Raw genomic sequence first — 57671 nt, 5'->3', positions numbered from 1 at the left:
TATGTCCAGTGACAAATAATGGAATCACTTCTTTTGCCTTAGGCAGACTGTCCGCTCGCCCGTCCAAGACTCCATAAGAATTGTTGTAACGTGGTAACGTATCGTACAGCAATTTTTTAAGTGTCTCGAAATGCTCTCTAAACAATTTCCCCCTTAATTCTGGGTCAACCCCAAAAGCGGGAAACTCAACTGGTCGATCACCTGATGCAACACCCGCTACAATACGACCATTGCTAAGTATATTTAGCGATGCTAATGATTTAGCCAGATGTACGGGGTGTCTTAATGGCAGTATGAGCGAGCCTGTCGCCAGTTTGATTGTTTTAGTATGTGCTGCAATCCACCCCATATACACTAGGGGATCATAAATTTGCCCTACATCGCCGAACATTGGATCTCGCAAAGGAACATCTCTAAACCAAAGTGCAGAAAATCCTGCCTCTTCTGCCAAGCAAGCTAATGATTCCTGATCGGCCATAGTAGGAACATCCCCTTGATATGATTCAAGGGGAAACATAAGGCCTAAACTTAATTTTCCTTCACTAAATAGGCTGTTTTCAGTTGTCGGTTCATTGTTCATGTAACCATGCTCCACTAGATTCTTGTCGAAACAAATGTTCGACCTCGTACTTTTTCATACAAGAGGTCAATTGCTTGCTCTGTGACCTGCATCTAAAGAAATATCCTCAACTGTCACTTCGATTGTTTCAAATTTAAGGTCTTGAGAAAACCTGAGACGAGCCTTTGTCCTCTAGAAGACATTATGCTCTTAATGGCTACTGTTACACTTTTTAATATGAATGGAGCAACACTTGCTGGACCTGCGGTGATACCACATGTGGCAACAACTTCACCTTATTCTGTTGAGACGCAAGTCTTTGCCAATATATCTCTGGGACTTGACGGGTAAATCGTCCGATGCAAATCCAGGTTTAATGTTGTGATAAAACATGATTTAAAACTAGAACCGAATGAAGAACATGAGGACGGCAAATCCAGAAATTTTAAGTAGTTCTATTTTTGCCTTCATGGCAAATCTAGCTTTGATCCTCAAAAATCTAATTTAGCCTGCTAATTAGTATCCAGGAACCCCGGCAGTGATACTGCCGGAGCTTTTTAAAATATTAGAAGTCGAGCTGTGCACCCAGTTTAATAGTGCGTGGTGCACCCTGAGCAATACCTGAACTGCCTGCAGAGGTGAGCCAATAAGCTTTATCTGTCAGGTTTTCAACATTTAACCGCAGAGTCAGCAGCTGTTTGTTGAAATCAATTTCATAGCGTGCCCCCAAATCAAATAATGTTACCGAGTCGACATCCCATTGGTTGATAGTATCCAATGGAACATTGCTGGTGTATTGCGCGCCACCAGTGAAGGTTAACTGGGTATTCGGCACTTGGTATTCACTGTATAAACGAAACTGTTTGTCAGCCACACCTTGTATCGGTTCACCTTCCAGACTTGGATTGGTGGTTTTTTTATTGGTGGCATCCAGCCACATTGCACTGGCCCCGATCAACCATTGCTCATTGATTTTGCCGCGGGTAGAAAGTTCAATGCCTTCGAAATGGGCTTCGCCATCCTGGCTAAATACATTATTGCCATCAGTGAAAGTTAAGCCTCTTTGCAACTGGAATATCGCCATATTGGCTGACCAGTTATCGTAGTCGACTTTAATGCCTGTCTCATATTGTTTGCTGACCAACGGTTCAAATACCTCGCCCGCATTGACTGCGGTATTAGGTGCTGTGGCCCCTTGTTCAAAGGCTTCTACATAACTGGCGTAGATGGAAATCCATTCCAGTGGCCGATAGATGGCCGCAAAGGACGGTGTGATTTCACTCTCTTTGTAGTCGCCATATTTGTCTTCAAGACTGCCGTAGCGTGCACCCAGAATAAAATCCCAGCTGTCGCCTACATTAAGCGTATCGGAGAGAAACGCTTCTTTACGGGTGATTCGGGAATACTCATTAAAGCTGGCATCGCTTTTATCGAGATGGCCGACCGGACGGTCGAATTCAACCGGGGAGGATAAATTACCTGATCCCAACGGGATTGATAATGTGCCGATACCCGAGCTGTTGGATGAAATGGTACGAGTATGTGATAAACCAAATGCCAGGTTATGCGTAACAGGCCCTGTTTCGATAAGGCCACTGAGCACATTCTGGGTTTGATAACTTTTGAACAGGTTATTGTAATTGTAAAGCGTCGCAGAATAATTGCCGTTACCATCGACATATAGAATCGGCATTAATGGATTACGATAGCTGGTGGAATAACGGTATGAGAGTTTGTTGTTCCAGTTATTGTTAATGTTCCAGATTAAATCACTGCCGGTGGTAATGTGCTCTGATTCATAACGGGTCCAGTCAGGAGTAAGTCGTTTATCACCATCAATTGGATTAATAACCTTACCAAATGTGCCGGTAGGATTAATCGAAAGTAACCACCATAGCTTTTACGTTCAGAAATCAGTGCATCAACCTGCCAGGTTAAATCGGGGGTGATTCGCAGATCCAAAGCGACCGAAGCTGATTTACGATAAGCCTCACCGTCATCAACATAGGTGTCTCCAGCCTCGCTGACCACATTAACACGGTAACCCACTATGTCTTGCGGACCGACACGACCACCAACATCACCGTGAGCTAACAACAGGCCACTATCCATGATTTGGGTGGAGACGCTGGCCTTGAATTCGTCCGTCGGGCGTTTGAGCACGTAATTGATGATACCGCCAGGCGCTGCAAAACCGTAAAGGAAACCGCCGGCGCCTTTTAGGATCTCGACCCGTTCAAGATGTTCCAGAGGAAGATCTTTGGCGCGGCTACGAAAATTCATGCCATCGAGTTTCTGCCCGGTGTCAAAGTCAGGACTAATGCCGCGAATCGAAAAAGCATTATTTTCTGTTGTCAGATTATTGCCTGACAGGCTGATAGCGGCATCAAATTTGGTGAGCTCGCCCAGTGAGCGTGCTTGTAAATTGGCAATGTAATTTTCGGAATAGGTTTCAATGGTAAACGGGGTATTCTGCTTTGAGAGATTGCCCAGTGCACCGGCAAATACATCACCGACCCGATAGGCATTGGCGGCAGAACCATTCATCCCGAGACCTTGTACCTTCATTGTTGATAAGGTGACACTCTGATCATCCTCAGACGTTTTATGCAATGAGTAACTATTATCTCCCTGAGCTACTGCGACCAGACCGCTTCCACTGAGAATCCGGTTCAGCGCATCTTCAATTGTATAGTTGCCTTGCAGTCCTTCACTGCTCTTGCCACTGGCTAACTCCGAAGCCCCCACCAGATAGATTCCAGCTTGTGCCGATAGACGAGCCAATACCTGACTTAACGATCCGGCTGGAATAGTAAATTGTTGGGTTGCCTGAGATGCTGCTTGAGTCGTTTCAGCCTGTGCGGCAGGCATCCATGCTAGTGTGCTGATGCTGGAAACCGCAAGGATCTTTATCGAGAGCGCCAGGGGCTTAAAGCGGTTTTTAATGGGTTGCTTGGGACGGTATGGTTTCACCATGGTATTACCTCATCGAGTTTAGTGTTGATACCGATATAAACGGATGAGAGGAAGAAACCCGGAACCATTAATTGAAATAAAAGTTGGCTCGGTAATTTAACTGCTTTGAGGCTCCAGCTTAATCCAACCAGGAAAGATCTGGCGGACTTGAATCGGTAAAACCCGGGTTAACATGCTGAGCGTGCGTTTTGTGTGATTGAGAGGGAAGCTGCCATAGACTTTGAGTTGAGCAATCTCTTCTGTGATATTGATATAGCCATAATGATAGCGATTGAGTTCGGCAATCAGATCTTCAAGCGTCATATCTTCTGCGACCAGAAGTCCTTGTCGCCAGGCTTGTCGTGCGGTGATGACGTGTTGTTTTGCTTGTATCTGATCCGCATTAAACCGGCTACTTTCACCCGCCTGAAGTTCAGCTTGCTGATTATTCAGGGTTTGCACAGCTACTGCGCCCTCATAAACGGCAAGTTCAATATCATGAGAATGATTCATCACATTAAATTGCGTGCCGAGTGCTGTTAATCGGCCATGCGAAGTCTCGACGACAAATGATCGGCCGGGATCTTTTGCTGTTTCAATATAGATTTCGCCATGCAGTAGCTCAATGCGTCTTTGTTTGGCGGTGTAATCGACATTAATAGCGCTTGCTGTATTCAGCCACAGCTGACTTCCATCAGCTAGCGTAATGTGGCGTTGTTGACCGACACCCGTACGATAATCTGCATTAATTGCCATAACACTGTCAGGCAGCCACTTCCTATGCCAACTCAGCTGGCCCACAAAACCGATTACAGTAATACTGAGCAGGCCACTTAAGAGTCGCCGCCGTTGACGTAATCGCTGATTGGCATGATAGAGATTATCGGCTGTGCTTTGAGGATCCGGCGTCTGCTGCAAGGTCTCAAAACTGTGGCTGATATTTTCTACGTAATGCCACGCTTTTTTATGCTCTGGCCTGGCGTCCAGCCAGTTACGCCAGGCTATTTTGTGTTCACGACTGGCCTGGCCATCGCGAAGCAGGGCAAACCATTCGGCAGCTTGTTCCAGGGTTTGATGGGAAGGCTCAGCCATCGTTATGGATCGAACCCGGAGATTAGTTCGCGGCTGGTATGAGAAGCGTGTAGCTTCAGGCAAGCCAGCATGGCCTTGGCGACGTATTTACGTACCATGCGATCCGATACGCCTAATTGAGCGGCTGTTTCAGCATCAGTCATCTGACAAACCACCGCTAATAAAAAGGCTTTGGCGACTTTGTTGGGTAACTCGGTCAACATCAGATTGATTTCTTCCAGGGCTTCCAGCACCGCCGCCTGTCGTTCGGCTGAAGGAGCGGTTTCTTCTGGATAGCTGGAAAGCGTATCGTGCCAGGCTTTTTCAATTTCCTTGCGACGCCAAAGATCAATACAAAGATTTTTAGCCGTAGCACATAAAAAATTGCGGGCATGTTCGCCACTGGAAAAGTGACGTGATGACGGTAAGCCGAGCAGACGAAGAAATGTATCCTGAGTCAAATCGGCGGCCTCTGCGCTATTACCCAGCCTTTGATATAACCAGGATTTCAGCCAGTTGTGATGTTCGCTATACAGCACCTGCACATTAAAATGACTGACAGATTGGGCACTGCTCACAAAAAGCTCCTGAATGTTATTTGGTAATGAGAATCAATATCATTCTATTGCTTAAACACAAACCTCGCAAGTGAGCTGTTGAACGGGAAAACTAATTAAACGTTTTGCTATTGTCTTTGATGAGAAGTTTATTGATGAAGTTGAAACAGGGAACAGAAGAAATGTCTACATCGGTTTATTTATGGTGATCATCTTTAGTGACTAAAAACTCCAGGCTAGCACCGATATCTTCTTCACCGCAGGCAGCGATATTGTCTGGACCGCCGGCCTGGGCTTCTTTATGTGTCAGTATCAAATCGCGTCGATCTTTTTCCTCTGCAGCTTTCTCAACGTTCTTATGATCATAGCTGGCTTTGTCACGTTCAACGGTGCCACACTCTGTCTCATTTGTCTGCGTATTATGCTCGTCCATTTTTGAGGCAGGGTCAAAATCAGCAGGGATTTTTCTCTGAGAAACGTCATTTTCATTACTCATTTGTATTTCCTTTAGTAATATTTTGTAAGACTGTGGAGAGAACAGAGGAGTTCGACAGGCGCATTTACTTTACGGAGAACATCGATTACAGAAGAATCTAAGCTGTAACAGATACCCATTACCTTCTATGAGTCTTAACTATGAGGCCATTGTCCTGCCAAATCAACGCCTGACTTTCTGTAACCATTTATCTAACTGATTACCAAACGCTTGTCGATCACGTTGGTTAAAGGCCGCAGGGCCGCCCATATGTTCACCACTGCTACGCATGGTTTCCATAAAATTACGCATAGTAAGGCGGGCGCTGATTGTGTCAGTGGTATAGAGTTCGCCTCGGGGATTAAGTGCGAGCGCACCTTTTTCAATGGCTTCGGCCGCCAGGGGTATATCCGCAGTGATAACCAAATCACCTTTTTGCAGGCGTTCGACAATCTCATTGTCCGCAACATCAAAACCAGAATGCACTTGCTGAAATTTGAGAAAAGGTGAGGGTGGTAATCGTAAACTGTGGTTGGCAATAAAGGTCGTATGAGTCTCGGTACGGGTAGCCGCTCGATATAGAATTTCTTTAATCACTACCGGGCAGGCGTCGGCATCAACCCATATCTGAGGACTTCGAGACTCTGCCATGTTATTTTTCTTCAAGCTGACGGGTACGTTCAACCTGTTTGACTTTGATATGGATGGCCGCTTTTGCCATCAGATGTGCACTGACCGGAGCGGTGATAAATAAAAACAGAGTGACCAGAATCTCATGCAAACTCACGCCATCGGTTTTAAAGCTGAAGTGAATGGCAGAAGCAATCAGAATTGCTCCCACACCTAAGGTACTGGCCTTGGTGGGGCCGTGTAAACGCATATAAAAATCGGAAAGTTTGTATAAACCAATGGATCCCACCAGCGTGAAAAACGCGCCGATTAAAATCAAAATAGCTAAAATCCACTCAAGCATAACTGCCTCTATTCCATGATATCGCCGCGCAGCAGATATTTGCTAAGCGCAAGCGTACCCATAAAACCCATAACGGCGATTAACAATGCCGCTTCGAAATACAAAGCACTTTGCAGGTTAATCCCCAACAGAATCAGCAGTGCAATGGTGTTGATATACAGCGTATCCAAAGCCAGAATTCGATCGGGTGTATTCGGACCGATAATCAGCCGGATAAAGCTCAGTAAGATGGCGATTCCGACCATGACAAATGCGATTGATAAGGCCAGATTCAGCATGTGATAAATATCTCCAGCAGTGGCTTCTCAAATTTTCTGTGAATTTCAGCTCTAATCGCTTCCACATCATCTATATGCAAAGCATGGATCAATAAATAGCGACGGTCTTTTGTTAGATCACAACTGACCGTACCCGGTGTTAAGGAAATCGTATTGGCTAGCAGACCAATGCCGACAGGGCTGGTTAATTGCAGTTCATAATGCAAAAAGCCGGGTTTTAGTTTCTTTTGCGGGCCCAGAATAAGTTTGGCAACTACAGCATTTGCGACCAGTATTTCAAATAACACTCTGAAGATGTAAAGCACTAACATCCAGGGACGACGAATCAGGATTTTTTCTGGCCAGTAACTGGATGTCAGCCAGGGAATAAAAATCGCCAGGACGGCACCAAGTACGATATGACCTGCACTTAGCGTGTTATTGAGTAATAACCAGATGCCCCATAAAATCAGGCTGAGTAATGGATGGGGAAATAGCCGCTGAATCATTTGCTGTTATCTCCATGAGCAACCGTACTTAACACAGCATCAATATAAACCTGTTCGTTATATAACTGTCCAGCAATTTGACTGGTGAGTTCGGTTAACGGTTTAGCAAAGGCCACCATCAAAGGACTGACCAGCATCAGCATGATCACCGCAACAAAAGCGGATTTATTTAACGGAGCCGGAGTTTGATCTTCTTCTTTTTGCACACTGTAAAACAGAAGTGAACCCGAGCGGGCGACAGAAATAATCATCACCAGACCAGCAATTAACACAACAGCTAAAATGGCCGCAAACCATGGGTGATTCAGGGCCGCATCCAAAATCATTACCTTACCGAAAAAGCCCGACAAGGGTGGCATCCCGGTTAATGCAATTCCTAACACCATAAACACTGAACCCACAATGATGGGGCGATCAATCGGAATGGCTTTGGTAAACGAATCGGCATAAATGCCACGGCCTTTCATGATCACATCAGCAATTAAGAACATCGCTGCACCCAGCATAGTGGAATGAATCAAATAATAGAGCGTTGCTGAAAGCGCCGCTTCGTTATTGATACCGATGGCAATCATTAAGGTCGCGACCGACGCTAAAATCAAATAGGCTACCTGACGACGTAATGCTCTTGCGGCCAGCACGCCGAAAGCTGCTAATGCCAAGGTGACTAAGCCCAGCAATAAAACCCATTCAACATGCACAAATGCCAAATCACCGGCTTCTTCACTGAAGATGGTGCCATGCACCCGAATGATGGCGTAGAGACCGACCTTGGTCATAATGGCAAATAATGCCGCGACAGGCGCTGAAGTGTAGGCATAAGCACCCGGCAGCCACAGATAAAGCGGGAACATTGCGGCTTTAATACCAAAGACAACCAGTAATAATACGGCGGCAGTGGCGACGATACCCTGATCGGCGGCGGACACATTGCGCACGGCCATCGCCATATCAGCAATATTCAGGGTACCCAGAATGCCGTAAAGTGTGCCAACAGCAAACAGGAATAAGGTTGAGCCAATCAGGTTGATAACAACATAATGCAACCCGGCACGCGTTCTTAAACGTCCGCCGCCGTGGAGGAGTAAGCCGTACGATGCAAGCAGCAATACCTCAAAGAAGACAAACAGGTTAAACACATCGCCGGTCATAAAGGCACCGTTCAAACCGAACAGTTGTAACTGGAACAAGACATGAAAATGTTGTCCCTGCTTATCCGTATCTGTGCGAATGGCATACCACAACGCACCCAGTGCCAGCAAAGCGGTCAGCACTAACATCAAGGCTGATAAACGATCCAGCACCATGACAATTCCAAAAGGTGCTTGCCAGTTTCCCAGTAAAACCACTTGATAAATATCACTATTAGCCAGTTGTAAACTGACCAGCCCCACGCCTGTCAACAAGGCCGTTAAAATCAGATTTAAAATACGCTGTGTTTGAATGCCTGCCGGCCGTGCCATCAGCATCAAAATGCCGCCAATTAATGGCAGTAATACCGGCAAAATAGTAAACGGACTCATGATGGACTCCGTTCAGTTTCTGTTTTTGTAGCGTGTTTGGTCGCTTTAAGTTCATCTTCAGAACGATGCAGACCATCCACATGATCGTTGCCGAGTTCACTGCGTGCTTTTAAGGCTAAAACGATCAGAAAAGCTGTCATGCCAAACGCAATCACAATCGCGGTTAAAACCAAAGCTTGAGGGAGCGGATCGGTGTAGTCGGCCGCTGCCGGATCAATGACTGCCGGTATACCGATTTGCAAACGGCCCATGCTAAACAGAAAGACATTGACCGCATAGGCCAGCAGGGTCAGGCCCAATACGACTGGGAAAGTTCTCGCTCTTAAGGTGAGATACACTCCGCATCCTGTCATTACGGAAATGACGCTGGCAATTAGCCACTCCATTACTTGTTATCCTCAACATTGGTGAAATGTGCAGCATGACTCAGTTTGCCAAGCTCAACGAGAATCATGACGGTGGCACCAACCACTACCAGAAATACCCCTAAATCAAATGCTATCGCACTGGCCACTTCAAACTTGCCCACAACAGGCCATGTCAGATAGGTGAATGCCGAGGTCAGGAAGGGGTAACCCAACAGCATCGACACCACACCGGTACCGGTTGCAATCATCAGACCTATCCACAACAAACGATGCATATCAATTCTCAGACGATCATTAGTCCAGTCGATACCATTTGCCAGATATTGTGAAATCAACGCGACCGAGGCAATTAAACCGGCGATAAAACCTCCGCCCGGCAAGTTGTGGCCGCGCAGGAAGATAAAGGCGGCGACCATCAACATTAATGGGAAAAGCAGACGGGTGAGGGTTTGCATGATCGGTGGATGTGGATCATGGCTCCAGGTCAGGCCATCAATATCTTTGGCTGGGGCTGTGAGTTTCAAGCCTTCCAGCATCGCAAAGACACCTAGACCAGCCAGTGCCAATACGACGATTTCACCCAAGGTATCAAAACCACGGAAGTCGACCAGAATGACATTGACTACATTACTTCCACCACCGCCGGGTTTGGCATTCTCAATAAAGAAGTTGGCAATAGATGAATATTCGCGACTTAACACCGCCATGGTTAACATAAATACTGCCCCAGCAGCAGCGATCGAAATAATCGCATCACGGCTAAAGCGGATATAACTGCGTTCCTGAGGTGTGTGTTGTGGTAAAAAGAACAGGGCCAACAGCAACAGTACAATAGTCACTACCTCAACAGAAAGCTGGGTCAAAGCCAAATCGGGAGCGGAAAACTTTACAAATCCCAGGGCGACCACCAGCCCGACAACGCCAATGGTAATCAGTGAAACCAGACGTTGATGATGTAACGCCGCGGTTAACAGGCTGGCAACGATTAACATTAATGCCATCAGGATGGTAATGACATCAGCCTCCATCAAAGCCCGATCGCCAAGTAAGGGAGAGTTAAACTGAAAGAACGTCGCGGTACTCAGTACCAGCGCACCACCAATGACCCAGGTAACGGCGGGTTGAAGGGTCGTTTGATCAAAATAATTGGTAATCTTTTTGGAAAAACGGATGGTTTTCCACAGCAACCAGTCAAATACAGCCTTACCGTCAATACCGTGCAGACATCTGTCATGCCAGGCAAACAGGCGATGCCGGATGGTATAAACCCCGACCCCTAATACCAGGGCAATAAAGCTCATCATTAAGGGCAGGTTAAAACCATGCCAGATCGCCAGACTGAATTCAGGTGCAGGGGCTTGCAGACTTGAAGCTACCGCCACAGAGAGAATTGGCCCAATCAACAGCATGGGCGCAACCCCGACAATCAGACACAATACCACCAGAATATCGACCGGTATTTTCATAAACCGTGGAGGTTCATGCGGTGTTTTAGGCAGATCAATCGGTTCGCCGTTAAAAAACACATCATGAATAAATCGCAGTGAATAGGCCACGGAGAAGATAGCTGCCAGGGTCACCAATGCCGGAATTGTCCAGGCTGCCAGCGTCGTATCCGATGCGCTGATCGCTTGTTCGAAAAACATTTCTTTACTTAAGAAACCATTCAGCAAGGGGACACCAGCCATTGCCGCAGCAGCGACCATGGCAAGCATCGCGGTATGCGGCATCATCTTGAACAAACCATTTAGTTTGCGCATATCACGGGTGCCGGATTCATGATCGATAATGCCAGCCACCATAAATAATGAGCCTTTGAAGGTGGCGTGGTTGATGATATGGAAGATGGCAGCGACCAGTGCCATTTGACTACCAAAACCGAACAACAGGGTAATCAGTCCCAGATGACTTAATGTGGAGTAGGCTAACAAACCTTTGAGATCATGTTTGAATAAAGCGACATAGGCGCCAATTAATAAGGTCAGCATACCAGCGGTGCCGACCAGCCAGCTCCATTCCGGTGTGCCGGATAACGCCGGGAAAAAGCGCGCCAGTAAAAATATCCCGGCTTTTACCATGGTGGCGGAATGCAGATACGCAGATACCGGGGTCGGGGCCGCCATGGCATGTGGTAGCCAGAAATGAAAAGGAAACTGAGCTGACTTGGTGAAAACACCCAGTAAAATCAGCAACAAGGCCGGCAAATATAAATCATGTTCTCTGATTAAATCGCCTGAAGCCAGCACTTGGGTCAGTTCATAACTGCCAACAATATGTCCCAGTAATAACACACCACCCAACAATGCCAGGCCACCTGCGCCAGTGATGGCTAATGCCATGCGGGCACCTTGACGTGCATCCTGGCGATGTTGCCAGTAGCTGATCAGCAAGAATGAGGTGATTGAGGTGAGTTCCCAGAATACCACCAGTTGTAACAGGTTCTCGGATAAAACAATCCCCAGCATTGACCCCATAAACATCAACATATAGGCGTAAAACCGGCCCATTGAGTCTTTGGTGGATAAATAATAGCGGGCATAGAAAATAATCAGCAGCCCGATCAGCAGGATTAGTAAGGCAAACAACAACGCCAGACCATCAAGTCGAAATGCCAGGTTGAAACCAATATCCGGCAGCCAGGCCCATTGTTGAATCAGCGTTTCACCCGCAAAAACGGCCTGCATGGATGGAAATAGAACGGCCAGGGTCAATAACGTCGTCAGTCCAGCAACCCACGCAGAAGCCAAACGGTTATATCGGGTTACCCATGCAGCAAGTGGTGCGGCTGCAAAAGGAAGTAGTACGGCTAAGGGAAGATTAAAACTGAGTAAGCTCATGGTGGCTGGTGTGATCCCTGTCGATGCTAGACGATAATCGTTACAGCATATTGCTTATGATGATTAAAATTACGCTTTGGTTCTCACACATCAGCAAGAACCAAATACTGGTTCTTGCTGATTGAGGTTTTTAATGGTTATTTAGCAGATGAAACCATGTAGTCAACAGCCGCCTTAACCTCATCGTCGGTCAGTTTTGGATTACCACCACGCGCTGGCATCATGTTGAAACCGTTGATGGCATGGTTATAAAGTGTATCCATACCTTTTTCAATGCGTGGAGCCCAATCATCAGCACTGGCAAGCTTAGGTGAATTCATCATGCCGGTTGAATGACATACGGCACAAACCTGAGTCACTACTTTTTTACCGACACTATCATCGCCGCCTGCATCAGCTTCGGCGCCGTTTTCTTCGGCTGCAGGGGCAGGGGCTTCAGCAATTTGCTCTTCACCAATGTTTTCTTTCGCTACAGGCTTAATTCTTTCTGCAATCGACTCAGCATCCATCGGTTCAGGTTCAACAACATTGTCGGCAATAGCCAGCATATTCGACAAAATCAGATTAGCGATTAAAAACAATACCCCGACAACAATCAAACTGCCGATCAGGTACTTTGGTGTATTAGAAGATTGCATGGTTTACCTCTGACTCCACAATAATGGCATTAATTATACGGGCATATGTTCAGCCGCGCTACGCATCAGAGAGCGGGCCTAGCGTGATTTTCCCGATTGTTTGACTCTTGCTTAATAAATGATGAGCCTGATCAAGCGTTTGTGGCGTTAATTTATCAAAATGTTGTTGTGAAACCGGTTGCAATTGGTTCAAATCAGCCATCTCAGCAATGCGTTGCAGAATGATACCCTGTCGTTCTATATCCTGTGTTTTCATGTGCGGACGGGTGAACATAAACTCCCAGACCAGACCGGCGCTCTTATTTTTCAACAGGTTTAAATCGACGGGTTGCTGAAAGCTGACAACAACACCGATAAGTCCCTGTGGTGCAATCAGTTCGACCATATGTGGATAGTAATAATCGCTGTCATTGAGACATAGAATATAGTCCGGAGCTGGCAAGTTCGCGGCCAGATAATTGTCTTTCAGACTGCCGTGATGACTGAGCACAGTATCAGCGCCCAGCTTTTCACACCATTGCTGTGTTTCCGGACGGGAAGCCGTGGCAACGACATTAAGCTGGGTGAGTTGTTTCGCCAGTTGGATAGCCAACGAGCCAACACCACCAGCCGCGCTGATAATTAATAAGGTTTTATCACGGTCTTTTTCCGCATCAATCTTTAGACGATCAAACAGAGATTCCCATGCTGTCAGCGCAGTCAGTGGTAAGGCAGCAGCCTGATGACTCTGCAGTGATTTGGGAGCCTTGGCAATAATGCGGCAATCGACCAATTGATGGGAGGCGTAACAGCCATCACGACCGATATCTCCAGCATAGAAAACCTTATCTCCTGCTTTAAATTTTTGGCATTGCTCACCCACTTCAACGATAGTGCCTGCAGCATCCCAACCGATGATTTTGCCAGTTGAAGGATCCTGAATGGTTGACTTTACCTTGAGGTCTACCGGATTCACTGCAACCGCTTCTACCTTGACCAACACATCATAACCAGTTGCTTTTGGCATCATGTTTTCAACATATTGAGCCGATTGAGTCGCACTGTGAAACTGTAATGCCTGCATACTATTTCTCCGTTAAACGTTGAAGCGCATTAAGATAAGCGGTTTCAGATGGCGGTTGTTGCTGTTGTTGGGCCAGCCACAACTGCTCTGCCAGACAATCAATCATCAGATGTTGAGCGTCATGCTCATCAGTCGTCTTGGCAATTAATCGTTGATAAGCTGTAAGGATGCCTGCAGGTCGATTGGTGGACAGCTGTTCCAGCACCGCAATATGCAGGCCCATGTGTAGATAGGGATTAGTTTGGCCGTTTTCCACAAAATACTCTTGGCCGGATTGCAACGGAGAGGAGAGTTGCTGATGATATTCCGGGTGCAGGGAAATCACATCGGCAATCATTTGTTCAAGTGCCGTGAGCATTTGTCCGGACTGCATTTTTTGCCAGACATCATGATATTGCTGCCGTAAAGCGTCACGGTCCTGACTGAAAATGGCCATCAGGCCGTGGTCCGTTGTCGATGATTGCGCCGGTATTCATCACACAGATCTGCGACTATACATTGGTCACAATGAGGTTTTCTGGCGGTGCAGACATAACGGCCATGAAGGATCAGCCAGTGATGGGCATCCAGTTTGAATTCATCGGGGATTACTTTCATCAGGCGGTCTTCGACCTCCCGGACATTTTTGCCTTTTGCCAGACCAGTTCGATTCGACAAACGAAAAATATGTGTATCGACTGCCATCACCGGATGTTTGAATACGGTATTGAGAATGACATTAGCGGTTTTACGGCCGACACCGGGCAAGGCTTCCAGTGCTTCACGATCATCGGGGACTTCGCCACCATGTTTATCGATTAACTGCTGGCAGGTTTTGATCACGTTTTCAGCTTTGCTGTTAAACAAGCCGATGGTTTTGATATAGCTTTTCAAACCATCCAGACACAGATCCAGAATGGCCTGGGGAGTGTTAGCCACGGGATACAGTTTATCAGTGGCCTTATTGACGCCTACATCCGTTGCCTGAGCTGACAGGATCACTGCAATGAGTAATTCAAACGGCGTCCTGTAGTTCAGCTCGGTCGTCGGCGATGGGTTTTGATCGCGCAGTCTGCTGAAAAATTGTTGCCGCTGCGTTTGATTCATCGTTAGCCTGTCGTGGTTTGCGGGGTCAGCGCTTCCGCTTTCACTTTTTCAGTGCGATTGGCCACACGGGCATCAATTGCATTTTTTAATGCCACGATAAGTCCCAGTCCAATAAATGCACCAGGTGGCAAAATCGCAATAAGAAAACCACGATAATCTTCAATGACCGTAATGGTTAAACCGCGCGCTGCTTCCCCAAACATTAAATGCGCCTGACTGAATAAGGTGCCTTGCCCGAGCAGTTCGCGCATGCCGCCAAGTAACACCAGCACTGCAGTAAAACCAATACCCATCATCAAACCGTCCAGTAGAGACGGCGTCACTGGATTACGGGCGGCAAAGGCTTCAGCGCGGGCAATAATCGAACAGTTGGTCACAATTAACGGAATGAAAATACCGAGGATCAAATACAGCTCATGGAACCAGGCATTCATAGATAATTCAATCGCTGTCACAATCGAGGCAATGATCAAAACAAACACAGGCAAACGCGCTTCATCCGGAATTTGGTGACGTAATAGCGAAATAATGCCGTTGGAGGCGACCAGCGTCAGAACAGTGGCAAGACCCAATCCCAGACCATTAATCACTGTATTAGTGACCGCCAGTAATGGACACAATCCCAATAATTGTACTAAGGCGGGATTGTTTTTCCACAGACCTTCTTTAATTATTTGCTGATAGATTGTCATGTGTTTTCCTCTGCCGGGACAAATAACTCATCCTGATTGGCCTCAAAAAATTCCAGCGTGCGTTTGATGGCATTGACCACCGCACGGGCTGTGATCGTAGCACCAGTGAATTGATCAAATTCGCCACCATCTTTTTTAACTTTCCAACGTGATTCGTCGGGGGACTCTAGTGATAATCCGGCAAATTGCAGGATCCAATCATCACGTTGCACATCAATCTTATCGCCGAGTCCAGGTGTTTCTTTATGGCTGATAACCCTGACGCCGGCCAGACTGCCATCGGTATAAATGGCAATCAGAATTTTAATACTACCGCTGTAACCATCCGGTGCCACGCTGGTTAAGACCACAGCAACCGGAGTATTGTTTTTACGTGCTCGATAAACAATCGTCTGTTCTTCGGTACCTAATTGTGGCGTTGGGGGTAACAATAGCGTGTCATTGAGAATGTTATTGTCGTAGGCCTGTTTTGGCACCAGTACATTGATAGCCTCCAGTAACGCCTGACGTTCATTTTCTCTAATCTGCTCGCGGGTGCTCTCTTCGGTATAAGCCACTAATGTGGTAGCGACAATAGCAAACACCGCCAACATCAAGCCAACACGAAAAGCTGTTTGATTCCATAATGCTTTCATCGTGTTGCTCCACCACCATATACGCGTGGCTGAGTATAGTAGTCGATCAGGGGCACCAGCATATTCATCAGAATAACAGCAAATGCCACGCCATCAGGATAGCCACCCCAGATACGAATAACGTAGGTCAGAATGCCCACGCCGGCACCAAACACGATTCGTCCTTTGAGTGTGGTCGAACCCGAGACAGGGTCGGTGGCAATAAAAAACGCTCCCAGCATTGTGCCACCACTGACCAAATGAAATAACGGTGAACCGGAAATGGTCGGGTCAATTAATGTTGTCACACTGCTGATAATCAGCAAAGCCAGAATCATGGCAACGGGTACATGCCAGCTGATGACTTTACGATAAATTAACCAGATACCGCCCAAGGCAAACCAGATATTAATCCATTCCCAGCCGAGTCCTCCAGCCATGCCAAACAAGGGTTGGCTACTGATGAACTCAGGATGCCGATCTAATACGATCTGGGTCTTCATTGCATCCAATGGTGTTGCGCCGGAATAGGCATCAATACCCAAACCGTTAAATTGCCCAGTAAATATCAATTGCAGGCTACTCAACCAGCCGATGGGTTGCTCACTCAATGACTGCACAGGCAGCCAGGTGGTCATCTCCAATGGGAAGGAAATCAGTAGCAGAACATAGCCGACCATGGCTGGATTAAACGGGTTATAGCCCAGCCCGCCATACAAATGTTTGACGAAAATAATCGCAAACGTCACACCAATCACCGTCATCCACCAAGGCGAAAGAGGAGGAATGGCTAACGCCAGTAATACCGCAGTTACGGCAGCACTGCCGTCGCTTAAAAAAGGCTTCAATGGACGATCACGCAGTTTAAGCATCACGGTTTCGGCAATCAGTGCCGCAACCACAGCGAGGATGACGTTCACCAGTACCGCAGGACCAAAGTAATAGGTCATGGCAATGACTGCTGGAATCAGGGCAATCAACACCTGCAACATTTGCAGCGTGACCCGGTTAGCACCGGCCAGAAACGGTGGGTTCAGCCGAAAAATGGGCATCAGGCTTTTTCCTCAGTAACCGAATCAGTTGATTCTGATGATGTAGTGGCTTCTTCTTTCGCTTTTGCTGCTTTAGAAGCTGCCAAGGCCGCTTTACGCTGACGTTGGCGTTCTTCTTTTTCCTGCTGTTCACGCTGCAGACGTGCCAATCGGCTTTCATGTCTTTCACGTGCCAAATCCGCTTTTTGGTGTTCCCGCTCCTGATTCATGATTTCGGTTTTGGCAAATCTAAAATAGGAAACCAGGGGAATTTTGCTTGGGCAAACATAATCACAGCAACCGCATTCGATACAATCAAACAAATTGTAATCGCGGGTTTTATCGAAATCCTTGGCACGTGAGTACCAGTAGAGTTGCTGTGGTAACAAACTGGCAGGACACACATCTGCACAATCCCCACAACGGATGCACGGTAACGGTTGAGCAGGGGGGGCAACATCTTCGACCCCAACCAGGATGCAGTTTGCTGTTTTAGTGATAGGCAGATCATCACCGGCCAAACTGTAACCCATCATCGGGCCACCCTGAATGAAGGGTTCATCAGGTTGACGTCGCGTCTCACAAAAAGCCAGTAAGTCTTTGATCGGAGTCCCAAATAAGGTTTCAAAATTTCCGGCATGCGTGACATCGGTTCCGGTCACGGTCACGACTCTGGAAATCAAAGGTTCACCATGCAGAATGGCTCGACCCACGGCATAGGCAGTACCAGGGTTATGACAGACGATGCCAATATCAATCGGTAATTTATTGCTTGGAACCTGTTTGCCAGTGACAACTTGAATTAACTGTTTTTCACCACCAGTCGGATATCGCGTTGGCACAATTACGATTTCAGTTTGTGACAGATGTGGTCTGCCACTCAGAGCATAACGCATGGCAGAAATGGCTTCAGGCTTATTGTCTTCGATAGCCAGAATGCAGCGCGATGCTCGCAGTGCGAATAACATGATTTCGACACCGTCAAGAATACCGTCAGCACGTTCACGCATCAGCATATCGTCACAGCTGATATATGGTTCGCATTCTGCCCCGTTAATTAACAAGGTCTCGACCGTATGATGTACACCCGGATTGAGTTTAATGAAACTGGGGAAACCCGCTCCACCTAAACCGACAATGCCGGCATCGCGAATAATCTGCCGTAATTCATGGGCAGAATGCTGACGAAAATCGGCAATTTGCTGACGCTCTATCCAGCGTTCTTCACCATCTGTTTCGATAGTAATACAAGGCGCTGATAAACCAGAAGGGTGGGGAATAGCATGCTCACCAATAGCACTGACGACACCTGATGTCGGCGCATGCAGACAGACTGAAACATGCCCTTCAGCCCGGGCAATACGTTGGCCTTTGAGTACTTTTTCCCCGACCTCAACGATAGGGACTGCCGCGGCACCAATATGCTGCTGCAGAGGCAGGACCAAATGTTTGCTCAACGGCGTTTTTCGAATGGGCTGTTGAGTTGAACGTTTTTTATGGCCGGGCAGTTTTAACCCACCGGGGAAACGACTTAACGGGGCACTCATGATCCGGTTCTCCGTTGCAAATCAACATGGGAAGGATCTGGCCAGCGCCAGGTGTGCGGATTGGGTTGGGTTTCGACCATATCAATACAATCTACAGGGCAAGGTTCAACACATAACTCACAGCCGGTACATTCATTGGCAATAACGGTATGCATGTGTTTTGCGGCACCCAGAATGGCATCTACCGGACAGGCCTGAATGCATAGGGTGCAACCGATACAGCGGTCTTCATCGATTACCGCCAGCATTTTAGGTTTTTCGACCCCGCATTCTTCGTCCAGCGGCTTAGGCTCAACATCGAGTAAATCGGCCAAGGCCTGAATCGTACTTTCGCCACCTGGCGGGCAACGATTGATATCCACTTCGCCTGCTGCAATTGCTTCTGCATAAGGGCGGCAGCCGGCAAAACTGCATTGTCCGCATTGAGTTTGTGGCAGGATCTTATCGATTTGGTCAACGATCGGATCACCCTCAACCTTGAAACGAATCGAGGCAAATCCGAGCACAAGTCCCAGAATTAACGCGAGCAGCGTAATGGCAATAATGGCTGTTAACATAGCTTAGACCTTTACCAAACCGGCAAAGCCCATAAAGGCCATCGACATCAATCCAGCTGTAATCAATCCTATGGCTGCACCCTGAAAAGGAACCGGCACATCGGCTGCAGCAAGGCGTTCCCGCATCGCAGCAAAAATGATCAAGACCATCGAAAAGCCGACAGCCGCACCAAAGCCGTATAAGGCCGATTCAAGAAAGCCGTGTTTTTCCTGCACATTGAGTAATGCCACGCCCAGTACGGCACAATTGGTCGTGATTAAGGGCAGAAAAATACCTAAAACCTGATACAGCAACGGACTGGTTTTATGTACGACCATTTCAGTGAATTGCACCACCACGGCAATAACGAAGATAAAACTGATGGTACGCAGAAATTCCAAACCGAGCGGAGACAACAGATATTCGTTGATGAGATAACTGCTGATAGAGGATAAGGTCAATACAAATGTGGTTGCCAGCGCCATGCCCATTGCTGTTTCCAGCTTACGCGAAACACCCATGAACGGACACAAGCCGAGGAATTTCACCAGCACAATGTTGTTCACCAGAATGGTGCTTATCAAAATTAGGGCATAGTCAGCCATGTAATAACCTACTGATTTTCTCAGGAATTCAGTTGAATTAACGCTTAATCCTGATTCAAATACAAATTATGAACCGAATATTATAGCTTAATAACGCTTTTTATGTAGCGTTGCGATAGCGGTTAAGGCTTGATGTTGAAGGACTTAGCAACTGTTGGTCTTTATTGCCAACAGTGTGGCAGGTATTTTTTAATCAACTCGACAGAAAGAGTCTTTTGCCGCCATTTAATTAAGTCATTTCATCAAATAAGGGCGAAAAAATGCCCTGCCTATGAGATAGCAATAGGCCCTCGTTTTCTTGCAACTTATGAACGGGCAATCTGACTACGCTTGCGTTCAAAAATTCCCAGGATCAGGCTGCTGCAGAGTGTTTACGGCGTTTTCTAACCGCCGCGGCTAAGTCTCGCAACAGCGGTTCACTGTTTTCCCAAGCCATACATGCATCGGTAATGCTTTGCCCGTATACCAGCTCTTTGCCGGCTTCAACATTCTGTCTGCCACCCACCAGGTTACTTTCCAGCATTAAACCGATAATACGGTTATCGCCATTGGCGATTTGCTCGGCCAGTAAACGACCTACCACTTCCTGCTGCAAGTGATCCTTACCACTGTTGGCATGACTGCAATCGACCATAATACGCACCGATTGACCACTGCGGCCTATGACCTCAGCGGCTTCATCAATACTGGTTTTATCATAGTTAGGTTTTTTACCGCCACGCAAAATCACATGACAATCAGGATTTCCAGTGGTGGAGAAAATCGCGGAGTGTCCATCTTTGGTCAGTGACATGAAATGATGGGGTTTTGAAGCTGACAGACAGGCATCAACGGCAATTTGCAAACTTCCATCAGTGGCATTTTTAAAGCCAACCGGACAGGATAAACCGGAAGCCAGTTCACGATGTGCCTGACTCTCCGTCGTTCGTGCGCCAATTGCGCCCCACGACACCAGATCAGCGATGTATTGCGGACTGATGAGATCCAGGTATTCGGTTGCCGCAGGTACACCCATTTCGGCCAAATCCAGCAAAAGTTTTCTGGCTATGTGCAAACCATCATTAATTTTGAAACTGCCGTCGAGGTAGGGATCGTTAATCAGACCTTTCCAACCAACAACAGAACGCGGTTTTTCAAAGTAAACACGCATGATGATGTGCAAATCATCGGCCAGCTCATGAATCAATGGTTGCAAACGGCTGGCGTAGTCACGTGCAGCATTAGGATCATGAATCGAACAAGGGCCGATGATGACAATCAGGCGATCATCCCGATGATGCAAAATGTCCTGAGACGCTGTGCGTGCGTTAAACACAGTTTCAGATGCCGCATCCGAGATCGGTAATTGTTCATGCAATTGCGCTGGCGGCAGTACTTCCTGAATGCCAACGATGTGTAAGTCATCTGTGTTGTAACGCATTTTAAACCTGATTGGTGATCAAAAAAATAATCGCTAATTGTAATACTTCGGGGCCGTTTTCGCTATTTCAAGCAAGTTACCGAGAAGCTGTTACAAATAAATCCGCGTTCAACCACATATGGACCCAGATGCTGGCGATATAACCCAAAGCAATTGCCCAAATCCATTTTAGATGCGACATAAAGGTATAGATGCCGCGGGCTTGCCCCATAACGGCAACCCCTGCTGCAGAACCAATAGATAACAACGAACCGCCCACACCAGCTGTTAATGTGGCCAATAACCACTGACCATGGCTCATGTCCGGCATCATGGATAACACGGCAAACATCACGGGAATATTATCAATGACTGCGGAAATCAGACCCACCAGAATATTGGCTGTGGTCGCACCAAGCTGACCGTAAAGAAATTCTGAGCCTACGCTCAAGTAGCCAATAGTGCCTAAACCACCGACGCATAAAATAATACCGTAGAAAAACATCAAGGTATCCCACTCGGCCCGTTGCAGCTGTTCAAAAATGTTAAACGGCGCTTTTTGCTGCGTCTCATCCTGAATATTAAATGCAGCTTGTCCATCCAGCTCTTGTTTGTTCAGCAAACGTTTATCCCGAATTTTTATGGTGTAGCCGTGCAGCTTGAGAAAGCCCAGACCAGTCATCATGCCAATGACCGGTGGCAAGTGCAGGAAGTGGTGGCTACTGGCGGCCATTGCAATTGTCAGCGCAAATAATGCAACGACAATTAAGGCACCGGATTTAAGCGGAGCATATTCGTGGACCGCGATGGAAGAGACATTTTTGATCGCTAAAGATAATAAAGCAGCTGGTATTAGCCAGTTGACCAGCGAAGGAACAAACAGCGCAAAAAATTCATTAAAGGCCAAAACACCTTTCTGCCAGACCATCAAAGTCGTGATGTCACCAAACGGGCTGAAAGCGCCTCCAGCATTGGCAGCTACCACAATATTAATACAGGCAATCGCAATGAACTTATGATTGTTAGCGGCGACCGCCATAACCACTGTTGCCATTAACAAGGCAGTAGTTAAGTTATCCGCGACAGGTGAAATGAAGAACGCCATTAAGCCGGTGAGCCAGAAAATGGTTCTCAAGGAAAACCCTTTGTTGACCAACCAGGCACGAATCGCATCAAACACACCACGCTCGCCCATGGTGTTGATATAGGTCATCGCGGCCAGCAGGAATAAAAACAACTCAGCATATTCCAACAGATTATGGCGAATCATAATGCCCGCCGTATCATGAAAAGCGGGGTCTGTCTGTTGTGCGTAAATGATGGCGATGAGGCCCCAAATCAAACCTGCGGCCACAATGACCGGTTTGGATTTGCGCATGTGAATTTGCTCTTCAGCAATAACCAATGCGTAAGCCAGAAAGAATATTGCCAGGGCAGCGAAGCCCACCCAATGTCCGGTTAAATCAAGTAATGCAGCGTTTTCTACAGCCCATGTAGAAGGGGAGAAAAGCATGGCCAATACGAAAAATGACCAACCGGTAAAAGACTTAAAAAGGCCTGATAGAGGCATAATAACTTCCTGTAATGGGGGCTCAAAATCTGCTAGATGATACCCCTCATTACAAGAATGACAACCGTTATTTCAGAACAGTTTTGTAGAACCCCTCAGAGGCATCTGTGACCAGATCAAAAACATGGTTGAAACCATTCTGGCCTCCGTAATAAGGATCGGGTACATCCGTTTCATCACGATCTTCAGCGTAGTCGAGAAATAGTTTTACTTTGTGCTGATATTCAATGGGGCATGCTTGTTGCAAAATATCCAGATTGTCCTGATCCATTGCCAGAATATAATCAAAGTGTTCAAAGTCTTCATGACGAAACTTTCGGGCTCTGATAAAAGATAAATCTATGCCGCGTTGTTTGGCAGTTTGTTGAGCCCGGGCATCGGGTGGTTCGCCCACGTGATACGCGTGGGTGCCAGCAGAGTCGACCAGAAACTTATCACTGGTGCCTTTTTCTTTTAACAAATTTAAAAAGGCGCCTTCAGCAGTGGGGGAACGACAGATATTGCCCATGCAGACAAATAACACTTTAATTTGACTCATTCGTAAACTAGCTCCGTAGTTCGGCCAGTAATTGTGAAATCATGGCATCGGCCTGACCGAGGTAGCCGCCACCAAACAGATTGAGGTGATTGATTATATGATAAAGGTTATAGAGAGTCTTACGAGTACGATAGCCTGCATCAACCGGTCTGATGTGGCGATAGGCTGCATGAAAATCAGCGCCAAAGCCGCCGAATAACTCAGTCATGGCCAAATCGGTCTCGGCGTCTCCGTAATAACACGCCGGATCAAATATTACCGGATTACCTTGCTCATCGGCTGCGGCATTGCCTCCCCATAAGTCGCCATGTAATAAGGATGCCTGCGGTTGGTAATCGGTAAAAAAAGCGGGCAATTCTTCGATTAAGCGTTGCCCATTTTTTTGCAAACTGCCGTTAAAACCGTTACGGGCAGCAAATTCAAGTTGTTTCCCAAGACGTTGCTGCTGCCAGAATTCGATCCAATCATGTGATTGATCATTAATCTGTGGCGTACTGCCAATGGTGTTATCCATATGCCAACCAAAATAAGGCTGCTGATGTTGATGCAACAGTGCCAGATGCTCTCCCAACTTGGCATTGGCGTTTCCTCGCATGCTGCCTAAAGCGATATATTCCAATACCAGATAACTGTGCCCGTCTGCGGTACCGTAACAAACCACCTCTGGAACACGCACGGCATTGAGTTCTGCCATTTCCTGCAAGCCCTGCGCTTCTGCGACGAACATGTCGACCAGATTAGGACGGTTCACCTTGATAAAAAATTCTCTATCTGGCGTTTTCAACTTATAGGCCGTATTGATACAACCGCCACCGATGGAAGAGAGCTGGTTTGGTTGGCAGCTTAGCCCGGTGATGTGTTCAATTTGCTGGATGATTTCAGTGAGTTGAGTCATGTTTTTCTCCAGGAAAGGTGAGCCGTTAATTTAACCATGCTAAGCTGAAACGGTTATTTTGCCAAAACATCCAAGGAGTTTGTCAATGTCCACGCATACCGAGTCATCCCCTCCCAGTCCCAAGCAGCAAGTGGCGATTAAAGCCGCTGAAATTGTCGACAACGGCATGATTGTCGGATTGGGAACCGGCTCTACAGCCAATCTGTTTATTGATGAACTGGCCAGACGACAGCGGGAACACCAGTTAGAGGTTCAGGTAGTCGCCAGTTCGGTGATCAGCCGCGTCAAAGCCCAGCAAGCCGGTTTAAATGTGTTGGCCATCGAACATTTATCACATCTGGATATGTATGTGGATGGGGCAGATGAGGTAACTACCGATATGTTTTTGTTAAAAGGACGCGGACAGGATCTGGTTTGTGAAAAACTTCTGGCAAGTCATGCTTCCGCGTTTTATGTGCTGGTAGATGACAGCAAAATGGTCAATCGAATTGGGGAGAAAAATCCTATACCTATTGAAGTCATGCCCCAAGCTGCGCAACTTGTACTGAATCGTTTGGCGAAATTGCAGGCCAAAGACAGTTTGCGATTAAATGCCTCTGGCGACAATGTGGCCTATAGCGCCGCTGGAAACCTGATTCTGGATATGCAGTTTGAGGGGCTGGAAACGGCTCAGATTAATGCTCTGCTTACAGTTATGCCGGGAGTGGTGGAACACGGCATCTTTGCGGATGTTGTCAAAGCGATTTTTATCGGTTCTGCAGATGGCGTAAAGTTATTGCAGGCTTAAATAAAAAAGGGCAGTCAAAATGACTGCCCTTTATCAGCAAGATTGGCCTGCGAGAGTTATTTTTTTAACTCTTCCAAAATGGTTTCGGCTTTGGATTTACCAAATTCGCCAGAGCCTTCCACACCGATGTATTTTACTTCACAATCGGTAATAATCATTGCCGCACGAAACGAACGAACGCCCATTCCACCACCGGTTAAATCACGGTCCAGACCTAGTGCTTTAGTGTATTCGGCACTGCCATCCGCCATCATACGTACTTTGCCATTGGCTTTTTGTTCTCGCCCCCAGGCTGCCATAACAAATGCGTCGTTAACCGCCACACACCATATCTCATCAGCGCCAGCCGCTTTAATGGCTTCTGCATGTTCGATAAAACCGGGTAAATGTTGTGATGAACATAATGGGGTAAATGCGCCAGGTACGGTAAATAATACAATGGTTTTGCCTTTTGCCATTTCACGTACATCCATCGGCGATGGATTCATCGGGCAGCCATTCTGAGGATCAAATTCCACACATTCGGTAAGTTTGCCATCGGGTATTTGTTGTCCAACTTCGATCGTCATAATCACTCCTTTTGATGAATAAGATTAATGACTAGCATAAGCCATCTGTGTCGAGATAAAAACACTGATGATTAAAGGGACTTTCAAGTTTGGTACTGAACACTTTAATCGTTATGATGAACCATACATTGAGATTTATGGAGTAAAAAATGACCGCAGAAAAATCTATCCTGAACTGGGGCATTCTTGGCGCAGCACGGGTGACGGAAAAATTAATTCCTGCCATTCTTGAAGCAGGCAATGCACGATTGGTTGCTGTCGCCAGCCGTCGTCAAGGCGCTGCAGCGGAAGTGATTGAAAAACTGGCCGCGGGCGCGAGTGATATTGAAGCTATAGATGATCCGGAGGCTTTATTAACGCATCCCGATATTGATGTTATCCATTTGCCCATGGCGAATGAAGAACATGCTGAATGGGCATTAAAAGCGATTGCTCATGGCAAACATTTGTTAATTGAAAAACCAATGGCCCTGACGGTTGAGGATATTGATGCCATTACGCAAGCGGCAAAAGAGAAGGGTGTGAAAGTCATGGAAGGCTTTATGTATCGCTTTCATCCTCAGCATGATGCGGTGCGTGAAATCATTGAGTCCGGTGTCATTGGTGAAGTCAGAACCGTTAGTACCCGTTTTGCGTTTCCCATGAAACCAGCGCGTTTATATCGGGTGAACCGACCGATTGCTCATGGTGGTGGCGCTATGTGGGATATTGGACCTTATGCCGTTCATACTGCCCGCTTATGGTTTGAAGATGAGCCCAAAGCCGTGACGGCGGTGGCCAAATTAAATGAACATGGCGCAGATTTAAGTCTGAGTGGCATTTTTGATTATGGAGATGGTCGGTTTGCCCAGTTCGAGATGAGTTTTGAACATGCACGTCGCAGTATTTATGAAGTGATCGGCACTTTAGGCGGTGTGACTTGCCATACCACCTGGCAACCGGCTGATGAAATCGCCAAAATCTCCTGGTGGACAGAGGCGGGTCAACAGGAAACAGTTGAGGTTCCGGCAGCAGATCAGTTTGTCAACGAAATCGAACATTTTTCAGACTGCGTACTGAATAACACGGATCCTTTATTAAGTCTGGCTGATGCACGGGCCAACTGTCGGGCCATTGTCGGGGCATTACAGTCCGTCAAAGAAGGCAAAACGATTAAACTGGGTTGATAAGGCCGTACTTGAGTGCAGCCTTATAGCTTGTTAAACCTGAAATTTGTCGACCGTCGTTTTGAGGCGTCCTGAGAGCAGGGCGAGCTGCTCTGCGGTGTGAGATATTTGCCCACTGATTTCAGCTCTGTCTTTTGCCATTTGTGAGATTTTGTCAATTTGGCTGTTGATTTCCTTGCTGTCATCGCTGCCCTGTGCAGCCGCAGCAGCGATGTTTTCAATAACATGATTGGTCTGTTGAGCTCCGGCATTAATTTGTAATAAGGATTGGCCGGCCTTTTCGACAAGTTCAACACCTTGTTTGACAAGAACTTCACCATGGTCGGCATGTTTAACAGCCGTTTGCGTTTCCGACTGTACGGCGGCGATAACTTCACCAATTTCTAAAGTGGCCAGCGAAGTACGTTCTGCTAATTTGCGTACTTCGTCTGCCACCACGGCAAATCCACGGCCTTGTTCACCGGCTCGTGCGGCCTCAATCGCAGCATTTAATGCCAGCAAATTGGTTTGAGCAGCAATATCCTGAATTACTTGAATGATGCCGTTGATTTCATCCGAGCGTTCGCCAAGATTGGTGACCGTCGCCGCCATGTGCCGGACCGCTTCAGCAATATGATTAATACTGTCAGCGGCTTGTGCGACAACTTCCCGGCCGTTTTCTGCGGAATACTGGGCTGTTTTGGAAATGTCCTGCGCCTCGGAAGCATTATTTGCCACCGATTGGATAGTCGAGTTGATGTGGGTGATTTTTTGCACAATGTCGTCCACGACCTCGCGTTGCTTCACCGAACCAGTGGCAACACGTTTGGATATATCAGTAAGCTGATTGGCCGACTCAGTGGTTTTTTGCGTATGTTCCAGCAAATCACGAATAATATTCTGTAAATTATTCATGAACTGATTAAAGGCATTTGAAACAACGCCTATTTCATCATCAGCATTGATAATCGGCAATCGTTTGGTTAAGTCTGCATCACCCATAGCCAGATGGCTCATTGATGTTTCCAGTTCATTCAGTGGCAACAGCAGTCGACGGGTCAGTGTTCGAATTGCGAGGGCCGAAATAACGACCAGAATGATGGCAAATACCACACTTTTAGTGACTAATTCGCCGATAATATTGAAAAACCTTGCTTTTTCGACACCGACATACAAAATCCCAATTACCTCGCCCTCACCATTCACAATGGGGTCGTAAGCGGTAAAGTAGCGCACGCCGAGAATGTCTGCTTCTCCATGAAAGGGTTTACCCTGTTTCAATACCGTGTCATACACTTCGCCAGGCGCCAGCGAAGTGCCAATCGCACGCGTTCCATCTTCTTTAATGACATTGGTAGAGATGCGGGTATCAAATTGAAAAATAGTGGCCGTTCCTCCCACTAATTCCTTAATTTTATCAACGACCGCGTAATCCTGATTAAGCGGCTGTCCATCAAGCAGTAATTGGTCATTTTCCAGACTGAATTGCTGACCTTGCTGGTGCAACACAGACCAAGCCACCCGCATATTGCTCTCCTGATTTTCCTGGGCTTGCATATACAGCCCCTGACTCAGAATATAGGTGGTTGCACTGACAATGATGGCGGTCAGCAACAGGCTACTCATGACATTCGACACAATCAGTTTCTGGTATAACTTCATCTTCTCTCTTCCTGAACTTTATTATTTTTGGGCAATTTTTTGCCTCTAATGGTTATCGTCCAGAGTATCTATTTATTGAGAGTCATTTTTTCTTTGCAAAGATCTTGCTGAGGTCGATTAAACAATACGGGTAATGCTGTTTACTTGGCTGAAATAAAAATGCCACTCATAATCAAGTGGCATTTTGACTGGGCAGGAAAGGAGTTTTAATTAGCGGTTTTAAATTTACTGATGGATTGTTGCAGCATTTCTGCCAATTGGTTCAGTTCAGTACTGAGTGATGAAATCGACTGTGATCCGGCTTCTGCTTTGTCAGAAACATCTGTAATCCTGCGAAAATTATTGTTAATTTCTTCAGCAACCGCTGATTGTTGCTCTGCCACACTGGCAATCTGGGCATTCATATCATTGATTGCAGTGACTGAACGACTGATAATGGCTAATGATTCCCCGGCATGCTCTGCTTGCATAACACATTGATGGGCTTTGTTTTTGCCTTCTTCCATAACTTTTACGGCGATTAGAGTTCGGCTTTGGGTTTTTTCAATTAAGTCTTTAATATTTAATGTTGACTCTTTCGTGCGGCTGGCAAGACCACGCACTTCATCGGCAACGACGGCAAAGCCACGTCCATGCTCGCCGGCACGGGCGGCTTCAATCGCTGCATTTAATGCCAATAGATTGGTTTGTTCGGTAATATCAGCAATCACCTGGACAACGGTACCAATTTTTTTGCTGTCCTCAGACAGTTCATCAATAACTCGAGCAGCTTCTTCTACTTTGGTTGCCAGTTCAGCAATGCTGGCAAGTGTTTTAGCGACTTCCTGATTACCGTTAATCGTTTCTTTATCCGCCGTTTGTGCCTGCAACGATGCTTCACTGGTCAGGCTAGCAATTTCTTGCACCGAAGTAGAAATTTCACTAATAGCGTTAGCGCCGTCCAGCGTTTGTTGTTTCTGAGCGATAACTAAACTTTGATTATTAGCTGAGGTTTGATTCATTACCTTAGCCGCATCAGAAACCTGACCAGCAGATGAACTGATTGCCTTCATAATGTTTGACAGTTCACTCGACATAGTACTCAATGCGCCCACCATACTTTTCGGAAATCTGGAATGAGCTTGTTGGGTTAAATCGCCTGAGGCAAACACTCTGATTAATTGGGCCGCTGAGTCTGGTTCACCACCAATTGTTGAATAGAGGCGGCCAATTAATCGGTGACTGACAAATATGGCAATGATGAAAGCAATCAGTGTAACGGTGATCATCAATGCCATAAAACCACCAGTTTGTTGGCGAATATAGTCCACTTGATCACTGATGGTTGCTTCCTGAAAATCGATAAATTTATTCACCGCGCCCAACCATTGGGTGTAAGCGGGCGAAGTATTGAGCATTAGATAATCGCGGGCTTCCGTGCTTCTACCTTGATTAATTAAATTAATAGTTTCAGCTGTATGGGTCAGGGTCTGTTGTTCAATCGTTTTAATATGGTCTAACAGCGTTTGTTCCTGTGCAGTGAATTGCTGTGAGTTATTGGCCATCGCTTCCAGGCTGACAGCAGATTCTGCATAGAATTGTTCCAAGCGTTCGATATCCTGAAGATGCCGCTGGCGTTCAGCGTTGCTATCACTTAACACTACGTCTCGAATTGAAATGGCCCGGTCATGAACACTGCCTCGAAAGTTAATCGCAGCACGTTGTTTTACACTATCAACCTCATTGATTTTACTCATGGTTCGATCAATTTTACTGACTTCATTTATGCCAATAATGGCAATCAACACCATCAAAGCTAATACGATACCGAAGCCGAGCTGAAGCCTGTTTTTGATAGTCACTGACATTTCCTGGTTAATTTAAACAAACGCATCATCGCGCATCACATGTGAGTTTTATGTCAAAGCAATATTATGTATGCCAGTATAAATTTGAGAATCAGGAATTTTCTCTAAATAATGAGAAATGAGTATCAGCTAACATTTAACCAATAGGCTTTGAGCAAATAGCCGCAACAGAGCTAAATTTATTAACCCGAGGATTAAAACAAGCTCATTTGACTGCTGGGCGAGTGAAACAAATCGCATCGTAAGGGTGAAAGTGTGGTTTTGAGGTTTAATTTTTTGCAGATATTACGGAATCGCTGAGCGAGTAAATCAGCAAAAATACCTTCGCCACGTAGGCGATGTCCAAACCGCGGATCGTTATTTTTGCCTCCACGTAAATCATGTATTCGATTCAGAATATGCTGTGCCTGATCAGGTCGATGGGTATGTAACCATGATTCGAATAACGGACTGACTTCCAGTGGCAATCTCAGCAGAATGTAATGCACGTCCAATGCGCCGGCTTCCAGAACGGCTTTGACGATATTTTCCAGCTCTGCGTCAGTTAATACCGGAATAACCGGAGCAATTAAAACCGTCACCTCAATGCCTGCAGCACGCAGAGTTTCGATCGTCTGCAGTCGGCGTTTTGGCGAACTTGCACGAGGCTCGAGAATCCGTGAGAGAGCGGGATCCAGCGTGGTAACAGAAATATGTACCCGAACCAGATTGTGGCTGGCCATCTGTTGCAGAATATCGATATCCCGCTCAATCATCGCTGATTTTGTCACGATATGACATGGATGACGGCTATCATTAAGCACCTGCAGAATTTGCCGGGTAATTTGATAATCGCGTTCAATCGGTTGATAGGGATCAGTGTTCGCGCCCAATGAAATAGGGGAGCACTGGTAATTTTTAGCCGCTAACTCTTGTTTTAATAATTTGGCCGCATTCGGTTTTGCGGTGAGTTTGGTTTCAAAATCGAGACCGGGGGAAAGCCCCAGGTAGGCATGTGAAGGGCGAGCATAACAATAAATACAGCCATGTTCACAACCCCGGTAAGGATTAATCGACTGGCTAAACGGTAAATCCGGAGACTGATTACGGGTAATAATCGTTTTGGGTGTTTCAATTTCGACTGACGTTTTGGGTGGATTCTCCGGTTCCTGAAACCAACCATCTTCCACCAGTTCCCGCTGGTAAGTGTTATAACGTCCATCAATCTTATCAGCTGTTCCACGTCCTTTTATTGAAGCTTTAGTACTCGACATTAATCAGATAAATAATATTCGACAGTCGAAACGACCCGAACTTGTTTGATATGCGGGTTGTTATTGTCACGTGGGGAAATACTGAACTGTCCTTGAGAGGCTTTGCGGATCTTGCCCAGGTTGCTGTCAGAATCCTCCGCAAATTTTTCGGCGACCTCACGGGCATTTTCGGTTGCTTCTTCAATCATTTCCGGTTTGATTTCATTCAATCGGGTAAACAGATATTCGGTTTGAGCCATATAGTTATCACCAGCCAATACCAGGCCTTGTTTGCCTAAATCAGCCAGGGCGGTCATCGCTTGGCGCACAGCATCTATATTCTCAGAATAAACCGTCACAGTCTGAGTAGCGGTATAGCGAAATTCTGCTCTGGGACCGCCACCGTATTGCTGAGCCGATTTATCGGTAATGGCCGGAGCATTGAAGGTGATTTCATCTTCCTTGATGCCGCGCTGTTGCAGAAACGCGCGGACTTTTTGACCATTACTTTCAACGGCTTGATATAACTCGGGCAGATCATTGTTGGCTTCGGTGAATTGTATTGGCCAAATCACAATATCAGCAGGATATTCTCGTTCCGACAAACCTTTTACTGTGACACTTCGCTCAAGTTGCTTGAAGTCAATCAATGCTTTGCCTAGCTGAAAGCCTAACAGGGTTAAGCCCAGAAATAACGCACCTCCCAAAATCAATGCGGTTGATTTAGTTTGATTCGCCATATTCTGAACTCCTGTTAAATCATTGATGATCGGTAAAGTGTTCTCTTGCGTAGGCGACGCGATCGGCGACGCTCATCCTCTTTTTATGACTCAGTTTTTCAATTTGACGCAGTCTTGGCAGCAGGCCTTTGCCGTTCGCAATCTGGATGGTCAATCCCGGTCTGGCATTTAATTCCAATAACATCGGGCCCTTGAATCTATCCAGAACAATATCTGTCCCCAAGTAGCCCAACCCTGACATTTCGTAGCAGGATACGGCCAGCGTCAGGACTTCCTCCCAATGCGGCACATTCAACGTCATCATATTCAATCCGGTGTCCGGATGCAGCAAAATCGGTTTGTCGAATTGAACCGCTCTTAAAGCATGACCATCACCAATATCCAGACCGACACCGACAGCACCTTGATGCAGATTGGCTTTGCCATTGGAGGCTGCGGTTGATAATCGCATCATTGCCATGACCGGAAAACCTCGAAACACAATAACCCGCGTATCCGGCACACCTTCATAACTAAACCCACTAAAACAATCATCAAAATGAATCAAATCTTCGATGATGGCGACATCGGCTCGTCCGCCCAGTGAAAACAAACCCGCCAGAATATTACTGACATGGCGTTCCAAATCACCAATATTGGCAAATTGGCCATTGGACTTACGATAACCTTCTTCACTCTGCCGAGTGATGACCATAATGCCTTTACCACCCGAGCCGTGGGCTGGCTTGATGCAAAAACCACTGCTGCAACGCTGCAATATATAGCTTAAATCTTTAACCGCATGTTGCTCGCTGATCACACCAATTAGATCGGGCACTTTGACACCCGCTTCCAATGCCAGTTCTTTGGTTTGTAACTTGTCATCGACCAATGGAAACAAATGACGCGGATTGTAGCGACTGATATAGGACACGTTACGACGATTCATGCCCAGTACCCCGATTTTGCTCAGAGCACTGGGGTGGGCATAGCGTTCACGCAGGGTTTGAAACCAATTCATTTTGACAGCGGCTTCACTCATGACTTATCCAGCTTGGTCAAAGGCTTAAAGCGTTTTAATTCCAGCAGACGATAGCCTGTATAGCTTCCGGCAACCAGCGTGATTGCCATCAAAATCAGCTGAATACCCATAAAGTTAAAGGTCAGGTGACGTACCCAGTCCAGATTCATGGCCAGATAGGCCAAAATGGCGACCAGCAACGAACCGCCGCCTTGAATCATGACTTCTTTGGCGCCTTCTTCTTCCCACAAGATCGACATACGTTCGATAGTCCAGGCCAGAATGATCATCGGGAAGAAAGTGATCTTCATCCCTTCAGTCAGGCCAAACTTATAGGCCATGATAGAGAAGATGGCAATCATCCCGATAACCATAATGATGACCGCGGATATTCGGGCGACCAGCAGTAAATTGAGATAGGACAAATAGGAGCGAATCATCAGCCCCACGCCGACAATCAATAAAAAGCCAATCAGACCTGTCATCAGGCTGGTTTGTATAAAGGCCATCGCAATCAATACCGGCATAAAGGTACCGGATGTTTTAATCCCGACCAGAATACGCATCAGTACAACGATTAATACGCCGACAGGAATCAATAAAATACCTTTAAAAATGGCCTGTTCTTCGAGCGGCAGGGTATAAAGTGAGAAATTAAGCCACTCGTTATCGGCGAACTTTTGATTCAATGCGATATTGAATGGTTGCTCCTGCGAAATCATTGAGAAGGAAACTTGGGCGTTAGTAGCACCGATAACTTCCAGAACCGGGCCGGAATGATATTGCCACAGCAACAGATTATCGGCCTGACCTTGATCTCCGGTCTCCGGATTAAACACATCAAACTCTTCGCCATCAAAAACCTGAATGTATTCAATCAAGGACTGACGGCGTCGGCCATCTTCCAGCTCCAGCGCATGAATACGTCTGGCTGGCACACCTGCTTCCTGCAATAATTGGGCGATCCACACGGTTTTGGGTTTGACTTGAGCAAGCAGCTCAGCCGTTTGTTCCTGATTATTAAACTCGTGGATCAGTTCTCGTGCCAGAGTGTAATTAGATGAGGACCGTTCTGTTGCCCGCTCCAAGATCATCTTGGCCGCGGTAGCGTAAGGTTCTTTTTCAACATTGGGTTTTACATTTTGAACCATGTTTTGTTCATCGGGGATGGCAAAAGGATCGACCAGCATATCGACTTTGTAATATAACGACTGATTACCATTTGCTTCCCGTTTGGACCACTCTGCATAGGTTCCGGTCTCACGTTCGAGGAATGAAAGACCATAACCCGGGCTGGCAGTTTGTTGATTCAGTTGGGTATAACCCGGCTGTGTACTTGGAATGGCTAAACGAGCCGTCACGGGATCGCCGCTGGCCTCAAAGTCAATTTTCGCTTCAATGGACCACGTTTGACGCTGTTCGCCCGGAAACCAGGGAATATCAAACGCAATATGGCGATGTAATGTTAAGGCGGTACCCGCTAGAAACAGCAGACTTACCAGAATATAAAAGGGCGTACGTGAAGCCATTAGAAATCCTTACTCTTCGTCTGATGCTTTAGGGTTAGCTTGTGCTGCTTTTTTCGGAATGGCCGATGCACGATCTTTCAATAACTCGGGTTTGGGCTGAATATTTTTCTGGGCCACATCAACGACTGCGATATCTTTCAAAAACTCACGTCCCAACAAAATGGGATAGGTCATATGTGAACGATCTGTCAGCGTAAATTCTGCGGTATCCGTCATGTTGCCAATACGAATCGTCAATCTGACTACAGGACGCTTATCAATTTCATTGGTGGATGACTGACGAATATTGGCAATCCGGGCGATAGGGGCTTCAACTTCGTAACTGTTATCACTGCCTTCTTCTGGAACAATGGTAAAACGCGCCCATTTTTGCCCATCACGTTCCAGCGTCACAATATCCTGAGCTGTTAACGACGATGTGGTGGCACCCGTATCGACACGTGCCGGGAAAACCCGGTTAACAGCTTCAATCCATAACCATTCTGTCTGACCCAGTACCAACTTATCGTTCAAGGTCATCGGGGCAGGAGGAGGGCAGCTGTTGGTATCAATAGGCTGAACCGTTTGTGTGGCTTGTGCTACGGCGCGTTGGTCAAGTTTTTCGCTTAGCTCTGCGACTTGATCATTTAATGCGTCGAGTTGTTTACGAGTGACTTGCTGCTCTTTGGAAAAGGATTGCAGACCGGCTTGATGCTTGTTTTGATTATCAATCACTTTCTGGCATTGCTGGCGCAGTTGGGTTTCAATCCTGGATTCACTGTCGCTAAGGGCAGATTTTAACTGTTCATTCGAAACGGTCGGGCGTGTTTGATTTTGAACGCAAGCGGTGGTTAACAGGCTTGATAATAAGATGATGAGTGGTAGTTTATTGTTGAGCATGTTTTTCCTAAAACTTAAAACGGATTATAAAGTCAAAACGCACTTATCAGACAAAATGGATAGAACTGCATATTATGACGTAATCCCTATCCATTCGGAGATTTTTTCTCAGCAAGCAAATGCACGTAACGTCCCATGTCACGATAGGTGGGCTGACGACAATACTGGTGCTCTAACGCAAGTAATTCCTGTTCATTTGTCTGATTTCGGCTCTCGGAGTTCAAATAGTCACTAAACACACGAATTCCACTGTGCTGAATAATTTCAAAATCATTATTTTGTAAAAACTGAATTATTTCATTTGGATATTGTGGAAAAGGCGGACTAAGTTTATTACCGACACCAATATAGCGATCATTGAGAATTGGTTCCAGTCTCCAGCCGCCGCGAATGACATTTTTATAGACCATGGCATTGCGGTTATAAAACATCAGCGATAGATAACCACGTGTTTTAACGCGATCCAATACTTGTTTCAGGGTCTCTAAAGGGGTTGCCAGCCATTCCACTACGGCATGGCAAATCACCAAATCAAACTGGGTTAACTGCGGGGGGAACTGTTGGATGGAAGTGTGATGAAAATCGGCTTGCAGCTTGGCCTCAGCAAAATCCTGTTGTGCCTGGTTCAGCAGTTTTGCAGAGATATCACATAAGGTCATTTGATGACCAAAGCCCGCTAACCACAAACTGATTTGTCCGGCACCGCAACCGGCATCCCAGACCTTCAGAGAATGAGTCCGGGTAAACTGCTCTAGATCCTGTTTGAGAATATCCAGCCGCAATTGACCTTTCAACGTGTCATAAATACGGGCATTAAAACGCTCGGCTAAATCATCAAAATTACGATCCTGTTGCATCAGGCGGCCGGCTTGAGCAGATTATCCAACAATGAATCAATGACCAGAATGCGACTTTCGGCGTCGGGCATATTGTCGGTAAAGCGCAATTTATCCTGACCGTCCAGTTTGAATCGGGATGGTTGCTTTTGAATCAGCTGGATGATGGTCATCGGCTCTACCTGAGGCTCTTTATCAAACAATAAGCGCCCACCTTGATCATAAGCATCAATTTTTCGAATACCGATGGTCTTGGCCTTCAGCCTTAATTCATGCACGGCAAACAACGTCTGCACCGGTTCGGGTAGCAGGCCAAAGCGATCAATCATTTCTACTTGCAGTTCGCGTAAGGCTTCTTTATCTGCCGCGGCAGCAATGCGTTTGTATAACACCAGTCGAGTATGCACATCGGGCAGATAGTCGGATGGAATCAATGCGGGTACATGCAGATCGATTTCTACCGTGTGGCGGGCCATATTATCCAGATCCGGGGTTTTACCGGATTTCAATGCATTGACCGCGCGTTCCAGCAGTTCGTTATATAAGGTAAAGCCAATTTCCTGCATCTGGCCGCTTTGCTCGTCACCCAGTAATTCACCCGCACCCCGAATTTCCATATCGTGGGTCGCAAGGGTAAAGCCTGCCCCCAAATCTTCAATTGATTCAATGGCTTCCAGACGCTTAATGGCATCTGCCGTCATTGCTTGTTGTGGCGGGGTAATAAGATAAGCATAAGCACGGTGATGCGAACGGCCCACACGACCCCGAATTTGATAGAGCTGTGCCAAACCTAACTTATCGGCTCGATCGATAAAGATGGTATTGGCGGACGGCACGTCGATACCGGTTTCAATAATTGTGGTGCAGACCAGTACATTAAAGCGCTGGTGATAAAAATCGAGCATCACCTGTTCCAGCTCACGTTCACGCATTTGCCCATGAGCCACCGCAATGCGTGCTTCCGGCATTAAGGTTTCGAGTTCACGCGCTACCCGATCAATGTCTTCCACTTTGTTATGCAGAAAATAAACCTGCCCGCCACGCTTGATTTCACGCAGCATGCCTTCACGGATCTTGTCAGCGTTCCATTGCAATACGAAGGTTTTAATCGCCAGGCGGCGAGCGGGTGCTGTGGCAATAATCGATAAGTCGCGAATACCGGAAATCGACATGTTCAAAGTACGTGGAATCGGTGTCGCGGTCAGTGTGAGGACATCGATCTGAGCTCGGTATTTTTTCAATTGTTCTTTTTGAGTCACACCGAAACGATGTTCTTCGTCGAGAATGAATAAGCCCAGTCGTTTGGGGTCGATATCCTGCTGTAATAATTTGTGGGTTCCGATAACAATGTCGGCAGTGCCATCGCTGATCGCTGATTTCACATCATCCAGCTGCTTCTTGCTTCGAAAGCGAGACAATACCTCAACCCGGATTGGCCAATCGGCAAAACGATCTTTAAAGTTTTCATAATGCTGTTGAGCAAGCAGTGTCGTTGGCACCAGTACCAACACTTGTTTCCCTGATTGCACAGCCAGGAAGGCGGCGCGCATCGCGACTTCGGTTTTACCAAAGCCGACGTCGCCACACACCAGCCGATCCATAGGCGTTTCAGATTGCATATCCGCAATCACCGCATCAATGGCATCCTGCTGGTCGGGGGTGGTTTCAAACGGGAATGCCGCCGAAAAAGCTTCATATTGTTCATCAGGCGACTGCATCGGCGGTTTTTTATTGGCAGCACGTTTGGCATAAATGTCGAGTAATTCTGCAGCAACATCACGGACTTTCTCGGCCGCACGACGCCGTGCTTTTTCCCATTGTGTGGTGCCCAGTTGATGTAACGGTGCCAGTTCAGGAGCAGATCCCGAGTAGCGACTGATTAAGTCGAGTGAAGCGACAGGCACATACAGCTTGTCGCCTTTGGCATATTCCAGTGTGACGTATTCGGTCGCGACATCGCCGACATCAAGTGTTTGTAATCCCAGATAACGACCGACCCCATGATCCTCGTGGACTACGGCATCGCCAACGGTAAGTTCAGCCAGGTTACGGATGATGGCATCAGAGTCACGCTTTTTACGGCTGCGACGACGACGTTGCATAACCTGCTGACCAAATAGCTGTGTTTCAGCCACCACTGCAATATTTTCAATCTGCAGCAGCAAGCCTTGCTCAAGCGGTGCCACCGTAATACATAACGGGGCGCTATCTTTTATAAATGCATCCCAATTGTCGACGACTTTCGGTTGCAACTGATTTTTACGCAGCAAATCCAACAGGGTTTCACGACGACCTGCGGATTCGGCGGCAATCAGAATTCGGCCAGCAAACTTATCAATAAATTGGTGTAACGCTTCACACGGACGATCCTGCTTGGAGTTTAGCGGTAATGACGGTGGCATCACCGTGGCGTAATTGCTGTTCCCTGCCGAGTCATCCAATTCAAAGTTCTGGCACTGCAGCCTCTGCCATTGTTTAAATTGGCCGAATAATTCGTCTACCGGAACAAATACATTGACCGGTGGTAGTAAGGGTCTTTCCGGATCAACACTATGCTGGCGGTAGCGGATCTGGATTTCCTGCCAGAACTGCTCAGCGGCGTGAACCGTATCATTGAGCTGAACTAACAGTGTGTTGTCCGGCAGGTAATCGGTCAGGCGGGCGGTTTGTTCAAAAAACAACGGCAGGTAAAACTCGATACCACCCGGCATATTCCCGGCACTGACTTCACGATAAATCAGACTGCGCTGCGGATCGCCATCGAAGTATTGTCTGAATTGTTTGCGAAACAGCGCAATACTGTCGTCATTGACCGGAAATTCGCGTGCCGGTAAGAGATGGATCTGATCGATGTTGTCGATGGAGCGCTGCGTTTCCGGATCAAATGTTCGCAACGTGTCAATTTCGTCATCAAATAAATCAATACGATAAGGCTGTCGGCTACCCATCGGGAATAAATCAATGATGGCACCACGAACGGCAAACTCACCATGTTCAATCACTTGAGCCACATTGCGATAACCGGATTTTTCCAGCTTCAGACGCCATTGTTCGATATCAAATTGATCGCCGATTTTCAGCTCAAGATGATTGCCATCCAGAAATGCCCTTGGTGCGATACGCTGCATCAATGTGGCAATAGGAACTAATAAAATGCCACGTTTAAAACCGGGTAGATGATGCAATGTCTGCAAGCGCTCGGAAACAATATCCTGATGCGGGGAAAAACTGTCGTAGGGCAGGGTTTCCCAATCCGGGAAATGTAATATCGGCAGTTCAGCTTGCCCAAGATAAAAGCGGATTTCCAATTCCAGTCGATGCGCACTGGCCACATCGTCGGTGACGACCAGCAGTGGTCCTTCGTGCTGTTGAGCTGCTTTTGCTAACAGCAAACCTTGTGCACTGCCGTATAATTGTCCGGCACGAAGTTGATTTTTAGCTGAAGCAGGTAGGACAGGCTGGAGCAGGTTGGCTGGCAAGAGTGGTACCCTGATATATATTAAGTGAGAAAGCGCATTATTTTCCCACAATTACCCGACCACAGCACCCGGGATTTCGTAATAGGATAATATCCTTACTAATAATAGGTGTTAATGCTATAGTCAAAATTTTGCAACGAAGCGGAGCGAGCTGGCATGAAACGGATTGAAAACGTCGTGTTATTGAAAGTCATTGGTAGTGCTGAACTTATCGCTGCCCTGGTAATGTTTTATCTTTATCACGATGCTGTCCCAGCGGTTATTGGCGGATTAATTTTGTTAGGCTTGTCTGCGAACAGTTTTTATCAGGCGCACAAGTGTTATCAACGTCAATATTCCCCGCGTAAAGATGATAATCCATAAATTACGGTTTTAATGAGTCAAGCTGAAAATCCCCCTATCGAAGCCAAGTTCGACCCGGTTAGTTTTGTTAAATCGCTGACCAGCCGGCCGGGTGTCTATCGCATGATTGATGCGGAAGGCACCGTGATCTATGTCGGTAAGGCCAAAAATCTTAAAAAACGTGTTGGCAGTTATTTCCGCAGTAGTGGACTGACCAATAAAACACAGGTCATGGTCGCCCAGATTGTGGCGATTGAAACTACCGTTACTCATACTGAAAACGAAGCTCTGATTCTGGAAAACAACCTGATCAAAGAGCTGATGCCACGTTACAACGTATTATTACGTGATGATAAAAGTTATCCTTACTTATTGATTTCTGGGGATAAATTTCCGCGATTGAGCGTTCATCGTGGAGCAAAGCGTAAAGTCGGCAAATATTTTGGTCCTTATCCCAGTGCCGGCGCGGTTCGCGAAAGCCTGAATCTTTTGCAGAAACTGTTTCCGGTACGTCAATGTGAAGACAGTTATTATCAAAACCGCAGTCGTCCTTGTTTGCAGTATCAAATCAAACGTTGCACCGCGCCCTGTGTGGGGTTGATTTCTGAAAGTGATTATCAAAAAGATGTGCAGCACACCATCATGTTTCTTGAGGGCAAAAACCAGCAGGTGATGGATGAGCTGAGTAATCAGATGGATGTTGCTTCGCAGAATTTACAGTTCGAGCAGGCTGCATCTATTCGTGACAAGATCATTAGCTTACGCCGGGTACAAGAACGGCAATATGTCAGTTCAATGCAGGGTGACTCAGATGTTCTGGCAGCCATCGTGCGGGATGGTATTGCGGTGGTGGAAGTCAGCTTTGTCCGTGGCGGCCGTAATTTAGGCAGTAAATCCTATTTCCCTAAAGGCTCAGCCGATCTCACTGAATCCGAATTATTAACTGCATTTATTCCACAGTATTATCTGGGTAAAGATGTGCCGGCAGAAATTCTGGTCAGTCACGAAGTGGAAGAAGCCCAACTGCTGCAGGATGTATTGCAAACAGAATCCAAACATAAAGTCAGCCTGCGTAAGCCGCAGCGGGGCCATGCCACTCGTTGGTTACAGATGGCGATGACCAATGCCGAAATCAGTCTCACACAGCGTATTAGCAGTCGTTCCAACTTGTTACAGCGATTTGAAATGTTACAAGAAGCGTTAGAGCTGGACGAGTTGCCAAAACGCATTGAATGCTTTGACATCAGTCATACCCGAGGCGAACGAACCGTTGCTTCATGTGTGGTATTCGGTCTGGAAGGGGCGATTAAAAGTGATTACCGCAAATTCAACATCGAAGGCATCACCGGCGGCGATGATTATGCGGCAATGCGACAAGCCCTGAGCCGCCGTTTTACCCGCTTGAATAATGGCGAAGGCAAACGTCCGGACTTATTATTAATCGATGGGGGTAAGGGCCAAATCAAAGAAGCACAGGAAGTATTAGCCGAATTGAATTTAAGTGATTTACCGATCCTCGGTATCGCAAAAGGTCCCGCACGCAAACCGGGCGAGGAAACATTATTCTTGGTTGGCCGGGCAGGGGAAGTCACCTTATCTGCCGATTCGCCGGCGTTACACCTGTTACAACAAGTTCGTGATGAGGCACATCGCTTTGCCATCACAGGTCATCGTCAACGTCGTGCAAAAGCACGAAAAACCTCATCATTAGAAGATATTGTGGGGCTGGGGCCAAAGCGTCGGCAGAAAATATTGCAGCAATTTGGCGGCCTGCAAGAGGTGAAACGTGCCGGGGTAGAAGATCTCCAGAGAGTGGAAGGTATCAGTGCCGCCCTGGCTCAGAAGATTTATGACTTGTTTCATCCAGACAATTAAACGCTTCATAGTGCTAACATAGACGCAATCTGTAGCTTACAACGACATTATTATGCTGAATTTACCTAATTTACTCAGTTTGCTCAGGGTATTACTGATACCTGTTTTGGTCATACTGTATTTTATGCCAAATCCAAGTGCGACCATCTGGGCTACCGTCATATTTGTGCTGGCAGGCATTACAGATTGGTTGGATGGCTATTTAGCCCGACGGATGAATCTGACCTCACCATTTGGTGCGTTTATTGATCCGGTTGCCGATAAACTGATCGTCGTAGTGGCCTTATTGCTGATTCTCTATAAATCACCGGTGTGGTTTATTCTGATCCCGGTCATTATTATCGTATTTCGTGAAATAACAATTTCCGCATTACGTGAATGGATGGCCGAAATTGGTGCTCGTCATGTCGTCCAGGTTTCGTCCGTTGGCAAGTGGAAAACCACCTTCCAAATGATCGCGATTGGTTGCTTGATATTCTATAAACCGCTGTTTGGATTACCTGTTTTTGAAATTGGTGTGGGCTTGTTATATGTAGCTGCTTTACTGACATTGACCTCAATGATCAGCTACCTGAAAGCAGCCTTGCCAGTGTTGGTAGATAAGGGTTGACATAAAATATTAAGTGCCTATAATGCACGTCTTCCTAAGCGGGAATAGCTCAGTGGTAGAGCACAACCTTGCCAAGGTTGGGGTCGCGAGTTCGAATCTCGTTTCCCGCTCCAAGAATAAAAAAAGCCGCGGTCAGTCCAAGTCACTACTGCGGCTTTTTAGTCTTGGACCTTAAAGAAAAAAAGACATACCCCGGCTGGGTGGCAGAGTGGTTATGCAGCGGACTGCAACTCCGTGAACGCCGGTTCGATTCCGACCCCAGCCTCCATTTTCAGAAAATCATAAAAAAATATCTAAGCGCTTACGGCGCTTTTTTTGTGCCTGCTGTTTTTGAAACATACCCAACTTTTTAATCGCGTGTGTATTTGAAGAATCATCACTTCTTTCCCTGCAATCTGCGTAATAAATTATGCTATAAATCCGTCATCATAAAAGTTGATTGAGGAGTGGTGAAAACATGGACTTTTCACGCGTTAGCTTGCCGGTTAAAAACTTCATCAAAAAGCCTTTAGTCGCTGCTGGAATAGGCTTTATGGTGTCGGTACCAGCTGAAAATGCTTATGAGTCGGGGATGGCGTTGATGTTTCCTGATTTGTTCGATATGAGCGTTCAGGAAGTGATTGATATTCAGCAAACACAGTTTGGGGAGTTGGAAAACTCGATTCAGGAGTTGTCGGCGTTAACTGTGGGCAATGCTGAAGCTCAGAATGTGATTAGCCAGCTTAGTCAAAATCTCAATCAAGCAATGCAAGCCAATCAGACGTTAACCAGTAAACTGGAAACGGTTTCGCATGACCGTGAAGTGCTGAGAAAAGAACTGTTGAGCAAGAAGGGTGGGGATTTAATTCCTACCATTGCATTGCCTGAATTTCAGACAATTTATTACCCAGATCTCGGTGTGTTGGCACTTCGGGACTATCATGCTGGGGGTCGAAGCATTATCTTCACCATTAATGATCAATCAAAACGGTTGAATGTGGGGGAGAGCATTAAGCTTGAGCTGGATAATGAAGTTTGTCGTTTGGTCTATCGTGGTATGCATGATGGGAAACATGGCGTAGAAAAAATCTGTACTAAAACATGATAACTGATCAGGAATATGCTGAGTGTATTCAGGTAAAACGCTGTATGGAGCCTATTTTGTTGGGCGTACTATTTGAATCGTAAGACCTCATTTTAATAGCTCAATAAGGAGTTTGTTATGTGGACTAAACCTGAATATAACGATATGCGTTTTGGCTTTGAAGTCACCATGTATATCTGTAACCGTTAAGATCATGACTGAGCTTAAGGTTGCCAATACAGAAATAATGGGATGGTTGTGGCATCCAATGAAATGCACTTGTCCGATCTGTTGTGCTTAATGTCATTTATTATCTGATTTCACACTTTATCTTACTTACAAAAGGGCCGGTCGATGACCGGCTTTTTTGTGTCTTAGCGTCTGAACATGACATTATTCACGCCTTTTTGAACGCAAAAAAAATCCGATTATTGAGTAAGCCAGTGTGATACAAACTTACTGGTGAGTTGCTGGTCATATAGGCATACTGCAGTTCATATTCTTAATTTATTCTGGTTGGAGACATCTGTGTTCAAAGTTAAAAAAATCATCTATATCCCGTTGGTACTTTTAGCGATTGCCCTGGGCGGAGCACATGCTGTTGCCAATAATCAGGCCAATCAGGTGGCACAGGAATTGGTCGATGATCTGGTCAGCAAAATCAATCAAAATGGTGGACAGGTAGAAGTTGGCGAGGTGGTTGCCAATCCCTACAACAAAAATATTACGGTGAAAGATGTGCTGGTGACCGATGATTCAGGTCGTACACATCAAATTGGTTTATTAACGCTGAGTGATATTGAGCTCAATGAGCAGCAGGATTTCATTTATGCCATGAATGTTTCGACTATCGACGCGTTATTTACAGTGACCGGTGGCGATGGCACGGCTGAACAGGAAAAGTCGCTGGTCGATACCTTGCGTACGCTTGGCATTACAAAAGATAAACTCGGTCATGATCAGCATTTGGCTTATCGTTATAAACCATTAGAGCGTCAGCTAAGTCTGAGCCTGCAGAATCAGTTTTATAACCCTGAATTAGAGAACAAGGATGCTGCTCAGTTATTTTCGATGAACCTGCATACCGACTTTAGTCAGATCCCCGATCTGGAGAGTCAGATGCAACGTTTGAGAAATAATGAAGAGATGTCTGCATTGTCAGCGGAATGGATGCAAACAGGGTTGATTAAGGCGTCCATAGATTTTGCTGATCAAGGCGCTTGGCAACCTTTAATTGAACAAGGCGCTAAGAAAGCCGGCGTTTCAGAAGAAGAATTTAAAGCACAATTCAAACAACAAATTCTGCAGCAACTGTCAGAGGTAAAAGCACTTTCACCTAATCTGCAACAGCAGTTGACCCAAGCAACGACGGATTTTATTGATAGTGATCAACCTCAACTTAATGTAGATGTTGATTCAATAAATCCCCAGGGATCAGGTTTGATGCTGACATTTATGTCGATGCTGATGTCACCACTTGCTCTTGAAAACACCTTTAATATCCAGGTTAAAGCTGAATAGTTTGTAGCAAGGTAAATTAAGACTGAAACGCTTAGTAAACTGTGTATTGTTTCCGACAACACAGCTGCATTTACCTGTATTTCACGCAGTATTACGGGAACATACCCTCAATGAGTTTTGGGCTATTGTCATGCTGTAAACGGCCTTACTATAATTGAGAACGGTTATTATTTGAATGTTAAATAGTACTGAACGTTTTGCGAGTTTGTACCGATTATCGTTGCGAAATTGTATCGGTACATTAAATGGCAATGTTGCCAGTCTTAGGAGAACAACATGAAAATACAAGGGTTACTATTAAGTATTGCAGTATTAGCGATGGTTCCATTCTCAGCATTTGCTGATGAATGTAACTTAGTAATTGAAGGCACCGATCAAATGAGTTTCAGCAAAAAGAAAATGTCTGCCCCTGCCAGCTGTGAAACAGTGAAAGTTACGCTGAAACATACCGGTTCAATGGCCAGAGATGTGATGGGACATAACTGGGTACTGACCAAGACCGATGATATGCAAGCTGTAATTAAAGCGGGTGCGGCGGCTGGTTTGGACAACAATTATTTGCCTGATGGTGATGATCGCATCATCGCCGCTACCAAAGTGGTGGGCGGTGGCGAGACCACCGAGGTGGAGTTTTCTACGGAAGGTCTTGCTGATCAGAAGTTGAGCTTCTTTTGTTCATTCCCCGGCCATAGCGGGATGATGAACGGTCGTTTCAATATTAAATAATGACACATCAATCCTCTCTCCAAATACATCTGGAGAGAGGATTTTTTATTTCTCTCAACTGTAAAGTGCCGGGTCTACAACCGGTAGAGCTTCAAAAGCGGGTTTGGCAAAATAGTAGCCCTGAAATAAGCCGACGCCTTGATCGCGAATAAACTCAAATTCCTCGATGGTTTCCACACCTTCAGCGATTACCCTGATATTTAAATCCTTACAGGTCATGATGATGGACCGGACAATAGCTTGTCTGACCTTGTCGGTATTAATATTTCGAATGAGTGCCATATCCAGTTTAATAATATCGGGCTGCCAGTCGGCAAGTAAATTCAATCCGGCATAGCCAGAGCCGAAATCATCAATTGCAGTGGTGAAGTTATGTCGCTTGTATTCATCAAAAATACTTTTAAGGTGATTATTGTCGCTGACTTTTTCCACCTCGGTGACTTCAAACATTAAATTTTGAGTCGGAAAATCCATCATAGCAGCGGCTTCCAATGTTGCTCGGATGCAGGTCTCAGGACGGTATACTGCGTTGGGGAAGAAGTTGATACTCAGCATGCCTTGCAGATCCAGCTGTTTTGCCATCTGGATTGCTTTGACACGAATAGTCTGGTCAAAAGAATAACGGTTGGTGTCGTTTAATTGATCCAAAATGGTGTAAGCGGGCTCATTATTTATCCCTCTCACCAGGGCTTCATAGCCAAAAATCTGTTTTTGTTCAACATCGACAATCGGCTGGAAAGCCATAGAGAAACCAAAATCCAGTCCACCTCCTTGTAAACATTTATCACAACCTAAAGGTTTGAAATCGGGCATTTCATTTGTCATTTGTTTCTTTTTCTCTTTGCATTGTTTTGTATTTAAGAATTGCACGACTATTAGATAAAAATCGTTTCAGCGGTGTTTTGCTGGGGCGTGGTATTTAAATAATTTCTCAGCTGATAAGCAAATATCTCAGCATTATCATTAGATAATTTCTCGGGTAATTCCTGTCTGAGCAGCTGCATATCGCCATGGCTGATATCAAGATATCCCATAGACCAACTATTGAAAATATAACTTGAGCTGAGTGAAATATTTATCAATTTACAGTCGTAATGCCGGTCATCATTGAGGATTTTATGATAAAGCCTGATGGTAGCTTCTTCTGGTCCTTCAATGACTTGAATGAAATCATGACCTGTATAACAAAGGATGCCTTTGATATTGATGTGGTCGTTGTTATCACGACACTGCTGTAACAATTTACTTAAATCTGCCTTTGATAGCCGGTTATAAGTTTTGCTGGTGTATAGAATTCTCAACAAGCGTTTGTTCAAAAGTCGGCATCCTGATCATGACGGCGAACAGATGTCTGCCAAACACCTGATGCGATTTCACTTTAGTGTATGTCAGGAAGTTTGTAGCGACAACAATAAATACGCTTCCGATACACCGCAATTGCCAACGGCTTAACCTGACTCAATGTTTTATTTCGTTAGCTTGCTATGCTTATTTACTCATTCGGCACAGTGGACAATCGGACAACTGTTCTTGGTAAGTGGCTCCAATCCTAACATTTCCTTGAAGGTAGCCTGGATATTTGCATCATCAGGCGCCAGTCGCGTGGCACATGCTGCTGAGGCTAATGCGGTCTGATGACAGCCCATCGCCTTGAGAGTATAGGCACGATTATTCCTGAGAGAAGCATTTTGTGGAAATTGATCGGATAATTTGCCGTAAACGCTGTCGGCTTCGTCAAACCGCGCTTGTTGATAATAGAGATTGGCGAGGGCCATGCCTGCTTGTTGTTGATCTGGCCACCGTGTCATCGCTGCTTGATAAGCTTTTTCCGCTGTTGCGGGTTTGCCTGTTTTTTCAGCGTCATAGGCGGTTTGTAACCATGTAGCCAACTGTGCTGTTGGAGGGATGTTTTCCGGTTTTACAATAACCAGTGCCCAGCGTTCAGTTCGTGCCCAGGTTCGTTCAAATGTTTTAAGTGTGGTTTGCCAGCGTTTGGTTTCGCCAGACCGAAGAATCAATTGCTGTGAGTCAATATCAAAACCAATAACTACCGCATAATGCCAGAAAGGTTTCCAGTTATAGCCGAGATTTTGCATCACTAATACCGGATTACCTGCGGCGACTTCGGTGAGTAAATCTTCCATTTGCGGGGCTAAAGGATAAGGCATTAAACCCTGTTTACGGGTGGCGGCCACCATTTCTATCTGTAAGCTGCCTTTTTTCTCCGGAATATAAACCTGCTCGGTTAAGGTCTCCGGCAGAATATCAATGCCCCGATATTGCATAACAGTCGCCAATGCCGCTGGACCACATTGATATTGGGTTTGGGGGAAAAAGGGGACTGCTTCAATTTCTGCCTGTCTTGGTTCAAACGCTTGTTGATTGATAAGGTTGGTTTGGGGTGTATGGCTGCAGGCAGTGAGTATGACAGTCAACAGCAACAAAACACCCAGCCGAAGCTGGGTGTGAATTGAACCATGCGTTTTTTGCATCATTAAGACCAAATTATCTCACCGGATTTACAAACGGAAAGATATCGGTTGCACCGATAGCATCAGTAATCACAAATACAACAAAAATCAGCACAATGGCACCTAAGATACCACCGGCAGGCATGTCGTTAATCTGTTCATTTAATTGAGCAATTTCAAAATCGGTCATGCTGTTAATACGTTCTTGCACCAGTTCTGGGGCTACTCCCATGGAAACTAGTTTTTCTTGAACATCGTCACGATCTAACATGGAAGATAACTGCGCACGATCATAGTCAGATTGTTGTGATTGAATGACATCCGGCGTGCTAATCATAGCTGCTTGCACCGGTAAAGTGACACTTCCAAAAAAGCCCAGTAAAGCAATCCAGGCAAAGATTTTTTGTTTCATACATCCCTCCGTTGGTTTATTAGCAGGCCAAAAAGTGACCAAATTCAGCTTACCATGAGATGTGCATCAGCACTATAAAAGCTTTAGCGTTTTTTGCTGACAAATAATCCTGTATTGTGATGAGGTAGCTGAGATTTTGCTATTTATTCGAATATAGTTTTGCTTCGCACTTGCTTAATGGCAGAATTGACCCGTTACACTCTGCAATAGTCTATGCGCATACCCACGATTTATATCTACAGAGTGGGTTAGATATTTAACGGAATTATTATCTTTATAGTGGAGTTGGTTATTCGTACTAATCAGAGCTTATTACTCAAACCGTTTACGCTGGTGACATCATTTTTTGCGTTTATGTTTGGTTTGATCGTGACATTTTTCATTGCCGGGAAAATTGCCGAGATGGAACATGTTCGCCTCGAAGCAGCCTATACATTAGCCTTTAACGAAACGGTTGATGCGGTTATTGGCAAAATCAATGCTTATGAAGAAATGCTACGTGCGACGCAGGGTTTGTTCTATGTGGCGCCCGATCTGTCACGAAATGATTTCGCCAATTTTTATCAAAGTCTGCGGCTTGAAGAAAACTATCCCGGAATTCAGGGGTTAGGCTATGTTGTTGCATTGACTCCAGAACAAAAACAATCACACATAGATGCGGTCAGACAATCCGGATTATTGACCTATGATGTTCACCCCGAAGGTGAACGTAAATATTATTCTTCCAACCTTTATATCGAACCGCTAACCGAGAAAAATATGCGGGCGTTGGGGTTTGATATGTATTCCGATACCAACCGCCGAGAAGCCATGGACCGAGCTGTCAGCTCCGGTCAGGCTACCCTGACTGAAAAGGTTTTATTAAAACAGGACGGTTCAACAGACAGCATCAATGGTATGGTGATGTATTTGCCTGTGTTAATTGATCCCAGCGAAACAGAGCTGGCGATTTCACAACGTAAGATTAATACCGGTTGGGTTTATGCGGTGTTTCGTCTTGATGATGTACTAAAGGATGTTCTAGCGATCCATAAAAATGTGGGATTGCTGGATATCTATGACGATAACGCGGACAAGTCAGAGAGTTTGCTATTCACGCAAACGGGAGAGGCCTCCGATGTCTCTTTCAGTCTACAAAAAAGCTATGAAGTCGGGGGACGAACCTGGTCCTTTGTAGGGCAGCCAGATAAACAGTTTGTTAACAACATGTCACGTAATAACCCTTTATTTACCTGGCTGATCGGAACGGTTATCTCGTTATTATTTGCTTTGGTGATAGCGGCAATCGCAAAAAGTCGGGCCAATGCCATTCGTATTGCTTCTCAAATGACCAAATCATACCGGCAAAATGCCCGGCGATTGGCACTTGCAACAGAAGCGGCTGAAATAGCGATTTGGGAATGGGATATTGAAACCAATATTATTATGCTCGACAGCATGGCCAGTATGGTATTTGGTGTGAAGCCCGGAACTGAGCGACTGGAGTATTCCGAATTTGAAAAGTTAATTCATGAAGCTGACTTGTTAGCCTTTCGAGTTGCTGTTGAACAAGCCATGCAACAACATAAAGCCATTGAAATTCGGTTCAGAATTTATCATGGCTCAGAAATCAAAATGCTACATACCTCGGCTGAACTCTATTTTAATGAGGCGGGTCAGATCCTCTCGTTGGTGGGGGTCAGTTACGACATTACGGAAGACTGGCAGCATCAAAAAACCATTCTGGAAACCGAGCAGCGCTGGAAACATGCTCTTGAAGGCAGTGGTGCCGGCGTCTGGGATTGGGATGTGACGAATAATGTCGTGGTTCTTTCGGATAAACTGCTGTTGATATTGGGGTATTTACCCGGTGAAATTAAAGGCCAGATGGAGAATTGGTTAAAACTGGTGCATCCACAGGATATCGAACGCGTTACCGCAGATATCAATCAGATGTTAAGTGGAGAAAAACCGGAATATCGCAACGAACATCGTATTCTCAGCAAGGATGGCAGCTGGAAATGGATGTTGGGCAGTGCATCGGTAGGTGAGCGTGATGCTCAGAATAACGCGCTACGGGTGATTGGCACCAAGATAGATATTTCATGGCGTAAACAAGCTGAGCTGGCATTACAACAAAGTGAAGAACGCTTCCGCAATGCATTTGATACTGCTGCGATTGGTATGGCCATTGTGGGGTTGGATGGCCGTTGGTTAGAGGTTAATAGCGCGCTTTGTCGCATGTTGGGATACAGCGAGGAAGAGTTGTTAGACAAAACCTTTGTCGATGTAACTCACCCGGATGATCTGGATCTGGATCTGGACTATCTCCGCAAGTTATTGAACGGTGATCTCGAACATTATCAAATGGAAAAACGTTATTTCCATAAAACCGGCGATGTAATATTTGTGTTGCTGAGTGTCTCGGTGGTACGTAATGAGCGAGGCGAAGTGATTCATTTCATTTCACAAATTGAAGATGTCACTGCACGTAAATCTGAATCGGATCGTATTCGCCAAATGGCCTATCACGATACCTTAACCGGCCTACCAAACCGTCGTTTGTTTGATGAACGAATTGGTCATACCCTGGCACATGCCAAGCGAGTAGGCTATCCGATTGCCTTGATGTTTGTGGATGTCGATCATTTCAAACAAATAAATGATACCCATGGACATGATGTTGGGGATGAGATCCTCAAGTCGGTGGCCGACAGAATGGCACAATGTCTTCGTCAAACGGATACCTTAAGCCGTGTGGGGGGCGATGAGTTTGTGATTTTGCTGACGGAAGTCAAAAAGCCCGGTGATGCTAAAGGTGTCGCCGAACATATTTTGGAAACGGTCTCTCAACCCTTACATATTCATACTCATAATTTCCGTATCACCTTGAGCATCGGCGTGGCCATATTCAATGGAGACATCGAAACGGAAACGGTAGCCGAACTGACGAAAAAGGCCGATTTAGCATTATACGAAGTGAAGTCTGCCGGACGTAACGGGGTACACGTGTTTGGATCCAATCATCTGAATGCAGAATCAAACTTCTCATAATGTCGATTTAAACTTACTCATTATCTGTGGTCAGCTTTGTTAAATTACGACGTAACAGGTTGGCAAACATATTCAGTTTAGGTTTTTCATCGCTGTTAAAAGCGACAGGGCGAATTTGCTGCATGGCACTGATGCCGATGCGGGATTGATATAAACCGACACCAAAGCCTTGTGCCACACTGCCTAACACTTTGCCGCCCAGACCAATACCGACCTGCTCTGAAAAGAAGCTGATGCCAGCCTGACTGGCATAACTTCCCAATGCAATTTTGGCCACTCGTAAATTCAGGCGCCATTGTGATAATCGATTTAACCTGACACCGTAAATCATATTGATTTGGTTGATCATCTTTAATGTCTTCCAAACCACCAGCAACGAGTCCACGACGGCCAACTGACTGACGGCTATCATTGCCGCGCTGCTGATGCTGGTGCGTTCAATGACTCTGATGGCTTGTTTGTCGAGTTGCTTGTAAAAATCCTCACTGATCCGGCTGACCACTTCGCCATCATTTAAATAATCGGGCAGTCTCTGAATAACTGGAGTTAACAAATCCGCTTGTGGCTGATCGTGATAAAACGTCTGTAAGGAGTGCAACCATTTTTTGGCATGACCAATATGCTGCTCGTGAACCAAACGAGCAGCTTCTTCACGAATCAAATCAGCTTGTTTCAACAGCTTTTGGTTACGGCGGAATACCCACAACTGCTGCAGGACCAAACCGGCTAAAAATACGGTAAAGGCACTAAAAGCAATACCGAGGGCACGACTTTGTTGCCATAACATTTGTGTGAAATCGGCTATATCCCAGACCAGCATGCTCAGTAATACTACAAACAGGGTGGCGATTAACCACTTTAATCCTCGATTGGGTCGTGGCGGTATGAACAAACCTTCATCAAACTCTTCTGCCAAAGGATCGGTTTCAACGGAATCAGGAAGTTCTGCTTCCCGACTTTCAGCGATGACCTTGAAAAAGGTTTCGGGTGGATGAGTTGATGATTGTGTTTCTTGTTCTGGTTTCGGTTTAAAGAAATCGTCTGTGGAAGCCATTAAAATTTATCTCCAATCAGATCGCGCAACACTTTATCCATACGAATATGTGCCAGACGACCGCCTATTAACAGATCAGGGTTGATGGGCGCCTGCAGTACAGGTGGGTTCCATTGTGATAATTGCTGCCACTGTGTGCTATCCGGCAACTGATCCGGAATAGCCGGATGACGAAGCTCACCGTATTTACCATCTAATAATCGGGCGGTCAGATGATCGCTATGATCATGGGTGCTGCGAACGGCAGCAGCAATTTCGGTTTCTATTTCAATACGGTTTCTGACCGATTGAGGACAAATATGGCTGATGATTTCGTCACATAAACGGCGCAGTGCTTCATGCTGATTCATCAGTATGCGATCAGGCTTGGAAGCCAGAAACAGAATTTTTTCAACTTGTGGACTGAATAACCGGTTTAAAAAAGCATTATTGCCAACGCGGTAGCAATCAATGATGCGGCTGAATGCAATGACCATATCATCAAACTTTTCTTTACCACCGCTGAGTGCTTTTAGAACATCGATTAACACCACCTGTCGGTCAATACCGCGGAAAAAGGTCTTATAAAACGGTTGCACAAACTCTTTAAGATAACTTTTATAACGTTGTTGCATGACCTTGTATAAAGAATCCTCAGCGGCTTTATGTAACTGCTGTTCTGAATAACTGTGCAGGTTGAATAGGGGGATAAACACTGGAAAATCGGTTTTATCCGGTAATAACACACGACCTGGTTGAATATAGGTCAGGCCATCAGTTTTGCAGGTCACCAGAAAGTTGCGATAACGAACAAATACAGCATCGATACGTTGTTCATCAAATTTGGCTAATGGGTCCAGTGAATTGAGTTCTGCCAGAAGATCTTTAGCCAGTTGATGTCGGATACCTTTGGAACATAATGCGGCGGTGTCCATACTCCATTGAGCATAATCCTGCTGCAGCATGGCGATATCCAGCAGCCATTCACCGGGATAATCACGTAGCTCCAATGTGAAGCGTCGTGTTTCGCCAGTAAAGGTTGGCAACATCGTTTTTTTCTTGTATTCGATAATCAGACGGCAACCGCTGATCTGGGTAGTTGAAGCTGGCCAGCGTGGTGGATCGCTTGCCAGAGCCTGAATGCCCTCCTGATAATCAAACAAAGGCAGATCATCCAAAGCCTGTAATTCCACCCCGAGCAAACGTTCATCCCTGGCAGGCAAAAAGCCACCTAAATGTGCATGATTTGAATATTTGAGTTGATGAATCAGACTGGTAATAAATGTCGACTTTCCGCTTCCGCTAAATCCTGTAATCCCGATGCTTAAGTATTTATCAAGGCTACGAGAGACCCATTTACTGGCCTGCTGATCAATGCCGTCCAGTGTTTTATTGAGCCGAAGCCCGAGTTGTTCAATCTTTGAATTCATAGCCATCAGCTTACCTTAGCTCTTATAGTCTGTCTGGATTAAGACATGGAGGATGAGGCTGAACGCTTTTCTTCATACATATGATTATCAGCATGCAAAATCAGTTCATCAGCATTTTTTCCATCTTGTGGATAACAGGCAATGCCAATACTGGCAGTGATTTTTAACATCAGGCCATCATTCAGTTCATATGTCATGGATAACTGTTGACGCAGTTTTTCAGTGACTTGCCGGGCTTCTTCAAGATCGCTGTGATTAATCAAGATAGCAAACTCATCACCAGCCAGTCTGGCAGCCGTATCGGATTCGCGGATGCTTTCCCGAATACGCTGAGCCACGAGTGTCAGCAACATATCACCATTGAGATGGCCATGGGTATCGTTGACTTTTTTAAAGTCATTGAGGTCGATATACAACAGACAGAATGGTTGCTTATATCGGGCAGATTCGACGACGGACTGATATAGGCGGTCATAAAACAACACCCGGTTTGGTAACTTGGTCAGGCTGTCATGCGTTGCCTGCCACTGCAGAGCGTTTTCAGATTTTTTACGTTCGGTAATATCAATCACCACAACCAGCATTCTATCTTCGTTAATAGGAGAAGTACGAGCCATGAAGAAATGTTGCTTACCCGACAGCTTCAATTCATATTCGTAATAATCATTTTCACCAAGCTGCAGGGTTTTTTGTAATGCCAGCAAGGTTCGTTGAGCCAAAAAGTCGGGCAACGTCTGGCTGATATGTTTATTGATAAAATTTTCTTCCGGCATTAATAACGGGACACCATCACCTTGTTCAAAGTCAACGATTTTGCCACTTTTATCAATGGTAAATAACAGATCAGGGATAGCTTTTATGATGGCCTGATTGCGCTGATAGCTTTGCTGCAAGGCGGCCTTGCTCTCCAAAAGTTGCTCATTGATTTCCAGACGACGTCTGATTAACCAGGCTGTGGTCAGAATGAGTATAACGATAGAGAGTGCTGTCAGACAGCTATTACGTAGATGTGAAAATTTATGATTGGAAATTAATTTATCTACCACGGAGCGATGCTCACCAACAAACACATGTAATCGCCATTTTGGCAGTGTTTGATAGGCAAACTGATAATCCCCCGTTCTATGCTGATAAATCCCTTCGCCGGTTAAAGGCAACTTGTTTGTTTCAGTGCGATTTTTCACATAATCGAGCGTTTGTCCAGCCTGATAATTCCTAAATGGCACTTTAAAGATGATTTCACCTTCTTCATGCACAATGGATGAAAACAGTTGGGCATTCACACTGATACCACTCAAAGCCAAAGAAAACGTTTCGATATCAATTACCGCAGCAATAACACCCTGAAAGATGTTATTGGCATCATAAAGCCCTCGACTAATGACCATGACGGGCTTGGAATGTCCGTCACCCGGCAACATGGGCTTAGAGGTAAAGACAGCATCCGTTTTAGTGGACTGATGTACTTTAAAATAATCACGCTCGGCTAGATTAAGCTGTGCATTTTGATGTTTGGGAAAACGTAATAAACCGGTTGCATCAATATGTAGCAAAGCCTGCATTTCAGAGTTATTACGAGAATATTGAGCCAAAAGGTAATTGTGTGGATCAGGGTCTTGAATAAAATTTGGATGCGAGCTGATCAGTTTCAGTGTTTGATCTATGGCCTCTAGTTTGGATTCAACCAGCTGCGCCTGCATCAAGCTGAGCAACTTGGTACGTTGAGCGATTTGTTCATTAACCTGGGATGAATATGCTGATAACTGATGCTGATAATTATTGTAAATAACTAATAGCGGCAAGCTGATCAGTAATAATGTATACAGCCATAATTTGCAGCCATTGGGACAGGGTAATTTAAGAAAGGATCGCTTATCTACCACAGTAATCACCGAATCATCACTATGGAAGTATGGGAACGGAAACCATTTTCGCCAGTTGGTTGGAATAACATGGCGGGTTAGCAATGCATATAAAACAAATGTCTGATCCTATAAACAGGACTATTAAATTCTGCTTCAAATATAGCATTTTTAAATAAACGACGATAATAATTAGATTTGACATAGTTAGGTGGCTAACTATAAGCTGGCTGCTATGTTACAGGTCAAAGATATTCCTAACGCAGAGGTCATGCAAAAGTTTGCAGATCGTTATCCGCAGACGGATGTTAAAAATGTCATGACATTTTTAAATTTATTACGCGTGGGTACCGATCTTTCAAATGCTTTAAATGGCTATTTGGCGGAATATGATTTGTTGCAAGGGCGCTGGTGGGTTTTGTTGCTGCTCATGCGTGAAGATAATCTGAGCTCAACACCTTCTGCATTAGCTGAAAAAGCGGGGGTATCACGTGCCACCATGACTGGCTTGTTAGATGGTTTATTACGTGACAAGTTAATCAGTCGTATCCATGCTAAACAGGATCGACGTCAAATTGAGATCCGTTTGACGAAACAGGGCCAGGCAAAACTGGATGACGTTATGCCAGGCTACTACCAACGCGTCAATCAACTTATGCAGTCATTAAATGAATCGGAAACCATGAATTTGATGTCATTACTGCAACGAATTTATCAACAGCGGCATGTTTTTGAAAATCAAACTGTCGAAATGCAAAATCAACCCAGGAGTTAATAATGAAAGTATTAAAACGTTTTTTACCATTAGGTCTCGTCGTATTGGCAATCAGTGCATGCAATCAGCCTGCTGCCGATTATGATGCTCAAGAAGTAGTGAATGCTGCAAATGAACAGTGGAATGCTGCTTTTAATGAAAAAAATCTGGATGCCCTGGTTGACCTGTATGCCGCTCAGGCGACTTTATCTGCTGGTGATGGCAATGTGTTAAATGGCCAGCAGGAAATTTCAGATTTGTTTAATGGCTTCTTTGAAAATGGTTTGTACAACCATCAAATTGAGACTATCGCTACTTATTCTTCGGCCGGTCAAGTAAGCCAATTGGCTAACTGGTCTGCTGATGTCGAGGGTGAGAATGGTGAAACCATGAGCTTTAAGGGTGTTCTGATGACGGTTCTGCAACAGAATGAGCAGGGCGAGTGGGAAGTTGTTTCTCACATCTGGAACATGGCACAGTAATTTAACAGTCTTTTTTCAGATTTAAGAGCCGGTCATATGACCGGCTTTTTTTT

Annotated in this window: 56 protein-coding genes and 2 tRNA genes (1 of these 58 running past the window's edge); 14 read left to right on the top strand and 44 right to left on the bottom strand. The window is 45.8% G+C overall.

Annotation, left to right across the window (positions count from 1 at the left end; genetic code table 11):
• The 27 genes from LGT40_RS08940 to LGT40_RS08810 form a co-directional block, all read right to left on the bottom strand.
• Positions 1–580, bottom strand: the 5' portion of a protein-coding gene (locus LGT40_RS08940; protein WP_226072855.1) for an LLM class oxidoreductase. Its footprint begins 353 nt before the window's first position; the window shows 580 of its 933 coding nt (coding positions 1–580); it begins with the start codon at positions 578–580; the stop codon falls past the left edge of the window.
• 544 nt (positions 581–1124) lie between these two features.
• Positions 1125–2345, bottom strand: coding sequence for a TonB-dependent receptor (locus LGT40_RS08935; RefSeq protein WP_247363640.1), 1221 nt, complete (start codon positions 2343–2345; stop codon positions 1125–1127).
• A complete protein-coding gene (locus tag LGT40_RS08930) occupies positions 2324–3535 on the bottom strand; it encodes a TonB-dependent siderophore receptor (RefSeq protein ID WP_226072853.1) in 1212 nt (403 codons plus the stop codon). Before LGT40_RS08930 ends, LGT40_RS08935 begins: the two co-directional genes overlap by 22 nt.
• Positions 3536–3631: 96 nt before the next feature.
• A complete protein-coding gene (locus LGT40_RS08925; protein ID WP_226072851.1) occupies positions 3632–4606 on the bottom strand; it encodes a FecR family protein in 975 nt (324 codons plus the stop codon).
• A 2-nt stretch (positions 4607–4608) separates the two neighbouring features.
• On the bottom strand, positions 4609–5163 hold the full coding sequence (locus LGT40_RS08920; protein ID WP_226072849.1) for a sigma-70 family RNA polymerase sigma factor: 555 nt from the start codon (positions 5161–5163) through the stop codon (positions 4609–4611).
• A gap of 175 nt (positions 5164–5338) precedes the next feature.
• Positions 5339–5638, bottom strand: a complete 300-nt coding sequence (locus tag LGT40_RS08915; protein WP_226072842.1) for a hypothetical protein — start codon at positions 5636–5638, stop codon at positions 5339–5341.
• Positions 5639–5800: 162 nt separating this feature from the next.
• On the bottom strand, positions 5801–6268 hold the full coding sequence (locus tag LGT40_RS08910) for a YaiI/YqxD family protein (protein ID WP_226072840.1): 468 nt from the start codon (positions 6266–6268) through the stop codon (positions 5801–5803).
• 1 nt (position 6269) lies between these two features.
• A complete protein-coding gene (locus LGT40_RS08905) occupies positions 6270–6590 on the bottom strand; it encodes a Na+/H+ antiporter subunit G (RefSeq protein ID WP_226072838.1) in 321 nt (106 codons plus the stop codon).
• Between the two features lie 8 nt (positions 6591–6598).
• Positions 6599–6868 carry a K+/H+ antiporter subunit F gene (locus tag LGT40_RS08900; protein WP_226072829.1) on the bottom strand — a complete coding sequence of 90 codons (270 nt, stop codon included), beginning with the start codon at positions 6866–6868 and terminating at the stop codon, positions 6599–6601.
• A complete protein-coding gene (locus LGT40_RS08895) occupies positions 6862–7356 on the bottom strand; it encodes a Na+/H+ antiporter subunit E (RefSeq protein ID WP_226072827.1) in 495 nt (164 codons plus the stop codon). Before LGT40_RS08895 ends, LGT40_RS08900 begins: the two co-directional genes overlap by 7 nt.
• On the bottom strand, positions 7353–8879 hold the full coding sequence (locus LGT40_RS08890) for a monovalent cation/H+ antiporter subunit D (protein WP_226072825.1): 1527 nt from the start codon (positions 8877–8879) through the stop codon (positions 7353–7355). Before LGT40_RS08890 ends, LGT40_RS08895 begins: the two co-directional genes overlap by 4 nt.
• Positions 8876–9265 (bottom strand): Na+/H+ antiporter subunit C, encoded by a 390-nt coding sequence (locus LGT40_RS08885; protein ID WP_226072823.1) that lies wholly within the window; start codon positions 9263–9265, stop codon positions 8876–8878. Before LGT40_RS08885 ends, LGT40_RS08890 begins: the two co-directional genes overlap by 4 nt.
• A complete protein-coding gene (locus LGT40_RS08880; RefSeq protein WP_226072815.1) occupies positions 9265–12084 on the bottom strand; it encodes a monovalent cation/H+ antiporter subunit A in 2820 nt (939 codons plus the stop codon). Before LGT40_RS08880 ends, LGT40_RS08885 begins: the two co-directional genes overlap by 1 nt.
• 137 nt (positions 12085–12221) lie before the next feature.
• Complete coding sequence (locus LGT40_RS08875; RefSeq protein ID WP_226072813.1) at positions 12222–12722, bottom strand: c-type cytochrome; 501 nt, start codon at positions 12720–12722, stop codon at positions 12222–12224.
• A gap of 58 nt (positions 12723–12780) precedes the next feature.
• Complete coding sequence (locus LGT40_RS08870) at positions 12781–13785, bottom strand: zinc-binding alcohol dehydrogenase family protein (protein WP_226072811.1); 1005 nt, start codon at positions 13783–13785, stop codon at positions 12781–12783.
• A gap of 1 nt (position 13786) precedes the next feature.
• On the bottom strand, positions 13787–14221 hold the full coding sequence (locus LGT40_RS08865; RefSeq protein ID WP_226072809.1) for a DUF1841 family protein: 435 nt from the start codon (positions 14219–14221) through the stop codon (positions 13787–13789).
• The gene (gene nth / locus LGT40_RS08860; protein WP_226072807.1) at positions 14221–14871 is read right to left on the bottom strand and encodes an endonuclease III; all 651 of its coding nucleotides are present in this window, start codon (positions 14869–14871) and stop codon (positions 14221–14223) included. The genes LGT40_RS08865 and nth overlap by 1 nt, the downstream gene beginning before the upstream one ends.
• 2 nt (positions 14872–14873) lie before the next feature.
• A complete protein-coding gene (locus tag LGT40_RS08855; RefSeq protein WP_226072805.1) occupies positions 14874–15563 on the bottom strand; it encodes an electron transport complex subunit E in 690 nt (229 codons plus the stop codon).
• The gene (rsxG, locus tag LGT40_RS08850) at positions 15560–16198 is read right to left on the bottom strand and encodes an electron transport complex subunit RsxG (RefSeq protein WP_226072802.1); all 639 of its coding nucleotides are present in this window, start codon (positions 16196–16198) and stop codon (positions 15560–15562) included. Before rsxG ends, LGT40_RS08855 begins: the two co-directional genes overlap by 4 nt.
• Entirely contained in the window at positions 16195–17229 is a 1035-nt protein-coding gene (gene rsxD / locus LGT40_RS08845; protein WP_226072793.1) for an electron transport complex subunit RsxD, read from the bottom strand. The genes rsxG and rsxD overlap by 4 nt, the downstream gene beginning before the upstream one ends.
• Positions 17229–18755 carry an electron transport complex subunit RsxC gene (gene rsxC, locus LGT40_RS08840; RefSeq protein ID WP_226072791.1) on the bottom strand — a complete coding sequence of 509 codons (1527 nt, stop codon included), beginning with the start codon at positions 18753–18755 and terminating at the stop codon, positions 17229–17231. Before rsxC ends, rsxD begins: the two co-directional genes overlap by 1 nt.
• Complete coding sequence (gene rsxB, locus LGT40_RS08835) at positions 18752–19312, bottom strand: electron transport complex subunit RsxB (protein WP_226072790.1); 561 nt, start codon at positions 19310–19312, stop codon at positions 18752–18754. The genes rsxC and rsxB overlap by 4 nt, the downstream gene beginning before the upstream one ends.
• A 3-nt stretch (positions 19313–19315) precedes the next feature.
• A complete protein-coding gene (gene rsxA, locus LGT40_RS08830) occupies positions 19316–19897 on the bottom strand; it encodes an electron transport complex subunit RsxA (RefSeq protein WP_226072788.1) in 582 nt (193 codons plus the stop codon).
• Positions 19898–20249: 352 nt separating this feature from the next.
• Positions 20250–21317 (bottom strand): 3-deoxy-7-phosphoheptulonate synthase, encoded by a 1068-nt coding sequence (locus LGT40_RS08825; RefSeq protein ID WP_226343192.1) that lies wholly within the window; start codon positions 21315–21317, stop codon positions 20250–20252.
• A gap of 76 nt (positions 21318–21393) precedes the next feature.
• Complete coding sequence (gene nhaD / locus LGT40_RS08820; protein WP_226072784.1) at positions 21394–22866, bottom strand: sodium:proton antiporter NhaD; 1473 nt, start codon at positions 22864–22866, stop codon at positions 21394–21396.
• A gap of 67 nt (positions 22867–22933) precedes the next feature.
• Positions 22934–23404, bottom strand: coding sequence for a low molecular weight protein-tyrosine-phosphatase (locus LGT40_RS08815; RefSeq protein ID WP_226072782.1), 471 nt, complete (start codon positions 23402–23404; stop codon positions 22934–22936).
• A 7-nt stretch (positions 23405–23411) separates the two neighbouring features.
• The gene (locus LGT40_RS08810; RefSeq protein ID WP_226072780.1) at positions 23412–24299 is read right to left on the bottom strand and encodes a fructosamine kinase family protein; all 888 of its coding nucleotides are present in this window, start codon (positions 24297–24299) and stop codon (positions 23412–23414) included.
• 85 nt (positions 24300–24384) lie between these two features.
• Here LGT40_RS08810 and rpiA point away from each other — a divergent pair, with 85 nt between their 5' ends.
• Positions 24385–25086 carry a ribose-5-phosphate isomerase RpiA gene (rpiA, locus tag LGT40_RS08805; RefSeq protein ID WP_226072778.1) on the top strand — a complete coding sequence of 234 codons (702 nt, stop codon included), beginning with the start codon at positions 24385–24387 and terminating at the stop codon, positions 25084–25086.
• Positions 25087–25142: 56 nt separating this feature from the next.
• Here rpiA and LGT40_RS08800 read toward each other — a convergent pair whose 3' ends face one another.
• The gene (locus tag LGT40_RS08800; RefSeq protein ID WP_226072776.1) at positions 25143–25655 is read right to left on the bottom strand and encodes a peroxiredoxin; all 513 of its coding nucleotides are present in this window, start codon (positions 25653–25655) and stop codon (positions 25143–25145) included.
• Positions 25656–25804: 149 nt separating this feature from the next.
• On the opposite strand from LGT40_RS08800, the gene LGT40_RS08795 reads away from it, so the two are divergent.
• Positions 25805–26821 (top strand): Gfo/Idh/MocA family protein, encoded by a 1017-nt coding sequence (locus tag LGT40_RS08795; protein WP_226072774.1) that lies wholly within the window; start codon positions 25805–25807, stop codon positions 26819–26821.
• Positions 26822–26854: 33 nt separating this feature from the next.
• On the opposite strand, the gene LGT40_RS08790 is transcribed toward LGT40_RS08795, so the two are convergent.
• The 9 genes from LGT40_RS08790 to mfd form a co-directional block, all read right to left on the bottom strand.
• Positions 26855–28462 carry a methyl-accepting chemotaxis protein gene (locus LGT40_RS08790; protein ID WP_226072772.1) on the bottom strand — a complete coding sequence of 536 codons (1608 nt, stop codon included), beginning with the start codon at positions 28460–28462 and terminating at the stop codon, positions 26855–26857.
• 206 nt (positions 28463–28668) lie between these two features.
• Positions 28669–30303, bottom strand: coding sequence for a methyl-accepting chemotaxis protein (locus tag LGT40_RS08785; protein ID WP_226072770.1), 1635 nt, complete (start codon positions 30301–30303; stop codon positions 28669–28671).
• Positions 30304–30503: 200 nt separating this feature from the next.
• Positions 30504–31562 (bottom strand): PA0069 family radical SAM protein, encoded by a 1059-nt coding sequence (locus LGT40_RS08780; RefSeq protein ID WP_226072768.1) that lies wholly within the window; start codon positions 31560–31562, stop codon positions 30504–30506.
• Positions 31562–32281 (bottom strand): SIMPL domain-containing protein, encoded by a 720-nt coding sequence (locus tag LGT40_RS08775; protein WP_226072766.1) that lies wholly within the window; start codon positions 32279–32281, stop codon positions 31562–31564. The genes LGT40_RS08780 and LGT40_RS08775 overlap by 1 nt, the downstream gene beginning before the upstream one ends.
• 19 nt (positions 32282–32300) lie before the next feature.
• Positions 32301–33302 (bottom strand): alpha-L-glutamate ligase-like protein, encoded by a 1002-nt coding sequence (locus LGT40_RS08770; protein WP_226072764.1) that lies wholly within the window; start codon positions 33300–33302, stop codon positions 32301–32303.
• The gene (locus LGT40_RS08765) at positions 33299–34810 is read right to left on the bottom strand and encodes an inactive transglutaminase family protein (protein ID WP_226072756.1); all 1512 of its coding nucleotides are present in this window, start codon (positions 34808–34810) and stop codon (positions 33299–33301) included. Before LGT40_RS08765 ends, LGT40_RS08770 begins: the two co-directional genes overlap by 4 nt.
• A gap of 9 nt (positions 34811–34819) precedes the next feature.
• Positions 34820–35689, bottom strand: coding sequence for an ATP-dependent zinc protease family protein (locus LGT40_RS08760; protein ID WP_226072747.1), 870 nt, complete (start codon positions 35687–35689; stop codon positions 34820–34822).
• An 86-nt stretch (positions 35690–35775) separates the two neighbouring features.
• The gene (locus LGT40_RS08755; protein WP_226072745.1) at positions 35776–36546 is read right to left on the bottom strand and encodes a methyltransferase domain-containing protein; all 771 of its coding nucleotides are present in this window, start codon (positions 36544–36546) and stop codon (positions 35776–35778) included.
• Complete coding sequence (gene mfd, locus LGT40_RS08750) at positions 36546–40004, bottom strand: transcription-repair coupling factor (RefSeq protein ID WP_226072743.1); 3459 nt, start codon at positions 40002–40004, stop codon at positions 36546–36548. Before mfd ends, LGT40_RS08755 begins: the two co-directional genes overlap by 1 nt.
• A gap of 156 nt (positions 40005–40160) precedes the next feature.
• Here mfd and LGT40_RS08745 point away from each other — a divergent pair, with 156 nt between their 5' ends.
• From LGT40_RS08745 to azu, 9 genes are all read left to right on the top strand, one after another.
• Complete coding sequence (locus LGT40_RS08745) at positions 40161–40367, top strand: hypothetical protein (protein ID WP_226072741.1); 207 nt, start codon at positions 40161–40163, stop codon at positions 40365–40367.
• Positions 40368–40379: 12 nt separating this feature from the next.
• Positions 40380–42221 carry an excinuclease ABC subunit UvrC gene (uvrC, locus tag LGT40_RS08740; RefSeq protein WP_226072739.1) on the top strand — a complete coding sequence of 614 codons (1842 nt, stop codon included), beginning with the start codon at positions 40380–40382 and terminating at the stop codon, positions 42219–42221.
• Positions 42222–42273: 52 nt separating this feature from the next.
• Positions 42274–42831: a CDP-diacylglycerol--glycerol-3-phosphate 3-phosphatidyltransferase gene (gene pgsA, locus LGT40_RS08735; RefSeq protein ID WP_226072737.1), complete on the top strand. Its 558-nt coding sequence runs from the start codon at positions 42274–42276 to the stop codon at positions 42829–42831.
• Positions 42832–42869: 38 nt separating this feature from the next.
• Positions 42870–42944 (top strand) — tRNA-Gly (locus LGT40_RS08730).
• A gap of 81 nt (positions 42945–43025) precedes the next feature.
• Positions 43026–43099 (top strand) — tRNA-Cys (locus tag LGT40_RS08725).
• Positions 43100–43288: 189 nt separating this feature from the next.
• Positions 43289–43915, top strand: a complete 627-nt coding sequence (locus LGT40_RS08720) for a hypothetical protein (protein WP_226072735.1) — start codon at positions 43289–43291, stop codon at positions 43913–43915.
• Positions 43916–44032: 117 nt separating this feature from the next.
• On the top strand, positions 44033–44104 hold the full coding sequence (gene pqqA / locus LGT40_RS08715; protein WP_084003089.1) for a pyrroloquinoline quinone precursor peptide PqqA: 72 nt from the start codon (positions 44033–44035) through the stop codon (positions 44102–44104).
• Between the two features lie 318 nt (positions 44105–44422).
• A complete protein-coding gene (locus LGT40_RS08710) occupies positions 44423–45415 on the top strand; it encodes an aq_1923 C-terminal domain (protein WP_226072733.1) in 993 nt (330 codons plus the stop codon).
• Between the two features lie 276 nt (positions 45416–45691).
• Positions 45692–46141: an azurin gene (gene azu, locus LGT40_RS08705; RefSeq protein ID WP_226072731.1), complete on the top strand. Its 450-nt coding sequence runs from the start codon at positions 45692–45694 to the stop codon at positions 46139–46141.
• A gap of 54 nt (positions 46142–46195) precedes the next feature.
• Here the strand turns inward: azu and LGT40_RS08700 are convergent, their stop codons facing one another.
• The 4 genes from LGT40_RS08700 to LGT40_RS08685 form a co-directional block, all read right to left on the bottom strand.
• Positions 46196–46966 (bottom strand): EAL domain-containing protein, encoded by a 771-nt coding sequence (locus LGT40_RS08700; RefSeq protein ID WP_226072729.1) that lies wholly within the window; start codon positions 46964–46966, stop codon positions 46196–46198.
• 50 nt (positions 46967–47016) lie between these two features.
• On the bottom strand, positions 47017–47457 hold the full coding sequence (locus tag LGT40_RS08695) for a BLUF domain-containing protein (protein ID WP_226072727.1): 441 nt from the start codon (positions 47455–47457) through the stop codon (positions 47017–47019).
• Positions 47458–47637: 180 nt separating this feature from the next.
• Positions 47638–48636 (bottom strand): PA2778 family cysteine peptidase, encoded by a 999-nt coding sequence (locus LGT40_RS08690; RefSeq protein WP_226072725.1) that lies wholly within the window; start codon positions 48634–48636, stop codon positions 47638–47640.
• Positions 48637–48646: 10 nt separating this feature from the next.
• Positions 48647–49024: a DUF6627 family protein gene (locus LGT40_RS08685; protein ID WP_226072723.1), complete on the bottom strand. Its 378-nt coding sequence runs from the start codon at positions 49022–49024 to the stop codon at positions 48647–48649.
• Between the two features lie 285 nt (positions 49025–49309).
• Between LGT40_RS08685 and LGT40_RS08680 the strand changes: the two genes are divergently transcribed.
• Positions 49310–52057 carry a sensor domain-containing diguanylate cyclase gene (locus LGT40_RS08680; RefSeq protein WP_226343191.1) on the top strand — a complete coding sequence of 916 codons (2748 nt, stop codon included), beginning with the start codon at positions 49310–49312 and terminating at the stop codon, positions 52055–52057.
• 13 nt (positions 52058–52070) lie between these two features.
• On the opposite strand, the gene LGT40_RS08675 is transcribed toward LGT40_RS08680, so the two are convergent.
• The 3 genes from LGT40_RS08675 to LGT40_RS08665 are packed head-to-tail and all read right to left on the bottom strand — an operon-like array spanning position 52071 to position 56403.
• Complete coding sequence (locus LGT40_RS08675; RefSeq protein WP_226072719.1) at positions 52071–53111, bottom strand: TIGR01620 family protein; 1041 nt, start codon at positions 53109–53111, stop codon at positions 52071–52073.
• Positions 53111–54526: a YcjX family GTP-binding protein gene (locus tag LGT40_RS08670; RefSeq protein ID WP_226072717.1), complete on the bottom strand. Its 1416-nt coding sequence runs from the start codon at positions 54524–54526 to the stop codon at positions 53111–53113. The genes LGT40_RS08675 and LGT40_RS08670 overlap by 1 nt, the downstream gene beginning before the upstream one ends.
• 32 nt (positions 54527–54558) lie before the next feature.
• A complete protein-coding gene (locus LGT40_RS08665; RefSeq protein WP_226072715.1) occupies positions 54559–56403 on the bottom strand; it encodes a sensor domain-containing diguanylate cyclase in 1845 nt (614 codons plus the stop codon).
• A 214-nt stretch (positions 56404–56617) separates the two neighbouring features.
• On the opposite strand from LGT40_RS08665, the gene LGT40_RS08660 reads away from it, so the two are divergent.
• Both LGT40_RS08660 and LGT40_RS08655 read left to right on the top strand, forming a co-directional pair.
• The gene (locus LGT40_RS08660) at positions 56618–57157 is read left to right on the top strand and encodes a MarR family winged helix-turn-helix transcriptional regulator (RefSeq protein ID WP_226072707.1); all 540 of its coding nucleotides are present in this window, start codon (positions 56618–56620) and stop codon (positions 57155–57157) included.
• A gap of 2 nt (positions 57158–57159) precedes the next feature.
• Positions 57160–57618 (top strand): YybH family protein, encoded by a 459-nt coding sequence (locus tag LGT40_RS08655; protein ID WP_226072705.1) that lies wholly within the window; start codon positions 57160–57162, stop codon positions 57616–57618.
• The last annotated feature ends 53 nt before the right edge of the window (positions 57619–57671 follow it).

This window comes from Methylophaga pinxianii, assembly GCF_020447225.1.
Taxonomy (GTDB): domain Bacteria; phylum Pseudomonadota; class Gammaproteobacteria; order Nitrosococcales; family Methylophagaceae; genus Methylophaga; species Methylophaga pinxianii.
Note: the sequence above shows the minus strand (reverse complement) of the source record. Positions and strands in the feature narration are given on the sequence as shown.

Bases quoted from the DNA above. Each gene is read 5' to 3' on its own strand.
- pgsA (WP_226072737.1), top strand. From the start codon at position 42,274: ATGCTGAATTTACCTAATTTACTCAGTTTGCTCAGGGTATTACTGATA.
- LGT40_RS08670 (WP_226072717.1), bottom strand. From the start codon at position 54,526: ATGGCTATGAATTCAAAGATTGAACAACTCGGGCTTCGGCTCAATAAA.
- LGT40_RS08930 (WP_226072853.1), bottom strand. From the start codon at position 3,535: ATGGTGAAACCATACCGTCCCAAGCAACCCATTAAAAACCGCTTTAAG.
- rsxC (WP_226072791.1), bottom strand. From the start codon at position 18,755: ATGAGTGCCCCGTTAAGTCGTTTCCCCGGTGGGTTAAAACTGCCCGGC.
- LGT40_RS08905 (WP_226072838.1), bottom strand. From the start codon at position 6,590: ATGCTTGAGTGGATTTTAGCTATTTTGATTTTAATCGGCGCGTTTTTC.
- LGT40_RS08865 (WP_226072809.1), bottom strand. From the start codon at position 14,221: ATGGCCATTTTCAGTCAGGACCGTGACGCTTTACGGCAGCAATATCAT.
- azu (WP_226072731.1), top strand. From the start codon at position 45,692: ATGAAAATACAAGGGTTACTATTAAGTATTGCAGTATTAGCGATGGTT.
- LGT40_RS08810 (WP_226072780.1), bottom strand. From the start codon at position 24,299: ATGACTCAACTCACTGAAATCATCCAGCAAATTGAACACATCACCGGG.
- LGT40_RS08910 (WP_226072840.1), bottom strand. From the start codon at position 6,268: ATGGCAGAGTCTCGAAGTCCTCAGATATGGGTTGATGCCGACGCCTGC.
- LGT40_RS08815 (WP_226072782.1), bottom strand. From the start codon at position 23,404: ATGAGTCAAATTAAAGTGTTATTTGTCTGCATGGGCAATATCTGTCGT.
- LGT40_RS08765 (WP_226072756.1), bottom strand. From the start codon at position 34,810: ATGGCTTCACGTACGCCCTTTTATATTCTGGTAAGTCTGCTGTTTCTA.
- LGT40_RS08880 (WP_226072815.1), bottom strand. From the start codon at position 12,084: ATGAGCTTACTCAGTTTTAATCTTCCCTTAGCCGTACTACTTCCTTTT.
- LGT40_RS08780 (WP_226072768.1), bottom strand. From the start codon at position 31,562: ATGTCGAGTACTAAAGCTTCAATAAAAGGACGTGGAACAGCTGATAAG.
- LGT40_RS08690 (WP_226072725.1), bottom strand. From the start codon at position 48,636: ATGATGCAAAAAACGCATGGTTCAATTCACACCCAGCTTCGGCTGGGT.
- LGT40_RS08655 (WP_226072705.1), top strand. From the start codon at position 57,160: ATGAAAGTATTAAAACGTTTTTTACCATTAGGTCTCGTCGTATTGGCA.
- uvrC (WP_226072739.1), top strand. From the start codon at position 40,380: ATGAGTCAAGCTGAAAATCCCCCTATCGAAGCCAAGTTCGACCCGGTT.
- LGT40_RS08720 (WP_226072735.1), top strand. From the start codon at position 43,289: ATGGACTTTTCACGCGTTAGCTTGCCGGTTAAAAACTTCATCAAAAAG.
- LGT40_RS08870 (WP_226072811.1), bottom strand. From the start codon at position 13,785: ATGCAGGCATTACAGTTTCACAGTGCGACTCAATCGGCTCAATATGTT.
- rsxG (WP_226072802.1), bottom strand. From the start codon at position 16,198: ATGAAAGCATTATGGAATCAAACAGCTTTTCGTGTTGGCTTGATGTTG.
- LGT40_RS08795 (WP_226072774.1), top strand. From the start codon at position 25,805: ATGACCGCAGAAAAATCTATCCTGAACTGGGGCATTCTTGGCGCAGCA.
- LGT40_RS08775 (WP_226072766.1), bottom strand. From the start codon at position 32,281: ATGGCGAATCAAACTAAATCAACCGCATTGATTTTGGGAGGTGCGTTA.
- nhaD (WP_226072784.1), bottom strand. From the start codon at position 22,866: ATGCCTCTATCAGGCCTTTTTAAGTCTTTTACCGGTTGGTCATTTTTC.
- LGT40_RS08760 (WP_226072747.1), bottom strand. From the start codon at position 35,689: ATGCTCAACAATAAACTACCACTCATCATCTTATTATCAAGCCTGTTA.
- LGT40_RS08770 (WP_226072764.1), bottom strand. From the start codon at position 33,302: ATGAGTGAAGCCGCTGTCAAAATGAATTGGTTTCAAACCCTGCGTGAA.
- LGT40_RS08890 (WP_226072825.1), bottom strand. From the start codon at position 8,879: ATGAGTCCGTTTACTATTTTGCCGGTATTACTGCCATTAATTGGCGGC.
- LGT40_RS08700 (WP_226072729.1), bottom strand. From the start codon at position 46,966: ATGACAAATGAAATGCCCGATTTCAAACCTTTAGGTTGTGATAAATGT.
- LGT40_RS08855 (WP_226072805.1), bottom strand. From the start codon at position 15,563: ATGACAATCTATCAGCAAATAATTAAAGAAGGTCTGTGGAAAAACAAT.
- LGT40_RS08660 (WP_226072707.1), top strand. From the start codon at position 56,618: ATGTTACAGGTCAAAGATATTCCTAACGCAGAGGTCATGCAAAAGTTT.
- LGT40_RS08875 (WP_226072813.1), bottom strand. From the start codon at position 12,722: ATGCAATCTTCTAATACACCAAAGTACCTGATCGGCAGTTTGATTGTT.
- rsxA (WP_226072788.1), bottom strand. From the start codon at position 19,897: ATGGCTGACTATGCCCTAATTTTGATAAGCACCATTCTGGTGAACAAC.
- LGT40_RS08925 (WP_226072851.1), bottom strand. From the start codon at position 4,606: ATGGCTGAGCCTTCCCATCAAACCCTGGAACAAGCTGCCGAATGGTTT.
- LGT40_RS08915 (WP_226072842.1), bottom strand. From the start codon at position 5,638: ATGAGTAATGAAAATGACGTTTCTCAGAGAAAAATCCCTGCTGATTTT.
- LGT40_RS08745 (WP_226072741.1), top strand. From the start codon at position 40,161: ATGAAACGGATTGAAAACGTCGTGTTATTGAAAGTCATTGGTAGTGCT.
- LGT40_RS08790 (WP_226072772.1), bottom strand. From the start codon at position 28,462: ATGAAGTTATACCAGAAACTGATTGTGTCGAATGTCATGAGTAGCCTG.
- rsxD (WP_226072793.1), bottom strand. From the start codon at position 17,229: ATGCCCATTTTTCGGCTGAACCCACCGTTTCTGGCCGGTGCTAACCGG.
- rpiA (WP_226072778.1), top strand. From the start codon at position 24,385: ATGTCCACGCATACCGAGTCATCCCCTCCCAGTCCCAAGCAGCAAGTG.
- LGT40_RS08755 (WP_226072745.1), bottom strand. From the start codon at position 36,546: ATGCAACAGGATCGTAATTTTGATGATTTAGCCGAGCGTTTTAATGCC.
- rsxB (WP_226072790.1), bottom strand. From the start codon at position 19,312: ATGTTAACAGCCATTATTGCCATTACGCTGCTCGCGTTAATTCTGGGA.
- LGT40_RS08895 (WP_226072827.1), bottom strand. From the start codon at position 7,356: ATGATTCAGCGGCTATTTCCCCATCCATTACTCAGCCTGATTTTATGG.
- LGT40_RS08675 (WP_226072719.1), bottom strand. From the start codon at position 53,111: ATGGCTTCCACAGACGATTTCTTTAAACCGAAACCAGAACAAGAAACA.
- LGT40_RS08885 (WP_226072823.1), bottom strand. From the start codon at position 9,265: ATGGAGTGGCTAATTGCCAGCGTCATTTCCGTAATGACAGGATGCGGA.
- LGT40_RS08685 (WP_226072723.1), bottom strand. From the start codon at position 49,024: ATGAAACAAAAAATCTTTGCCTGGATTGCTTTACTGGGCTTTTTTGGA.
- LGT40_RS08825 (WP_226343192.1), bottom strand. From the start codon at position 21,317: ATGCGTTACAACACAGATGACTTACACATCGTTGGCATTCAGGAAGTA.
- nth (WP_226072807.1), bottom strand. From the start codon at position 14,871: ATGAATCAAACGCAGCGGCAACAATTTTTCAGCAGACTGCGCGATCAA.
- LGT40_RS08900 (WP_226072829.1), bottom strand. From the start codon at position 6,868: ATGCTGAATCTGGCCTTATCAATCGCATTTGTCATGGTCGGAATCGCC.
- LGT40_RS08800 (WP_226072776.1), bottom strand. From the start codon at position 25,655: ATGACGATCGAAGTTGGACAACAAATACCCGATGGCAAACTTACCGAA.